The sequence below is a fragment of the Pseudonocardia bannensis genome, assembly GCF_012911875.1.
Classification (GTDB): domain Bacteria; phylum Actinomycetota; class Actinomycetes; order Mycobacteriales; family Pseudonocardiaceae; genus Pseudonocardia; species Pseudonocardia bannensis.
Genome location: NZ_JAAXKZ010000010.1, coordinates 1 through 56491 on the forward strand (window position 1 = coordinate 1; position 56491 = coordinate 56491).

The window sequence follows — 56491 nt, forward strand, 5'->3', positions numbered from 1 at the left end:
GGTGGTGACCGTCGCGGTGCCCGCGGGGACCACAGCCGACCGACTGACCGTCGCATTCACCGGGCAGCTGATCCGGATCGCCGGCCGGCTCAGGTGAGCCGGATGACGACCTGCTCGTTGTCCATGGTGTACCCCTCGTAGCGAAACCCGAGCCCGGGGCGTGCCGCGACGTACTCCTGCCAGGCCCGCGCCTCGTGGGCCTCCCACCCCGGGTAGTTGAAGAACTCGTCGAACACGATGACGCTGCCCGGCCGCAGCCGCGGCCCCACCAGGTCCAGCACGGTGACCGCGGAGCCGTAGAGGTCGGCGTCGACGTGCAGGAAGTCGACGGGAGCGGGGTGCGTGGCCAGGAAGCCGGGCAGGGTGTCCTCGAACAGGCCGACGACCAGCTCGGCACCGGGGACCTCGGGGGGCTCGCGGACGTCGAACGTCCCCGCCCGGAAGCCGGGCCGCCAGGTCTCGGGCAGGCCGTCGAACGAGTCGAAGCCGTAGACGTCACCGCCACGGGCGGCCACGATCGCCGCGAGCGTCGCTCCGGTGTAGACGCCGAACTCCAGCGCCATCGACCCGGCCGGGGCGCGCGACAGCGCGTACTCCAGGGTGGCCCGCGGGTCTGGCAGGCTCACCGCCTCGGGCATCTCCCGCTGGAGGAACCGGGCGCTGGACGCCGCGGCCTCACGGTCCGCGGCGGCGAGCAGATCACGGCGGCTGCGGACCTCGGCCTCGCGCGTCTGGGCGACCGCCCGGTCGATCTCACGGCTGACCCGGTCCTCGACGCTCGTACGCAGTTCGTCCAGGTCCTTCCGCAGATCCGCGAGCTGCTCCGCCAGCTGGCGGGCGACGACCTCGTCGACCGCCCGCTTCAGCTTCCCGCGCAGCGCCTCGCGGATGCCCACGGGCTCCTCAGAGCTCGCGCGAGGCCCGCAGGCGGCCGAGCGCCTCCTCGAGGATGGCCGCACCGTCGGCGTCGCTGCGGCGCTCCTTCACATACGCGAGGTGCGTCTTGTACGGCTCGTTGCGCGGCGGCGCGGGCGGGCTCTGGTTGTCCCGGCCGGCCGGGAGCCCGCAGCGCGGGCAGTCCCACGATTCCGGGATCTCCGCCTCGGCGGCGAAGGAAGGCTTGGTCTCGTGCCCGTTGGAGCAGTAGTAGGAGATCCGCTCGCGCGGGGCGGTCTCTCCACGCTCGGACTCACCCATCGGTCCGGCGCCCACCCGGGTGCCGCGGATCGCGTTGCCACCAGCCATCGCCATGCCTCCTCAGACCCCGACCTTGACCAGCATGCCGGTGCCGACGATCGCGATCAGCCAGATCGCCGCCACGAACAAGGTGAGCCGGTCCAGGTTCTTCTCCACGACACTCGAGCCGGACAGGCTGGACTGCACGCCACCGCCGAACAGGCTCGACAAGCCGCCGCCGCGACCGCGGTGCAGCAGGATCAGCAGCACCATCAGGATGCTCGAGACGATCAGCACGATCTGTAGGGCGAGCTTCATCCCATCCTCATTCGCTCGGGCCCGCCAGGGTACCCGCGACCGCTGGCCCATTCGTCCCGGGTTGTGCATACATCCTGGCCGGAGGCCCGGGACCGTTCGTCGACGGCGAGCGACCGCCCACGGTCCCGGACCCTCCGATTGTCTACGGCAGCGGACCGCCCGCAGCGATCGCGCAGATCTGGGCGAACTCGTCGGCGTCCAGGCTCGCGCCGCCGACGAGCGCGCCGTCGACGTCACGCTCGGCGACGATCTCGCCGATGTTCTTGGCCTTCACCGAGCCGCCGTACAGGACCCGGACACCGCCGGCGAGCTCGTCGCCGTACTTCCCGGCGATCGTGGCACGCAGCGCGGCGCAGACCTCCTGCGCGTCGGCCGGGGTCGCCACCCGCCCGGTGCCGATGGCCCACACCGGCTCGTAGGCCACCACGAGGCTCTGCGCCTGCTCCGGGGTCACCTTCTGCAGTGCGGCCGACAGCTGGGCCGTGGTGTGCTCCACGTGCCGGCCGGCCTCGCGCACCTCCAGCCCCTCCCCCACGCACAGCACGGGGGCGATCCCGTTACGGAACGCCGCACGCACCTTGGCGTTGACGATCACGTCGTCCTCGTGGTGGATCTCCCGGCGCTCGCTGTGACCCACGATGACGAACCGGCAACCGAGCTTGGCGAGCATCGGACCGGACACGTCACCGGTGTAGGGCCCGGAGTCGTGCTGCGACAGGTCCTGGGCGCCGTGCACCATCAGCAGCTTGTCGCCCTCGATGAGGGTCTGCACGCTGCGGATGGAGGTGAACGACGGGAAGACCGCGACGTCGACCTTGTCGTAGTACTTCTCCGGCAGCGCGAACGCGAGCTTCTGGACGCACGCGATGGCCTCGAGGTGGTTGAGGTGCATCTTCCAGTTGCCGGCGATGAGCGTCTTGCGGGCCATTACTGCTCCAATACGGACAGGCCGGGCAGCGACTTGCCCTCCAGGTACTCCAGCGACGCCCCGCCGCCGGTCGAGATGTGCGAGTAGGCCGCCTCGTCGAGCCCCAGCGCGCGGACCGCGGCCGCGGAGTCACCGCCTCCGACCACGCTCGTGCCGGCCTTGGTCACCGCCTCCGCGACCCCGCGCGTCCCGGACGCGAACGGTGCCATCTCGAACACGCCCATCGGCCCGTTCCAGAACACCGTGGCCGCGCCCTCGAGCACCTCGGCGAACCGGGCGACGCTGTCGGGCCCGATGTCCAGGCCCAGCCGCCCGTCCGGGATCGCGTCGGCGGCGACGACCGCGGTCTCGGCGTCGGCGGCGAACCGGTCGGCCACCACCACGTCGGTCGGCAGCACGATCTTGCCGCTCTCCAGGAACCGGCGGCAGGTCTCGACCTGGTCGGCCTCGAGCAGCGAGTCACCGACCCCGTGGCCCAGGGCCTTGAGGAAGGTGAAGCACATCCCGCCGCCGACCAGCACCGCGTCCACCCGCGGCAGCAGGGCGGTGATCACGCCGAGCTTGTCGGAGACCTTCGAGCCGCCCAGCACGACGACGTAGGGCCGCTCGGGGTCCCCGGCCAGCTGGCTGAGCACCCCGACCTCGGCCTGCACGAGCTGACCGGCGTAGGCCGGCAGATCCTGCGCGACGTCGTAGACCGAGGCCTGCTTGCGGTGGACCACGCCGAAGCCGTCGGACACGAACGCGCCGTTCTCGCCGGTCAACGCGACCAGCTCGGTCGCCAGTGCGGCGCGCTCGTCGTCGTTCTTCGACGTCTCGCGCGGGTCGAACCGGATGTTCTCCAGCAGCACCACGTCACCGGCCGCCAGGCTCGGCGTGCCGTCGGCGAGCTGCACGAGCCGGACCGGCGCCCCGAGCAGCTCGCCGAGACGGGCCGCGACCGGCGCCAGCGAGTACTTCGGGTCCGGACCGCCCTTCGGCCGCCCGAGGTGCGCGGCGACGATCACCTGCGCACCGGCGCCGGACAGCTCCTGGATGGTCGGCACCGAGGCCCGGATGCGGCCGTCGTCGGTGATGTTCCCGGCGTCGTCGAGGGGGACGTTGAGGTCCGAGCGGACCAGCACGGTCCGCCCGGCGACGCCCTCGCCGATCAGGTCGGCCACAGTCTTCATGACGCGGCTCAGAGCTTCGACGCGACCAGTGCGGTGATGTCGACCAGCCGGTTCGAGTAGCCCCACTCGTTGTCGTACCAGCCGACGATCTTCACCTGGTCGCCGATGACCTTGGTCAGGCCGGCGTCGAAGATGCACGAGTGCGGGTCGGTCACGATGTCCGACGACACGATCGGGTCCTCGGTGTACTTCAGGACACCCTTGAGCGGGCCCTCCGCGGCCGCCTTCATCGCCGCGTTGATCTCCTCCGCGGTGGTCTCCCGGCCGACGGTCGCGGTGAGGTCGGTGGCCGAACCGGTGGGGATCGGCACCCGCAGCGCGTAGCCGTCGAGCTTGCCCTTCAGGTGCGGCAGGACCAGCGAGATCGCCTTGGCGGCGCCCGTCGAGGTCGGCACGATGTTCAGCGCGGCGGCACGGGCCCGGCGGAGGTCCTTGTGCGGGCCGTCCTGCAGGTTCTGGTCCTGGGTGTAGGCGTGGATCGTGGTCATCAGACCCTTCTCGATACCCACCAGGTCGTCGAGCACCTTGGCCATCGGGGCCAGGCAGTTCGTGGTGCAGGACGCGTTCGAGACGATGGTCTGCGAACCGTCGTAGGCGTCGTCGTTCACACCCTTGACCACGGTGAGGTCCTCGCCGGTGGCCGGGGCCGAGATGACGACCTTCTTCGCGCCGGCGTCGAGGTGCTTCGCCGCCGCCTCGCGCTTGGTGAACAGACCGGTGGACTCGACCACCACGTCGACGCCCAGGTCCTTCCACGGCAGCTCGGCGGGGTCACGCACCGCGAGGCCCTTGAAGCCCTTGCCGTCCACGACGATCTCGTCGTCGGTCGAGGTCACCTCGTAGGGCAGCCGGCCGAGGATCGAGTCGTACTTCAGCAGGTGGGCGAGCGTCGCGTTGTCCGTGATGTCGTTGACCGCGACGATCTCGATGTCACTCGTGCCGGCCGCGCGCTGGGCGTCCACCGCCCGCCAGAAGTTGCGGCCGATCCGCCCGAACCCGTTCACGCCAACCCGCACCGTCACGCGTGCCTCCTTGGAGTCATCCATCGTCCTCGTGGAACCGCGAGTCACCCTATCCCCCGGCGGTGGCCCCGGCAGGAGCGGACGCCGGATGACCTGCGCCGACTTCGTCACGATGTGTCCGATACCGCACCGCCGGTGACGGGACCGCTCCGCCCGTGATCGACATCCGGGCAGCACGGACCGCGGTCGGCGCGGCGAGTACCTACCGGACCGGGAGCATCCCCGCCCGGACCTCCCGACCGCCCACCTGATCGGCGACCCGCCCACCCTGATCGGCGTCCCGGCGGCCCCGGCCGCGATTCCCGCGGCTACAGCCCCCGGAACGGCGATCACGCTCCGACCGGGCCGGACCGGACCGCCCGGGCCCCGGCGAGGCGCCGAGGCATCAGGTCTCCTCGAGCATCTCCGCGGTCACGGCCGACTCGGTGTCCGGGATGCCCAGGTCGGCGGCCCGCTTGTCGGCCATGTGCAACAGCCGGCGGATCCGGCCGGCCACCGCGTCCTTCGTCATGGGCGGGTCGGCCAGCTGGCCGAGCTCCTCCAGCGAGGCCTGCGTGTGCTCGGCGCGCAGCCTGCCGGCGGCGAGCAGGTGCTGCGGCACGTCGTCGCCGAGGATCTCCAGCGCCCGCTGCACCCGCGCCGCAGCGGCCACCGCGGCCCGGGCGGAGCGGCGCAGGTTGGCGTCGTCGAAGTTCGCCAGCCGGTTCGCCGTGGCCCGGACCTCGCGACGCATTCGCCGCTCCTCCCAGGCCAGCACCGACGAGTGCGCGCCCATCCGGGTGAGCAGCGCGCTGATCGCGTCGCCGTCGCGCACGACCACCCGGTCGGCCCCACGCACCTCCCGCGCCTTGGCCGTGACCCCGAGCCGCCGGGCCGCGCCGACCAGTGCGAGCGCCGCCTCCGGGCCGGGGCAGGTCACCTCCAGCGCGGACGAGCGCCCCGGCTCGGTGAGCGAGCCGTGGGCCAGGAACGCGCCCCGCCAGGCCGCCTCCGCGTCGGAGACGTCACCGGACACGACGGGCGGGGGAAGACCGCGCACCGGGCGGCCACGGGCGTCGAGCAGGCCCGTCTGGCGGGCCAGCCCCTCACCGTCGCGCACCACCCGGATCACGTACCGGGCACCACGGCGCAGTCCGCCCGCGGTGATCACGTGCGCCTCGCACGTGTGCCCGTAGAGCTCCTGGATCTCGCGCCGAAGCCGCCGGGCCACCGAACCGGTGTCCACCTCGGCCTCGATCACCACCCGGCCACCGACGATGTGCAGCCCTCCGGCGAAGCGGAGCAACGATGCCACCTCGGCACGGCGGCACGACGCCTTGGTCACCGTCAGGCGGCTGAGCTCGTCCTTGACCGCCGCCGTCATCGCCATCGCAGGGCCCTCCCAAGGGGGATCAACACAGAAACGACCTGCGCTGGAGGGTTCGCCACCGTCATGTCCTCCTCTCGACGGCCCCCGGACGGGCGGGCGCGGAGTGCTGGGTCCCCGCCCGCATCGTCGCGGGCGGCGTCAGCACGGCGCGCAGCGCCTCGGCCAGAGCCGTCGGATCATGTCTCGGCACCGCAGGGTCCGCCGCGGCCACGGGGGCCAGGTGCACCCTCCCGTCGGGCAACAGCATGTTCCGCGCCGCCCGGTCCAGCCGGTGCGGCACCGGGACGGCGGCCACGTCGGCGAGAACCGCGTGGACCCGCAGACCCGGAGCGTGCTGAGAGAGTACGGCCAGGTGCTGTTCGGGCGAGAACCCGGCGGTCTCCCCCGGCTCCGGGGCCAGGTTGAGCACCACCACCCGGCGGGCCGGCGTGGTCATCACCGCATCGCGCAGCTCCGGGACCAGCAGGTGCGGCAGCACGCTGGTGAACCATGACCCCGGCCCGAGCAGCAGCACGTCGGCCTGCCGGACGGCCGCGACGGCCTGGGCGCACGCCGGGGGGCGCTCGGGACGCAGCCACACCCGCCGCACCCGGCCCGGGGTCGACGCCACGGCGACCTGGCCGCGGATCCGGTGCGGCCTGGCCGGGTCCTCGTCCAAGCCGGTCACGTCGGCCTCGATGTCCAGAGGCACGAGACTCATCGGCAGCACCCGCCCACGGACCCCCAGCAGTCGGCAGACCTCGTCGAGGGCGGCCACCGGGTCGCCGAGCACCTCCATCAGCCCCGCCAGCAGCAGGTTGCCCACCGCGTGCCCGGCCAGCGCGCCGGACCCGCCGAACCGGTGCTGAACCAGCCGGACCCACAACGAGTCCGCCGGGTCCGCCCACGCCGCTTTGTCGATGCCCCGGGACCCGCCGCCGGCCGCGCGGTCGGGGGCCGCGAGCGCCGAGACGGCCATCCGCAGGTCCCCCGGCGGCAGCATGCCCAGCTCGCGGCGCAGCCGCCCGGACGAGCCGCCGTCGTCGGCGACCGTGACGACCGCGGTGACGTCGGTGATCTCGTCAGGCAGCGAACGCAGTGCGGACAGTGTGGCGTGCAGGCCGTGCCCGCCGCCGAGCGCGACCGCCTTCACTCGCGCCCCAGGTCTCGGTGCGACACGCTCACCGCGACGCCCTCGGATCCGGCCAGCCGGCGCGCCAGCTCCTCGCTGATCGCGACGCTGCGGTGCTTGCCGCCGGTACAGCCGACCGACACGGTGAGGTAGCGCTTGCCCTCCCGGCGATAGCCGGCGCCGATCAGGTTCAGCAGCTCCAGGTAGCGGGTGATGAACTCCTCGGCACCCTCCTGGCTGAGGACGTAGTCACGCACGTCGCTGTCGCGGCCGGTGTGGTCGCGCAGCTCCGGGATCCAGTGGGGGTTGGGCAGGAACCGAACGTCGACGACGAAGTCGGAGTCCATCGGCAGGCCGTACTTGTAGCCGAAGGACAGCACGGTCACCCGGGTGACCGGAGCCAACTCGGCCCCGAAGGTCCGTTCCAGGGTGGACCGCAGCCGGGGAACCGACAGCGTCGAGGTGTCCACGACGAGGTCGGCGGTCTCGCGCAGCGGGCGCAGCAGCTCGCGTTCGGCGGCGATCCCGTCGGCCAGCCGGCCGTCACCCTGCAGCGGGTGGCTGCGCCGGACCTGCTCGAAGCGACGCACGAGTACCGCGTCGGTGGCCTCCAGGAACAGCAGCCGCGGCTTGTAGCCGCGGGTGTCGAGGTCCTTGATGACCGCGCCGAGGTCGGCCGAGAATGCCCGGCTGCGCACATCCATGACGACCGCGATCCGGGTGACCTCGCCGCTCGCCCGGGCCCCGAGATCGACCATGGTGGCGATCAGCTCGGGCGGCAGATTGTCGACGACGAACCAGCCGAGGTCCTCCAGCACCTTGGCCGCGGTGCTGCGGCCGGCCCCGGACAGTCCGCTGACCAGCGCGACCTCGATTCCCTGCGCCGTCGGAGCGGACGCCCCTGTCGACTCCGGATCAGTCATCGGCTCTCCCCCGCGGTCCGGCCCGCCGGCTGCTCCGGAGCGGGCCCGTTGAGCGCCGCCAGCACCGCCGCGGCGGTCCGCGGCCCGAACCCGGGCACGGCGGCGATCTCGTCGGCGTCGGCGGCCTTGAGATTGCGGACCGACCCGAAGTGCTTGAGCAGCGCCTGACGCCGGGCCGGCCCGAGACCGGGCACGTCGTCGAGCTCGGAGGCGGTCATCCGGACCGAGCGGCGATTGCGGTGATAGGTGATCGCGAAGCGGTGCGCCTCGTCGCGGACCCGCTGCAACAGGTAGAGCCCCTCGCTCGTCCGCGACAGGATGACCGGGTCGGGCTCGGCGGGCAGCCAGACCTCCTCCAGCCGCTTGGCCAGCCCGCACACGGCGACGTCGGTGACGCCGAGCTCGGCGAGCACGTCCGCGGCCGCCTCCACCTGCGGCTGGCCGCCGTCGACGACGAGCAGGTTCGGTGGGTAGGCGAACTTGCGCGGCCGACCGGTGGCCGGGTCGATCCCGGGGCGGGCGGTGTCGGGCGAGGCGGTGGCCGGGGAGCTGATGACCGGTCCTTCGGCCTGATCACCTGCACCGTTACCGCCCGCGGCGCCGGTGCTGTCCGTGGCCGGTGCCGCGGCGGTGTCGGCCCCGGTCTCGGCCAGGTAGCGGCGGAACCGGCGGCGGACCACCTCGGCGATGGCGGCGACGTCACCGCCGGACGCCCCGCCCCGGATCTCGAAGCGGCGGTAGTCGGACTTGCGGGCCAGCCCGTCCTCGAACACCACCAGCGAGGCGACCACGTCGGTGCCCTGCACGTGGCTGACGTCGACGCACTCGATGCGCAGCGGCGCGGAGTCGAGCCCGAGCGCGTCCTGGATCTCCTGCAGCGCCGCCGACCGGGCGGTCAGGTCGCCGGCCCGGCGCAGCTTGTGCTGGGTGAACGCCTCCGCGGCGTTGCGGGCCACCGTCTCGGCGAGCGCCCGCTTGTCGCCGCGCTGGGGCACCCGCAGCTGCACGCGGGAGCCGCGCAGCCCGGACAGCCACTCGGCGAGCGCGTCGGCCTCCGGTGGCAGCTCGGGGACGAGGATCTCCCGCGGTACCGGTTGCTGAGCGTCGTCGGCGGCCCCCGCCAGGGCGGCCTGCTCGCCGTAGAACTGGGTGACGAACCGCTCCACCAGCGCGGCGGTGTCGGTCGGCTCGACCTTGTCGATCACCCAGCCGCGCTGGCCGCGGACCCGGCCGCCCCGGACGTGGAAGACCTGGACGGCGGCCTCGAGCTCGTCGTCGGCGAACGCGACGACGTCGGCGTCGGTCCCGTCGCCCAGCACGACGGCCTGGCGCTCCATCGCCCGGCGCAGCGCCCCGATGTCGTCGCGCAGCCGCGCTGCCTTCTCGAACTCCAGGGACTCGGCCGCGGCCTCCATCTGACGCTCCAGCTGCCGCACCATCCGGTCGGTGCGCCCGGAGAGGAACTCGCAGAAGTCCTCGACGATCTCCCGGTGCTGCTCGGCGTCGACGGTCCCGACGCACGGCGCCGAGCACTTGTCGATGTAGCCGAGCAGGCACGGCCGGCCGATCTGGCCGTGGCGGCGGAACACCCCGGCACTGCACGTGCGCGCGGGGAACACCCGCAGCAGCAGGTCGAGGGTCTCCCGGATCGCCCAGGCGTGGGCGTACGGGCCGAAGTAGCGGACGCCCTTGCGGCGTGGCCCGCGGTAGACGTGCAGCCGCGGGTAGTCCTCGTTCATCGTGACCGCGAGCACCGGGTAGGTCTTGTCGTCGCGGTAGCGGACGTTGAACCGCGGGTCGAACTCCTTGATCCAGTTGTACTCGAGCTGCAGCGCCTCGACCTCGGTGCCGACGACGGTCCACTCCACCTTCGCGGCGGTGGTGACCATCTGCCGGGTCCGCGGATGCAGGTTCGACAGGTCGGCGAAGTAGGAGTTGAGACGGCTGCGCAGGCTCTTGGCCTTGCCGACGTAGATGACGCGGCCGATCGGGTCGGAGAAGCGGTACACCCCGGGGGCCTCCGGGATGGATCCCGGGGCCGGGCGGTATGTCGACGGGTCGGGCATGACCCCTCCAGCGTAGAACCGGGCCCCGACGACCTCGCCTCCCCCGTCCCGTCCGAAGTCGCCCGCGAAGGTGTAGTGGGCGTGGCTTGCCGATTCTGTCCGGCAGGCCTGGTAGGAACTGATTCGTCCGAACATCGGTTCGAAGGGGGACCGCGATGAGCGCGACGTTGGACCGCATCCGCAAGCTACTCGCCAAAGCCGAACGGGCGGGCACCGAGGCCGAGGCCGAGACCTACAACGCCAAGGCCGTCGAGCTGATGGCACGGCACGGCATCGACGAGGCGCTGCTCGCCGCGGCCGTCCCGGGGCGCGACGACATCGGCATGGTGCGGATCGCGATGGAGGACCCGTACAGCGCGGGCAAGGCACGGCTGCTGGGCTGGACGGCCGCGGCCCTGCGGTGCCGCTGGGTCATGCACGGCGCGTACAGCGGGAAGGTCCAGGCGGTGACCGTCTTCGGGTTCGCATCGGACCGGGAGCGGGTGGAGCTCCTCTACACCTCGCTGCTGCTGCAGGCCACCACCCAGCTCGTGCGCCGCCGCCCACCGCGGGCGGGCGAGTCCGTCGCCGCGTACCGCCGGTCCTGGCTGCACGGCTTCGCGGCGCAGGTGCACGAGCGGCTGCGCGACGCCGAGCAGGCGGCGGCGTCGGCGGCCGAGCAGGCCGGCGGGCCCGGCAGCACCGCGCTCGTGCTGGTCGACCGCGAGGCCCGCGTCGACCGGGCCTACGCCGAGGCGTTCCCCAACCTGGGCCGGGCCCGTCGCTCCACGCTGTCGGGTTCGGGGTTCGCCGACGGCGCGGCGGCCGGGCGCCGGGCCGATCTCGGCCGGGGCGCGGTGGCGGGGCGGCGCCGCGCAGTGGGCGCGTGAGCCCGGGGCCGGTGTCAGGCGGGCAGTGCGAGCAGCCGGTCGACGACCTCGTCGACGCTGTCCGCGTGCACGTGCGGCGCTTCGATGGTGCAGGGCACGCCGCCTTCGAGCCGGGTGGCGAACCCGCCCATCAGGCCGGCCCGGATCGCGCCGTGCACGTCCCAGCTGTGCGCGGTGACCATCGCGACGCGCTCGGGTTCTGCGTGTACCCGCTCGCAGGCCAGCAGGTAGGCCTCGGCCGCGGGGCGGAAGGCACGCAGATCGTCGCTGGAGACGGTGCCGCGCAGGTAGGTACGCAGGCCGGCCCGGTCGAGCGCGGCGGCCGTACCCCGGTCGCCGCCGTAACCGAAGGCGTAGACGGGGACCTTGGCCTTGGCCAGGGTGACCAGCGCGAACTCGACGTCGGGATGCGGGGGCAGGCTCCGGAAGCCGTCCAGGACGTGGTCGAGCGCCTCCTCGGAGAGCTTGTGCCCGGTGGTCGCGCGCAGCGCCTCCCGCGCCTGCGGCACGAACCGCGTGTGCGGGCCGGCCAGCGCGAGCGCGATCCCGTCGCGCATCGCCCGCGCGACGAACAGGTCGCTCTCGTGTTCGGGGCGGCCGACGTCGACGAACCGCCCCCGCAGCGAGTCGAGCCGGACCATCGTGTCGAAGACGTCCAGCAGCACGACGCGGGGACGACGGTCAGCGGCGCGCCTGAATCGGGGCACTGGCGACTCGGCCGCGGCCATCGGCACCTCCCACCTCACAGCTGGGGCCGGGGTCTGCTGATCGATCCAGACCAGCAGCGTACCGGGCCCGTTACCGTGGGTCATGTTCGTCGAGGCGAACGCAGTGCAGTCGATCGATCGGGGCCTACAGCGCTGAGCGGTGTCACGCCCGCGGCGAATGCGCGGGCCGCGATCCCCCGACCCGGGGACTCAGTCCCCTGCCCCGGCGGGACGCTCCGGCAAGGGGGTGAACGGTCGCTCCGGCCACCACGGGTAGAACGCCGGCACGTCGGCCGAGACCCGGTCGGGGAAACTCGCGGGGCGCTTCTGCAGGAACGCCTCGATCCCCTCGGCGGCGTCGGCGGAGAGCCCGCGCTCCGCCATGGCCCGCGAGTCGACGCGGTGCGCCTCGATCGGATGGTCGGCGCCCAGCATGCGCCACATCATCTGCCGGGCCAGCGCCACCGACACCGGTGCGGTGTTGTCCGCGATCTCGGCGGCCAGCGCGTAGGCCGCCTCGAGCAGTTCGTCCGCCGGGTGCACCGAACGCACCAGGCCGCCGCGCAGGGCCTCCTCGGCATCGAACACCCGGCCCGTGCTCACCCACTCCATCGCCCGGCTGATCCCCACCACCCGGGGCAGGAACCAGCTCGACGCCGCCTCCGGCACGATGCCGCGGCGGGTGAACACGAAGCCGAACCGGGCGTCGGCGGAGGCCAGCCGGACGTCCATCGGCAACGTCATTGTGGCCCCGACACCGACCGCGGGCCCGTTGATCGCACCGATCACCGGCTTCGTCGATTCGAAGATCCGCAGGGTGAGCCGGCCCCCGCTGTCGCGGTGGGCGTTGTCGGCGTTCGCCTGCGAGTAGTCGAAGGTGGAGCCGCCCCCGCCGAGGTCGGCCCCGGCGCAGAAGCCGCGGCCGGCCCCGGTCACCACGACGGCCCGGACGTCGTCGTCGGCGTCCGCGCGGTCGAACGCGTCGCGCAGTTCCTCGCCCATCCGGCCGGTGAACGCGTTGAGCCGGTCGGGCCGGTCCAGGGTCAGGGTGAGGACGCGGTCGGCGACCTCGTAGCGGATCTGGGAGTACTCGGCCACGATCAGGACTGCTCGGACGTGGCCTGCGCGCCGTCGGGGGAGGCCGCGGCGTACAGCGCCCGCACCGCCCGGATCCCGTCCACCGCGTACGCCCCGTCCACGGCCTGGATCGCGAGGATCGACAGGTACTCGTCGTCGGGCAGGTCCAGCCGCGCCCAGGAGGCGCCGTCGGGGAAGGCCACCCCGCGCACCTGGTCCCACGGCACGTGCCGGGTCACCAGGATGTTGCGCACCTCGATGCCGTCGGCGTCCGCGCGGACCCGCGGCCGGGCCAGCAACAGCACACCGCCCGCGACGAACAGGCCCATGAGGACCATCGCGATCTGGTCGGCGAGCCGGAAGAAGACCCCGGTGGGGCTGTTGCGCAGCAGCACGGCGATCACCGTGAAGAACACGACCGAGAGGACAGCGCACGCCCAGGCGACCCGGAGCACCTTCCGCGGCCGTACAGTCACCGCGGCGGCACCGGGGTTCCCGCCGCCGTCGCGGGGCGCCGCGGTCACGGCATCTCCCGCAGTCCACGCAACACCAGCGCGGTGTGCAGCGCGGCCACGCAGGCCTCGGTGCCCTTGTCCTCCGACGAGCCCGGCAGGCCCGAACGGGCGCGGGCCTGCTCCGGGGTGTCGCAGGTGAGCACGCCGTTGCCCACCGGGACGCGCTCGTCGAGGGCCACGCGGGTCAGCCCGGCCGTCACGGCGTCGCAGACGTACTCGAAGTGCGGGGTGCCGCCGCGGATGACCACCCCCAGCGCCACGACCGCGTCGTGGCTGCGCGCGAGCTCCTGGCAGACCACCGGCAGCTCGACGGTGCCGGGCACCCGGACGACGGTCGGCACGGCGCCCGCCTTCTCCGCGACCTCCAGCGCGTGCTCCAGCAGCGCGTCGGCCACCTCGGCATGCCAGCTGGCCGCCGCGATACCGACCCGCAGGCCGGCCGCCTGGGTCAGGTCACCGACATCGACAGGACGTCCTTCGCCGCTCATGGGGCCATTGTCCGTCCGGCCGCCCGGGCCGTCACAGCCCGGCCCCGTCGACCAGGTTCCCGGGGCCGGGTGCCTCGTCCAGATCGGGCAGGTCGTGGCCCATGCGGTCGCGCTTGGTGCGCAGGTAGCGCAGGTTCTCCGGGGTGGGCCGGACCGGCATCGGGACCCTGCCGGTGATCGTCAGGCCGTAGCCCTCCAGGCCGGCCCGCTTCTCCGGGTTGTTGGTGAGCAGCCGCATCGACTTCACGCCCAGGTCCACCAGGATCTGCGCGCCGATGCCGTAGTCGCGGGCGTCGGCGGGCAGCCCCATCGCGAGGTTCGCGTCGACGGTGTCGGCGCCGGCCTCCTGCAGCTGGTAGGCCTGCAGCTTGTGCAGCAGCCCGATGCCCCGGCCCTCGTGCCCGCGCATGTAGAGCACGATGCCGCGGCCCTCGGCGGCCACCGCGGCCAGCGCGGCGTCGAGCTGCGGTCCGCAGTCACAGCGCAGCGAGCCGAGCACGTCGCCGGTCAGGCACTCCGAGTGCACCCGGACCAGCACGTCGTCGCCGGTGCCCTCCGGGGTCGCGACGTCACCGACCACCATCGCGATGTGCTCGATGCCGTCGAGCAGCGAGTCGTAGCCGTAGGCCACGAACTCGCCGTGCCGGGTCGGGATGCGGGCCTGGGCCACCCGGACGATGTGCTTCTCGAACCGTCGCCGGTAGGCGATCAGATCGGCGATCGTGATGAGGGTGAGCTCGTGGTCCTCGGCGAACACCCGCAGCTCGTCGCCGCGGGCCATGTCGCCCTCGTTCTTCTGCGACACGATCTCGCACAGGGCGCCGGCCGGGCTCAGCCCGGCCATCCGGGCCAGGTCGACCGCCGCCTCGGTGTGCCCGGGACGGCGCAGCACGCCGCCCTCACGGGCGCGCAGCGGCAGCACGTGCCCGGGCCGGACGAGGTCCCTGGGCCCGGTCGTCGGGTCGGCGAGCAGACGGATGGTGTGCGCCCGGTCGGACGCCGAGATGCCGGTGGTGATGCCCTCCTTGGCGTCCACGGTGACGGTGAACGCGGTGCGGAAGCTGTCGGCGTTGGTGTGGTGCATGGGCGGCAGGTCGAGCCGGTCGCACTCGGTCTCGGTCAGCGCGACGCACACGTACCCCGACGTGTAGCGGACCACGAACGAGACGAGCTCCGGTGTGGCCTTCTCGGCCGCGAAGATCAGGTCGCCCTCGTTCTCCCGCTCCTCGTCGTCCATGACGACGACCGCCTTGCCGGCGGCCAGATCCGCGATGGCCCGCTCGATGCGCTCGAACCCGCCGGCCAGACCGGCCCCGGCCGCCATCGACCGCTCCGCGGCCGCGTCGAGCGCACCGCCTGTCGTGATGTCCACCGAGCTGTTCACTGGACCCGAGCCTCCTCACCGGAATCTCCGAGGTACCCGGCGGTCAACCGCTCGACGTACTTCGCGACGACATCCACTTCGAGATTGACGCTGTCCCCGGCCTGACGCACGCCGAGAGTCGTGTCGGCCAGTGTGGTGGGGATCAGGGCGACGGTGAAGCTCTCGCCGTCGGTGGCGGCCACCGTCAGCGACACACCGTCGACCGCGATCGAGCCCTTCTCCACCACGTAGCGGGCCAACTCCGGCGGCAGGCCGAACCGGACCTCGTCGCTGCGCTCGCCCGGGGTGCGGCTCAGCACGGTGCCGACGCCGTCCACATGGCCCTGGACGATGTGACCGCCGAGGCGACCACCGGCGGGCAGCGCGCGCTCGAGGTTGACCTTGGACCCGACCCCGATCCCGGACAGGCTCGACCGGCGCAGGGTCTCGGGGACCAGCTCGACGGTGAAGGTCCCGCCCGTCGCACCGTCGGGGTCGATCACGGTGAGGCAGACGCCGTTCACCGCGATCGAGTCGCCGTGCGCCGCATCGCTCGTGACCGTTTGCCCGCGCACGGTCAGTGCGACCACCTCGTCGGTGCGGCGGACGTCGATGATCTCACCGACCTCCTCCACGATCCCGGTGAACATCTACGCCGTCCCCTTCTCCTGCTGCTCGGCCACCGGCCGGGCGTCGACCAGCACGTCGGTGCCGATGCGGCACACGTCGTCAATCTGCAACCGTCGGATGTCCCCGATCGTTCCCACTCCGGCCTCGGCCAGCGCGGCCGGCCCGGCTCCGAGGAGCGCGGGGGCGAGATAGGCCAGCACCCGGTCCACCCGGCCCGCGGCGAGGAAGGCTCCCGCAAGCCGGGGGCCGCCCTCGAGCAGCACGTCGACCGCACCGCGCTCCCGCAGCGCACCGAGGACGACGTCCGGATCGTGGCTGCGCACGTGCAGCACGTCGGGGGCGTCCAGCTTCGATCCGGCGACCAGGTCGCGACAGCCGACCACGACGCGCAGGGGCTGCCGGGCCTGCTCGGTGCCGTCGGGGTTGCGGGCGGTGAGCGCGGGGTCGTCGGCCAGGGCCGTTCCCGTGCCGACGACGATCGCATCCATGGTGGAGCGCAGCGCGTGCACCTGCTCGCGGGCATCCGGGCCGGTGATCCACCGGCTGGTCCCGTCGGCGGCGGCGCTGCGGCCGTCGAGGGTCGCAGCGAGCTTCCAGGTCACGTGCGGGCGGTGGGTGCGCACGGCGTGCAGCCAGGCCCGCAGCGGACCGCGGGCCACCTCGTCGGCGAGCGTGCCGAGGGTGACGGCGACGCCGGCATCGCGTAGTTCCGCCGCCCCGCCCGCCGCGAGCGGGTTGGGATCGGGCAGCGCGGCGTGCACGGCCACGATCCCGGCGGCGATGAGGGCGTCCGTGCAGGGCGGGGTGCGGCCGACGTGCGCGCACGGCTCCAGGGTGACCACGGCGGTGCCGCCGGCCGCCCGCGGGCCGGCTTCGTGCAGCGCCACGATCTCGGCGTGCGGTCCCCCGGGTGGGGCGGTGGCGCCGACACCGGCGATCTCACCGGCGGCGTCGAGCACGACGCAGCCGACCGGAGGATTGGGGCTCGTGCTCCCGTGCACCTGCGCGGACGCCGCGAGGGCCCGGCGCATGGCCTGTTCGATCCGGGCCTCGGGGGTCCCGCTCCCCCCGGTCGGTCCGATCATCCCGACCACCGGTGCGGGGCGGCTGTGACCGCCTGCTCGCGAAGCGCCTGCACGGCACGCAGCGGGTCGTCGGCGCCGTAGACCGCGGAGCCGGCGACGAAACAGTCGACCCCCGCCTCCGCGGCGGCCTCGACGGTGTCGGCGTTGATCCCGCCGTCGATCTCGACGAGGACCTTCAGATGGCCGGTCTCCACCAGGCGCCGGGCGGTGCGCACCTTGTCGAGCACGCGGGGGATGAAGCTCTGCCCGCCGAACCCCGGCTCGACACTCATCACGAGCAGGGTGTCGTAGTGCTTGAGGGTCTCGAGGTGCGGCTCGAGCGGCGTGTCCGGCTTGACCGACAGCCCGGCGAGCGAGCCGGCGGCGCGCAGGTTCTTCGCCAGCCGCACCGGGTCGGCGGCGGCCTCCACGTGCACGGTGACGTTGTGCGCGCCGGCCTCGGCGTAGGCCGGCGCCCAGCGGTCCGGGTCGTCGATCATGAGGTGGCAGTCCAGCGGGATGGCGGTCGCCTTGAGCAGCGACTCGACCACCGGCAGGCCGATCGTCAGGTTCGGCACGAAGTGCGCGTCCATCACGTCGACGTGCAACCAGTCGGCACCCAGGCCGGGCTCGCCGGTCACCGCGTCGGCCTCGTCGGCGAGATGAGCGAAGTCGGCCGAGAGAATGCTCGGGGCGATCATCGGGTGCACCCACGCAGGTTACTGCGCATGCTCCGGAGGGTCGTGCCCCGATCCGCATCGGCGCCGGGGACGAGGACTGTCGGTGTCGTGCGGTTCACTCCGGCCATGACGAGCGGCGCGCTGTCCCTGGCCGACCTGCTGGCCGACGAGTCGCCCGCGGTCGCCGCCCTCACCCGCCGGCTGCGGGCCGTCGGGCAGGCGCGCATCCCGATCTCCGCGAGCGGGTCTACCCGGGCCGGCGCGGGCTCGGGTTCCACTACCCGGCGGGCGGCCAGGCGGCCGCGCTGGTCCCCGTGACGACGGCGTGGACGTCGGCTTCGAGCACGGCGCCGACCTGCCCGACCCGCACCGGCTGCTCGCCGGAGCGGGCCGGCGGCTCCGTCACCTGCGCTTCTCCCCGGCGCGACGGCGCCGACCGAGGAGCAGCTGATCGACTACCTGGATCTCGCGGTCGAGCACGCCCCCGCCGTCCGGTCGGCGCGCAGAGAACCGGCGGCGATCAACCGGTCCGCCGCAGCAGGGCCAGGAACATCGCGTCGGTGCCGTGACGGTGCGGCCACAGCTGCACCGTCCGGCCGTCGCCGAGGTCCGGGACCCCGGGCAGGGCCGCCCGGGCGTCGAGCTGTTCCACGGCCGGACCGTCGGCGCGCCGCCGCGTCACAGCCGTGACGACACCCACGGTTTCCGACAGGTGCGGCGAGCACGTGACATATGCCACCACCCCGCCGGGACGGACGTGACGCAGCGCCGCGGTGAGGAGCTCGCGCTGCAGTTTCGCGAGCCCGGCGACGTCGTCGGGACGGCGCCGCCAGCGCGCCTCGGGCCGGCGCCGCAGTGCACCCAGCCCGGTGCACGGGGCGTCGACGAGCACCCGGTCGAACACGCCGTCGGGCAGTGGGGCGGACCGCCCGTCGGCGGTGTGCACGGTGACCGGCAACCCGTCGACCGCGCGCCGGACCAGGTCGGACCGGTGCTCCGACTGCTCGACCGCGTCCACCGTCGCGCCGTCGAGCGCGGCCAGCCCGCCCAGCAGGGTCGCCTTGCCACCCGGGCCGGCGCACAGGTCCAGCCAGCGCCCGGTGTCGGGCCCGTCGAGTTCGGCCCGGGTGAGCGCGAGGGCCACGAGTTGGCTGCCCTCGTCCTGCACGGCCGCCAGCCCCTCCGACACGGCCTCCAGCTCGCCGATCTCACCGGCACCGGGGTCCAGGTGCACACCGTAGGGCGAGTACGGCGCCGGCTCGCCGCCCGTGACGAGCGCCAGCTCCTCGGCGGTGATCTCGCCGGGACGGGCGAGCAGGTGCACCGTGGGCCGGGCGTCGTCGGCGGCGAGCGCGGCGTCGAGCTCGGCCGCGCCGCGGCTGCCGAGGGCGTCGGCGAAGGCCTGGGCGATCCAGCGCGGGTGGGCGTGCGCGAACGCGCCGTGACCCACGGGGTCCTCCTCGGCCGAGGGCGCGAGCTCGGCCACCCACGCGGCCTCGTCGCGCTCACCGATGCGGCGCAGGATCGCGTTGACGAACCCGGCCGACCGGGAGCCGGCACGCCCACGGACCAGATCGACGGTGGTGGCCACCGCGGCGTGCGCCGGGATCCGGGTCCGCAGCAGCTGGTACGCGCCCAGCCGCAGCGCGTCGAGGAGCGGGGCCTCGACCCGGTTCAGCGGGCGGTCGGTGCACGCCTCGACGATCGCGTCGAGCAGGCCCTGCGCGCGCAGCGTGCCGTAGCCCAGCTCGGTGGCCAGCGCGGCGTCGCGGTCGCGCAACCGGTGACGGCGCAGGATCGCGGGCAACGCCAGGTTGGCGTAGGCGTCACGCTCGCGGACCGCGGTGAGCAGCTCCAGGGCGGCCTGCCGGGCCGGGTCGGCCTCCGGCGGGCGGCCCGGCCCCTGGCGCCCGCGCGGCGGGCCGGCGCCCCGCGGGCCGGCCGGCCGGCGCGGCTGGGACCGCCCGCCGTGGGACCGCCTGCCCCGAGGTTCGTGCGGGGCGCTCATCCCAGCACCTCCCCGGGCTCGATACGCACGCCGCGCGCCCAGTCCGGCGCCGGCATCGCCCGCTTGCCCACCGGCCGCACCTCACCGAGCTCCACCGGCACGGTCGCGGTACCGACGAGCACCCGGCGCTTCTCGGCCCGCAGCTCACCCGGCTGCAGGCTCACCTCTCCGGTACGCACCGGGCGCACCGGCCCGAGGCCGAGTCGCTCGTCGCGGAACGTCGCCCAGGCACCCGGCTCGGGGGTCACCGAGCGGATCAGCCGGTCGAGCGCGACGGCCGGGGCGGACCAGTCCACCCGCGCGTCGGCGACCGTCACCTTGGGAGCGTGCGAGACGCCGTCGGCCGGCTGCGGGCGGGCCTGCAGCGTGCCGTCGGCGATGCCGTCCATGGTCGCGGCCAACAGGCCCGCGCCCGACTGCGCGAGACGGCCGAGCAGCGCCCCCGCCGTGTCGGCCGGTCCGACCGTCTCGGTCACCACGCCGTAGGTCGGCCCGGTGTCCAGGCCCTCCTCCAGCCGGAACGTCGTAGCGCCGGTGACGTCGTCGCCGTGCCGGATCGCCGCCTGCACCGGGGCCGCGCCCCGCCAGGCCGGGAGCAGCGAGAAGTGCAGGTTCACCCAGCCCCGGGACGGGATGTCGAGCGCGGCGCGGGGCACCAGCGCGCCGTAGGCGACCACGGGCACACAGTCCGGGGCCAGCTCGCGCAACGCGTCGAGGAACTCCGGGTCCGACGGCCGGGCCGGGGTGAGCACCGGGATACCGGCTTCGTCGGCCAGCGCGCCGACCGGGGAGCGCATCAGCCTGCGACCGCGACCGGCCGGGGCGTCGGGACGGGTGAGCACCCCGACGACCTGGTGCCGCGGCGAGTCGAGCAGCGCGCGCAGGGACGGCACCGCAGGCTCGGGCGTACCAGCGAAGACCAGCTTCACCGGGCCTTCCCGAACAGCGGGTGCGGGCTGGTCTTCACGACCGGCTCGGGGGTGCCGAACCACTGCGCCGCGCGGATCTCGGCCATCGCCTGCCGACGCGTCTCGGGGTCGAGCCGATCGACGAACAGCACGCCGTCGAGGTGGTCGGTCTCGTGCTGGATGCACCGGGCCAGCATCTCACTTCCCTCGACCGCGACCGGCTCGCCGTGCATGTTCCAGCCGTGGGCGACGACGTGCAGGTGCCGCCGGCAGTCCCAGCTCAGGCCGGGGATCGACAGGCACCCCTCGGGGCCGACCTGCTCCTCCTCACCCACGACGTCGAAGGCCGGGTTGACCAGGTGCCCGGAGAATCCGTCGACGTCGTAGGTGAACACCCGCAGGCCCACACCGATCTGCGGAGCGGCCAGGCCGGCGCCGCCCTCGTCGTGCATGGTGTCGGTCAGGTCGGCGACGAGCTTGCGCAGCTCGGCGTCGAAGGTCGTGACCTCCACCGCCGGGGTGCGTAGCACCGGGTCGCCGAAGAGCCGGACGGGCTGGACGGACACAGGTCTCCTTAGACGGGGTCGGGATGGGAGTGCCGCACACACTCGGGGAGGCGGGCACTCGGCGCCGGCGGGCGGCGACCTTCGATTCTGCCACGCCACCCGTGGCGGCCGCGGTGCTCGACACCCGGCGGCGCCGGGACGCGGGACGAGGCCTGGGTGGTGGCCGCCCGCGGGGTCCCGGCCCGACCCCGCGCCCCGGCCGGCCGGCTCAGCCGATCTCCGCCGGATCCAGCCGCACCCGTACCGGTTCGGGAGCCTTACGTGCGGTCCGGGCCGCCTGCGCGGCGGCGAGGGCCGCGGCGAGCGCCCGGCCCTCGCTCCGCGGCACCCGCAACAGGGCCCGTTCCCGGACGCCCGGTCCGCCACGGTCTCCCGCCTCGCCCACCTCGGCACCGTTGATCTCGACCGGCCCGAGGACCTCGAGCCCGGTCGGCAGCCCGGTGGCCGCCAGCACCTCCGCCACCGCGTCCGGGCTGCCCTCGAGCGCCGCCATCCGCACCGTGGGCGGAAAACCCACCTCGGTGCGGGCACGAAGCTCCTCGGCGGCGTGCCCGGCCGGATCCCACCGGACCAGCGCCTGAACCGTCGGCAGCGCGGACTCGGCGACCACCACGACCCGGCCGCCCGCGGTGTGCGGCACCACCAGCGCCGCGGCAGTCAGCCAGCGGCGCAGCGTCTCCTCGGCCACCCGCAGGTCCGGGCGACTCAGCATGGCCCAGGCGTCCACGAGCAGGGCGGCGCCGTACCCGCCCTCGGCCGGGGGTTCCGCGCCGGGGGTCGCGACGACGAGCTCGGGCCGGGCCGGGACCTGCGAGAGCACCGCGGCGCCGCCCCCGGACGACCGGACGGTGGTGCCCGGGAACGCCCGGCCGAGCTCCTCCGCCGTGCGGCCGGAACCGACCACGCTGGCCCGCAGCCGGCGCGACCCGCAGGCCGCGCAGCGGAACACCGGCTCGGCGCGCCCGCACCACCGGCAGTGCGGCAGGCCCGCCGCCGCGGCGCCGTCGGCCCCGGATCCGCCTGCGGGCAGCCCGAGCGGGCCGGCGCAGTGCCGGCAGCGGGCGGTGTCGCGGCAGGCCGCGCAGGCCAGCCACGGGAGATAACCCGAACGCGGTACCTGCACCAGGACCGGTCGACCGGCGGTCAGCGCGGCGCGGGCCGCCTCGAACGCCACGCCGGGTAGCCGGGCGACCCGGGCGTCGGGGTCGCGGGCGAGCTGGCCGTCGGTCTCCCCGATCGCGGTGACGCGTGGCATGGCGGCGCGCACGGTCGCCCGGTCGGCCACCACCTCCCGCGCCCAGCCCGACTCCACCAGCAGCTGCGCCTCGGCCGTGCGCGCGTATCCGCCGACGAGCAACGCCGCCCCGGCTGCGTGCGCGCGCAGCACCAGCACGTCACGGACCTGCGGGTACGGGGCCCGGGGCTCGGCGTGGAGGTCGTCGCCGTCGTCCCACACGGCGAGCAGCCCGAGCCGTTCGACCGGCGCGAACGCCGCCGACCGGGTGCCCACGACGACCCGCACCGCTCCCCGCCGCACGGCCAGCCAGCGGCGGTAGCGCTCGGCCGGACCCAGCTCCGCGGTCAGCGCGACGACGCCGTCGGGCCCCAGCCGGGCCGCGCACGCCGCGTACAGCAGATCGACGTCGCGCTGGTCGGGCACCACGATCAGCGCACCGCGGCCCCCCGCGGCGGTGACCGCCGCGGCCTCCGCCAGCCGGTCGGCCCACGCTTCGCCCGGCAGCGCCTGCCAGACCGCGTGCGCGGCCCGCCCACCGCCGAGCGCGTCGAGCAGCGCCGGGCCGCGCGGGTAGCGACCCCAGCCGGCCCGGTCGACGAGCCCGACCTCGGCGGCCTCGCGCTTCGCGGGTTCCTCGGCCTCGACGCGGGCGTGCCGGGGCGGGACCGCGAGTCGCAGCACGTCGGCCAGCACCCCGGCGTAGCGGTCGGCGACGGATCGGCACAGGGCCGCGACCTCGGTGGTCAGCACCGGCTCCGGGGAGACGATCTTCTCCACCCAGGAGAGCCGCCCGGAGTGCCCGGACTCCGCGACCCGCTCCAGCAGGAACCCGTCCACCAGCCGGCCCGCGAATCGCACCCGCAGCCGCACACCGGGCACGGCCATGGCGTCGAGATGCTCGGGTATCCGGTAGTCGAAGGGGCGGTCCAGATGCGCGAGCGGGACGTCCACGGCGATCCGGCCGACCGGCAGTTCCGCCGCCGGCCGCCACTCCCCCCTGGTGCGGGCCGTGCGCGTCACGGACGCGGGTCTATCAGACGGCTTCACCGGGGCCCGCACCCCGGCCCCCGGCGAACCCGGGTACGGCGACATGGCCGGAGCATGACAGCGGGCACCGACGGTCCCGGGCCGGTCAGAGGTTGACCTGGTCGTGCCGGGCGTAGAACTCCACCCACTCCTGTTCGCTCAGCTCACGTCCGGTCTCGCGGATCTCGGCGAGCTCCAGGAAGAAGCGCTCCCGGGCGATGCCGGGCGCGAAGAGGATGAGGAACGTGGTCTCGACGCCGGCGTCGTTGCGGAAGGCGTGCACCCCGTTGTCCGCGACGTGGGCGAAGTCGCCCGCGCCGAACCGGTCCCAGCGCTCGCCGTCGTAGATCGACAGCTCACCGGAGAGCACGTAGAACGACTCGGAGAAGGTGCGGTGCACGTGCGGGCCGGGCCCCGGGGTCGACGGCGCCATCCGGTACTCGAACAGGCCGTACCGGCCCGCCGTCACCGATCCCGGGGCCACGAACCGCACCGACGACGGACCGGCGATGTCGGGCGGGTCCGCCGCCCGGTGGACGGTCACGGCCTCGGCCGGGTCGAGAAAGCTCACGAGGCGATCCGCTCATGCGCCCACGACGCGCGGGTTCTGGCCACCCCGCGCGCGACCGGGCCCGCGCGCGGCACCGACGACGCGCGCGAGGGCCGCTCGCACGCGGGTCACCCGGGTGCTCCCGCGCAGGCGGGCGCCGCCGGGAGCCGTCGCCGGCCGCGTCCGGTCGGGTGCTGCGCGGCCGGCGCGCGCGGCTGCTGCGGCGTTCACCCGTGCGACCGGTTCGGGACGCGGCCGCTCACGCGCCCGCGGCGGACTTCAGGGCGTCGGCGCGCGCGGTGCTCTCCCACGGCAGGTCGATGTCGGTGCGCCCGAAGTGCCCGTAGGCGGCGGTCGGCGCATAGATCGGCCGCAGCAGGTCGAGGTCACGGATGATCGCCGCCGGACGCAGGTCGAACACCTCGGTGATCGCCGACTGGATCCGGGCCGGGTCGACGTGCTCGGTACCGAAGGTCTCGATGAACAGGCCGACCGGGGCCGCCTTGCCGATCGCGTAGGCGACCTGGACCTCGATCCGGTCGGCCAGCCCCGCGGCGACGACGTTCTTCGCCACCCAGCGCATCGCGTACGCGGCGGAGCGGTCCACCTTCGACGGGTCCTTGCCGGAGAACGCGCCGCCGCCGTGGCGGGCGAAGCCGCCGTAGGTGTCGACGATGATCTTGCGGCCGGTCAGGCCGGCGTCGCCCATCGGGCCGCCGACGACGAACCGTCCGGTCGGGTTGACCAGGAGCCGCACGTCGGAGGTGTCGAGGCCGAGATGCGCGATCTCCGGACCGACGACGTGCTCGCGGATATCGGGGGCGAGCATGCCGTCGAGGTCGATGTCGGCGGCGTGCTGGCTCGAGACGACCACCGTGTCGAGCCGGACGGCCTTGTCGCCGTCGTACTCGATGGTGACCTGGGTCTTGCCGTCCGGGCGCAGGTACGGGAGCACACCGGACTTGCGGACCTCGGTCAGCCGGCGGGCAAGCCGGTGCGCCAGCGCGATCGGGAGCGGCAGCAGCTCCGGGGTGTCGGTGTTGGCGTAGCCGAACATCAGGCCCTGGTCACCCGCGCCCTGCCGGGCGATCTCGTCCTCGCTGGCCTCGACGCGGCTCTCGTAGGCCGTGTCCACGCCCTGCGCGATGTCGGCCGACTGCGCGCCGATCGCGACGTTGACCCCGCACGAGTTCCCGTCGAAGCCCTTCGCCGACGAGTCGTACCCGATCTCCAGGATCTTGTCCCGGACCAGGGTGGGGATGTCCGCGTACGCCGACGTCGTCACCTCACCGGCGACGTGCACCTGCCCGGTGGTGACCAGCGTCTCGACCGCCACGCGGCTGCGCGGGTCCTGGGCGAGCAGCGCGTCGAGCACCGAGTCGCTGATCGCGTCGCACATCTTGTCCGGATGACCCTCGGTCACCGATTCGCTGGTGAACAACCGTCGGCCCACGTTCGACACGCCCGCACCTCATCTTGATTTCCGCTTGATCGCTGCCGGGCGAGCCTAGTCGACCCCACGACGTGATCGCCGCGTCCTCGGCCAGCGCCACTTGCTACGCACCGTAAACATCTCAGCGACACGCCGCCATTCCGTCACCGCATGGGGTGATGTGGCGCGCGGTAGCGAATCGGTAACGGCGCCACTCGTTGGGCCTTGTTGTCATGCCCACCCCACGGAGGTTCCCCGAGATGAAGCTGCAACGACCGGGCCGCGCGGCCGCTGTTGTCGGCGGGTTGGTCGCGGTCGGCGCGACCACCATGATGGCGCTCGCCGCCGGGACCGCCGGAGCGGCCGAGCCGGGCCGCTGCACGGACAACGTGAACGTCCGGGCCGAGCCGAGCCCGACCGCGCGCATCATCGCGGTCTGCGAGCGCGGGACCGAGGTGACCGTCGGCGAGAAGCGCAACGGCTTCGTGAAGCTGACGAACCTGGGCGGCTGGTCGGCCGAGGAGTTCGTGTCGGTCGACGGCGCCACCCCGGCCCGGAACGCCCTCACCACCGGCGCCTCGCGCTCCACCGCGCCGACGAGCACCCCGGCCGCCGCCGAGCGCCGCAGTGCCCCCACCACCTCGCCGTCCGCCGGTAGCGACCGCCGCCCCGCGGACGCGGAGCCGACCCGCGAACCCCGCCGTGCGGCGCCGAGCGAGGAGCCGGCCGACCAGGACGAGCCGACGTCGACGGAGACTCCCGAGGCCGGCACCGGACGCCTGCTTCCCTGAGGCTCGCCCGCGGGGCGGGCCGCGCCGGGTACCCCGGCCGACGCGTTGACAGCGCCCGCCCCGCGGGGCCACTCTGCGGCGATCCGTGCCCGCTTCGTGGCTTTCGGTGTGGTTCGGCACGGTGCCGACCGGAGGCGCATCCGGGTCGAACCGGGGTGTGCCCACCGTGGAGTCGCTGCTGACCGCCGTGTTCCTGCCCGTCGCGCTCGGCGTCGTGATGCTCGGCCTCGGGCTCTCGCTGACCGTCGGCGACTTCACCCGGGTCCTGGCCCATCCCCGCGCGGTGCTGATCGCCCTGGTCTGCCAGGTCGTCGCGCTGCCGGTGATCTGCCTGGGCCTCGTGACGGCCTTCGGGCTCGCCCCGGCGCTCGCGGTCGGGATGATGCTGCTCGCCGCCTCCCCCGGTGGCACCACCGCGAACCTGTTCAGCCACCTTGCCGGCGGCGACGTGGCGCTCAACGTGTCGCTCACCGCCGTCAACTCAGCCCTGTCGGTGGTGACGTTACCGATCGTGGTGAATCTGTCCCTGGTGCACTTCGCCGATCCGGCGGCCGGGATCGGGCTGCAGTTCGACAAGGTCGCTCAGGTCTTCGCGATCGTGCTGGTCCCGGTGGCGCTCGGCATGCTGATCCGCCGGCTGGCGCCCGGCTTCGCGGACCGGATGCACCACCCCGTCAAGATCACCTCGGTCGTGGTGCTGGTGCTGGTCATCGCGGCCGCCGTGCTCGAGAACCGGGAGATCCTGCTGGACGGGGTGGTGGCCGTCGGACCGCTGACGCTGCTGTTCGCGGTGATCAGCCTGACGGTGGGCTACGTGGTCCCACGGTTCGCCCGGGTCGACCGGCGCCGGTCGATCGCGTGTTCGATGGAGATCGGCATCCACAACAGCGTCCTGGCCATCACGATCGCACTGAGCCCCGCGCTGCTCGCCGATGCGGAGATGGCGATCCCGGCTGCGATCTACGGGCTCGTCATGTTCCTTCCGGCGGGGGTGTTCGCCGCGGTGCTCGCGCGCCGGGCACGCTCCGGCGCGGCGTCCCTCCCCGCCTAACCCGCCGATCCGTCGGACCCAGATCGCGGTCGGACGATCCCACGCGGGCCACCGGGTGCGGGTGCGATGCGCCCCGGCGTGCGGCCGGCTAGAGCCGGGACGCCACCGCGTCCCACACCCGCGACGCCAGCAGCGCCTTGGACCCGTTCGCCAGTTCGACCTCGGAGCCGTCGGCGCCCAGCAGCCAGCCGGCGTTGTCGGGCACCTCGAATGCCCGGCCGTCGCCCACCGCGTTGACCACCAGCAGGTCGCAGCCCTTGCGGGCGAGCTTGGCCCGACCGTGGTGCAGCGCGTCGCCGTCGGCGTCACCCGTCTCGGCCGCGAACCCGACGATCACCTGACCCGGCTCCCGCCCCCCGACCAGCTCCCTCAGGATGTCCGGGTTCTTGGTGAGCACCAGTGGGTCGGGGTCCGTGGACCCCTTCTTGATCTTGTGCTCGGCCAGCGCGGAGGGCCGGAAGTCGGCGACCGCCGCGGACATGACCACCGCGTCGGCGCCCTTGACCGCGGCCAGCATCGCGTCGCGCATCTGGGCCGCCGAGCCGACCCGCACGACGTCGACCGCCGCCGGATCGCCCAGCTCGGCGGTGTGTGCGGCGACGAGCGTCACCGCGGCGCCACGCTGCGCGGCCACCCGGGCCAGCGCGTAGCCCTGCCGGCCGGAGGACCGGTTGCCGAGGAAGCGCACCGGATCCAGCGGCTCGCGGGTGCCACCGGCCGAGACGACGACGCGGCGACCGGCGAGGTCCTGGGGCAGCGCGTCGGGCCGCTCCAGCAGCAGCCGGGCCAGTTCGGCGATCTCGGCCGGGTCGGGCAGCCGGCCGGGGCCGGTGTCCTTGCCGGTCAGCCGGCCGGACGCCGGTTCCAGCACGACGCTCCCGCGGGAGCGCAGCAGCGCGACGTTGTCCTGGGTGGCGGCGTGCTCCCACATCTCGGTGTGCATCGCCGGGGCGAACAGGACCGGGCACCGCGCGGTGAGCAGCGAGGCGGTGAGCAGGTCGTCGGCGCGACCGTGCGCGGCGCGCGCGAGCAGGTCGGCGGTCGCCGGGGCGACCACCACCAGGTCGGCCTCCTGGCCGAGCTTGACGTGCGGGACCGCGGGCACGTCCGCGAACACGCCGGTCTGGACCGGCTGGCCGGAGAGCGCCTCGAACGTCGCCGCGCCGACGAACTCCAGAGCGGACGCCGTGGGCAGCACACGCACGGAGTGGCCGCTCTCGGTGAGTCGCCGCAACAGCTCCGCGCTCTTGTAGGCCGCGATGCCCCCGGCCACTCCCAGCAGGACCCGGGGGCCGTTCACGAGGACTACTCGCCCTCGGTGTGCTCGAGCAGGCCGCCCTGGATCTCGCGCATGGCGATCGACAGCGGCTTCTCGCGCGGGCCCGGCTCGACGAGCGGGCCGACGTACTCGAGCAGGCCCTCGCCCAGCTGCGAGTAGTAGTCGTTGATCTGGCGCGCCCGCTTGGCCGCGTAGATCACCAGGGCGTACTTGGAGCTGACCTGGCCGAGCAGGTCGTCGATGGGCGGGTTGGTGATGCCCTCAGGGGTAGGACTGACGACAGCACCGGTCAGCGGCATGCTCACTGGAGAGACTCCTGTGGGGAGAGATCGGGGTCCGCGCACGGAAGCGGCGCGCGATCGACCGCCAAGTGTACCAATCGCGCGACGACAGCCTTGAGGTCGTCGTTGATCACGGCCACGTCGAACTCGTCGCGAGCGGCCATCTCCGCACGGGCGGTGTCCAGCCGGCGGGCCAGCTGCGCGGCGGACTCGGTGCCGCGACCGGTGAGCCGGCGGGCCAGTTCGTCGAACGAGGGCGGCTCCAGGAACACCGTCACGGCCTCGGGCATCGCGGCCTTGACCGCCCGCGCCCCCTGCAGATCGACCTCGACGAGCACCGGCCGACCCGCGCTCAGCTCCCGCTCCACGGGCTCTCGCGGAGTTCCCGAGCGCTGGAGGCCGCCGTGGATCTCAGCCCATTCCAGCAACTCGCCTCGGTCGATGAGCCCGTCGAAGTCGGCCTGGGTCACGAAGTGGTAATCCCGGCCGTCGACCTCGCCGGTGCGGGCGGCCCGGGTCGTGGCCGAGACGCTGAAGTAGAGCTCGGGCAGGACCTCACGCAGCCGCGCGACGACACTGCTCTTTCCGACACCCGAGGGGCCGGCCAGGACGATCAGCCGGCCTCTCGGGGGGTCGTGCGGAGCTGGACTACAGCTCACGCCTCGAAGTCGGCCAGCAGCGCCTTGCGCTGCCGGTCGCCGAGGCCGCGCAGCCGCCGGCTGGGCGCGATCTCGAGCCGCTCCATGATCTGAGCGGCGCGGACCTTGCCGACGCCGGGCATCGCCTCGAGCAGAGCCGACACCTTCATCTTGCCGAGTACCTCATCGGTGTCGGACTGGGCGAGCACCTCCTTGAGCGTGGTGCCGCCGCGCTTGAGCCGGTCCTTCAGCTCTGCCCGGGCCCGGCGCGCCGCCGCGGCCTTCTCCAATGCGGCAGCACGCTGTTCCTCGGTCAGCTGGGGAAGGGCCACGGTCTCCTCCGTCTTTCGGTCGTGCAGTCCTGACGAATCATCGATCCTGCGGGAGCACCCGCAAGCTCTTGAGCGAACGTACTCAGGCGCACTTTCGAGCCGTCATCGGGGGTACCACCAGTGGGTTTGGCACACACGCCACTCAGATGGGCGATATCACGCCGAGCGCCGATGAAGGGTCTCGTAACCCGCCGTTCACCGCGCCGTGGGGACCGGGTGGCTCGGTTCGTCACCGAACGTGAGAAAACGGACAGTCCGGAGAGCTCGGACATCGTCGGCCGGCGTCACCCCGCGTGCAACCGGCGCAGCGCGGCCGGCGTCAGGTCCTCCTTGCGGATGTAGGCCGCCGCGCCGCACCTGGTCGCGTCGGCCGGGAGGTCGTCGGCGGTGTAGGTGGACCCGCTCCGCCTCGGTGAGCGCGTCCTCGCCGCTGCCCGCCTCCGCGGCCACCCGCCATCCCCCGACCAGACCCACAACCGTCCGCGCGACGGTCCGGAACGGCCGCTGGTCGTCGACGATGAGAACGTCCACCACCGGCCCCCTCCCCTCCTGAGGCGCCCAGCGTGCCTGCGGCGGCGGGGAGGCGGCCAGGGTGGTAGCACCCCTACCCGGCGGCCGTCCTGGCCCGGTCCAGCTCGTCGCGCAGCGCCTCCGCGGCGCCGCGGAGCGCGGCGGGGTCGGGGCCGTGGCGCAGCACGGACCGCGACGCGGTGGGCAGCACCAGTCCGTCGACGCCGGCGAACCGAGCGGCGAGGTCGCCCGGGCCGGCGCCCTGCGCCCCCAGCCCGGGGGCCAGCACCGCGCCGTTGAGCGCGCCGAGCTCGAGCCCGTGCTCCGCCGTCGCCCCCACCACGACGCCCACGTCGCCCAGCGGTTCGACGCCGGCGTTCAGCGCGGCGGCACCGTCGACCACGGTCTGCGCGACGCTGCGGCCCGCCCAGCCGGCGAGCTGCACCTCGCCGCCCTCCGGGTTCGACGTGCGGGCCAGCACGAACACGCCCCGCCCGGCGTCGACCGCGATGCGCACGGCCGGGGCGAGCGAGCCCAGCCCGAGGTAGGGCGAGAGCGTGATCGCGTCGGCCGCGAGCGGCGCACCGACACCGAGGTAGGCGTCGGCGTACCCGTCCATGGTCGACCCGATGTCCCCGCGCTTGACGTCGAGCAGGGTCAGCGTCGGGGTGTCCGCCGCCGCGGCGAGCAGCCGCTCCAGCACGGCGACACCGGCCGAGCCGTGCCGCTCGAAGAACGCCGACTGCGGCTTGATCACCGCGACGTGCCCGGCCAGCGCCTCCAGGGCGGACATCGCGAACCGCTCCAGGCCGCCGGCGTCGTCGGTCAGCCCCCACTCGGCCAGCAGCGCCGGGTGCGGGTCGATCCCGACGCACAGCGGCCCGCGCGCGGCCACCGCGTCATCCAGCCGGGCCCCGAACCGCCGCACGCCCGGTACGTCCTCGCTCACGCTGCTCACGGTGGCCCCTCCGGGTCCGGTGCTCACGGTGCCCCCTCCGGATCCGGTCACGGGCGGGCCTTGCTCAGCGCGGCGTGGGCCTCCTGCAGCGAACGGACGCCGATACTGCCGCGGATCATCGCCTCGATGCCCTGCACCGCGGCCGCCGCACCCTGCACGGTCGTGATGCACGGGACCCCGCGGGACACCGCCGCCGAGCGGATCTCGTAGCCGTCGACGCGGGGCCCGGAGTTCCCGTACGGGGTGTTGACGATGAGGTCGACGTCGCCGGCCAGGATCCGGTCGACGATCGTCTCGGCCCCTGTCGCGCGCTCGGAGTGCTTGCGCACGACCGTGGCCTCGATCCCGTGGCGACGCAGCACCTCCGCGGTGCCCTCGGTGGCCAGCACCTCGAAGCCGAGGTCGGCGAGCCGGCGCGCCGGGAACACCATGGCCCGCTTGTCCCGGTCGGCCATCGAGACGAACACCCGGCCCTTGGTGGGCAGCGAGCCGTACGCCCCGGCCTGCGACTTCGCGAACGCGGGCCCGAAGGACGCGTCGATGCCCATCACCTCGCCGGTGGACTTCATCTCCGGTCCGAGCAGCGGATCGACGCCCTGCCCGGCCGGGGTGCGGAACCGGTTGAACGGCAGCACGGCCTCCTTGACCGCGACCGGAGCGTCGACCGGCAGCTCACCACCGTCGCCGCCGGCCGGCAGCAGCCCCTCGGCCCGCAGCTCGGCGATGGTGGCGCCCAGCATGATCCGGGCGGCCGCCTTGGCCAGCGGCACCGCCGTCGCCTTGGACACGAACGGCACCGTGCGCGACGCCCGCGGGTTGGCCTCGAGGACGTAGAGCGTCTCGCCGTGCAGCGCGTACTGGACGTTGAGCAGCCCGCGGACACCGACGCCGTGGGCGATCGCCGCGGTCGAGCGGCGGACCACCTCCAGCACGCTGCGGCCCAGCGTGATCGGCGGCAGGGTGCAGGAGGAGTCGCCGGAGTGGACCCCCGCCTCCTCGATGTGCTCCATGACGCCGCCGAGGAAGACCTCCTCGCCGTCGCACAGCGCGTCGACGTCGATCTCGATCGCGTCGTCGAGGAAGCGGTCGACCAGCACCGGGTGCTGCGGGCTGACCGCGGTGGCCCGGGCGATGTAGCCGGCCAGCGACTCCTCGTCGTAGACGATCTCCATGCCGCGCCCGCCGAGCACGTAGGACGGGCGCACGAGGACCGGGTAGCCGATCCGCCCGGCGATCTCCCGGGCCTGGTCGAACGACGTCGCCATGCCGAACGCCGGGGCCGGCAGGCCCGCCTTGCGCAGCACCTCGCCGAACGCGCCGCGGTCCTCGGCGAGGTCGATCGCCGCGGCCGACGTTCCGACGACCGGGACACCGGCCGCGGTGAGCCGCTGCGCGAGCCCGAGCGGGGTCTGCCCGCCGAGCTGCACGATCACCCCGGCCACGGTCCCGGACCGCTGCTCGGCGTGCACCACCTCGAGCACGTCCTCGAACGTGAGCGGCTCGAAGTAGAGACGGTCCGCCGTGTCGTAGTCGGTGGACACCGTCTCCGGGTTGCAGTTGACCATGACGGTCTCGAACCCGGCCTCGCGCAGCGCCATCACCGCGTGCACGCACGAGTAGTCGAACTCGATGCCCTGCCCGATCCGGTTCGGCCCCGAGCCCAGGATGAGCACCTTGGGCTTCTCGGTCTGCGGGGCGATCTCCGACTCCGCGGCGGGGTCGGTCTCGTAGGCGCTGTAGTGGTACGGCGTCTTCGCGGCGAACTCGGCGGCACAGGTGTCGACGGTCTTGTAGACCGGCCGGATGCCGAGCCGGTGGCGCAGCGTCCGCACGCCGTCCTCGCCGGCGAACTCGGGGCGCAGCGCGGCGATCTGCCGGTCCGACACGCCGGCCCGCTTGGCCCGGCGCAGCAGCGCGGCGTCGAGCACCGGCGCGTCGAGCAGGGCGGTGCGCAGCTCCCCGAGCGCGGCGATCTGGTCGAGGAACCACGGGTCGATGCCCGAGCGCCCGGCGACCTCGTCCACGGTCGACCCGGTCCGCAGCGCCCGCTCGACGGCGTAGATCCGGCCGTCGGTGGGAGCGGTGACGTCGGGTTCACCGTCGGGGTCGGGCGTGGTCCAGAACCCGGCAGCGGTCGTCTCCATCGAGCGCAGCGCCTTGCCCAGCGCCTCCGGAAACGACCGGCCGAGCGCCATCGCCTCGCCGACGCTCTTCATCGTCGTCGTCAGCTCGGGGTCGGCACCGGGGAACTTCTCGAACGCGAACCGCGGCACCTTCACCACGACGTAGTCCAGCGTCGGCTCGAACGCCGCCGGGGTCTCGCCGGTGATGTCGTTGCGGATCTCGCCGAGGGTGTAGCCGACGGCGAGCTTCGCGGCGATCTTCGCGATCGGGAAGCCGGTGGCCTTCGACGCCAGCGCGGACGACCGAGACACCCGCGGGTTCATCTCGATGACGACCAGGCGCCCGGTGTCCGGGTGCACCGCGAACTGGATGTTGCAGCCGCCGGTGTCGACGCCGACCGCGCGCAGCACGGCGATACCGACGTCGCGCATGCGCTGGTACTCGCGGTCGGTGAGCGTCATGGCCGGCGCGACGGTGATCGAGTCGCCGGTGTGCACGCCCATCGGGTCGATGTTCTCGATCGAGCAGACGACCACCACGTTGTCGTTGCGGTCGCGCATCAGCTCGAGCTCGTACTCCTTCCAGCCGAGCACCGACTCCTCGATGAGCACCTCGTGCACCGGGGACGCGTCGAGCCCGCCCCCGGCGAGACGCTCGAGGTCGGCGTCGTCGTGGGCCATGCCCGAGCCGAGCCCGCCCATCGTGAACGAAGGCCGGATGACCACCGGCAGCCCGAGCTCGGCGACGGCGGCCCGGACCTCGTCCATCGAGTGGCAGACCGCCGAGCGCGGCACGTCGCCGCCCACGGACTGCACGATCTCCTTGAACTTCAGCCGGTCCTCGCCGCGCCGGATCGCGTCGATGTCGGCGCCGATCAGCTCGACGCCGTAGCGCTCCAACACACCGTTCTCGTGCAGCGCGACGGCGGTGTTGAGCGCGGTCTGCCCGCCCAGGGTGGCCAGGATCGCGTCCGGGCGCTCTGCGGCGATGACCTGCTCGACGAACTCCGGCGTGATCGGCTCGATGTAGGTGGCGTCGGCGAACTCCGGGTCAGTCATGATCGTTGCCGGGTTGGAGTTGACCAGGCTGACCCGGATGCCCTCCTCGCGCAGCACCCGGCACGCCTGGGTGCCGGAATAGTCGAACTCGCAGGCCTGACCGATGACGATGGGCCCGGAGCCGATCACCATCACGTGCCGGATGTCCTCGCGGCGCGGCATCAGATGTTCTCCTCGTTCAGCCGGTGCCGGCCGCCGCTCTCGCGCGCCGATGCCATCTGCTCGACGAACCGGTCGAACAGGTCGGCGGCGTCGTGCGGGCCGGCCGCGGCCTCGGGGTGGTACTGCACGCTGAACGCCGGGAACGTCAGGCCCGCGATGCCCTCCACGGTGCCGTCGTTCGGGCAGGTGTGGCTGATCTCGGCCGGTCCGAAGGGGGTGTCGAACCGCTCCCCCGCCTCGCCCTCGACGGCGAACCCGTGGTTCTGCGAGGTGATCGCGACCCGGCCGGTGGCGTGCTCGACCACCGGGATGTTGATGCCGCGGTGCCCGTAGCGCATCTTGTAGGTCCCGCGGCCCAGCGCGCGGCCCAGGATCTGGTTGCCGAAGCAGATGCCGAACAGCGGGATCCGCCGCTCCAGCACCTGCCGGGTCAGCGCGACCGGCCCGTCGGCGGTCGCCGGGTCGCCCGGGCCGTTGGACAGGAAGAACCCGTCGGGGTCCAGCGCCAGGATGTCCTCGATCGTCGACGTCGCCGGCAGCACGTGCACCTCGACGCCGCGCGCGGCGAGCATCCGCGGGGTGTTCGACTTGATGCCGAGGTCGAGCGCCGCGACGGTGAACCGCCGGGTGTCCGCCGCCGCGACCACGTAGGGCTCGCGGGTGGTGACGGCCCCGTAGAGGTCGGCGCCCTCCATGCGGGGGCCGGCGAGCACCCGGTCGATCAGCTCGGCGTCGGCGGCCAGCGCGTCGCCGGAGAAGACCCCGGCCCGCATGGCGCCCCGCTCCCGCAGGTGCCGGACCACCGCGCGGGTGTCGATCCCCGCGACCCCGACGATCCCCTGCTCGGTCAGCGCGTCCCCGAGAGAGCGGGTGGACCGCCAGTTCGACGGACGCCGGGCGGGGTCGCGGACCGCGTACCCGGCGACGTGGATCCGCGTGGACTCGTCGTCCTCGTCGTTCCAGCCCGTGTTGCCGATCTGCGGGGCGGTCTGCACCACGATCTGACGGTGGTAGGACGGGTCGGTCAGGGTCTCCTGGTAGCCGGTCATCCCGGTGGTGAAGACGGCCTCGCCGAGGCTCTGCCCCGTCGCGCCGTACGCCTCGCCGCGGAAGACACGGCCGTCCTCGAGGACGAGGACCGCATCAGCCATTGCGCACCTGTCCGTCCCGGGCGGTGACCCGACCGCGCAGCACGGTGGCGACCACCACGCCGGGCAGGCGCATGCCCTCGTAGGGAGTGTTCGAAGCCTTGCTCGCCAGGGCCGCGCCGCGCACGGTCCACTGCGCCTCGGGGTCGACCAGGGCGAAGGTCGCCGGCTCCCCGACCGCGATCGGGCGGCCCTGGTCGGGCAGCCCGGTGATCTCCGCGGGCCGCTCCGAGAGCACCCGGGCGACCCCGCGCCAGTCGAGCAGGCCCGGCTCGACCATCGTGTGCACGAGCACCGACAGCGCCGTCTGCAGGCCGAGCATGCCCGGCTTTGCCGCGGCCCACTCGGTGTCCTTGTACTGCGCCGCGTGCGGGGCGTGGTCGGTCGCGACGACGTCGATGACGCCCTCGGCCAGCGCGGCCCGCATCGCCTTGGTGTCGGCCGCGGTACGCAGCGGCGGGTTGACCTTGTTCACCGGGTCGTAGCTGGTCAGCGCGGCGTCGGTGAGCAGCAGGTGATGGGGGGTGACCTCGGCCGAGACCCGCACGCCCGCCTCCTTGGCCGCACGCAGCACGTCGATGGTGCGCTGCGAGGACACGTGGCAGACGTGCAGCGCGGCCCTGGCCTCGCGGGCCAGCGCACAGTCGCGGGCGACGACGGTCTCCTCGGCCGTGGCCGGCCAGCCGGCCAGCCCGAGCCGCGACGCGACGACGCCCTCGTTGGCCTGCGCGCCCGCGGTCAGCCGGTGGTCCTCGGCGTGCTGGGCGATGACCACGTCGAGCGCGGAGGCGTACTCCAGGGCCCGGCGCATGATCAGCGGGTCGTTCACGCAGCGGCCGTCGTCGGAGAACATCCGCACGTTCGCCGCCGACTGGGCCATCGTGCCCAGCTCGGCGAGCTTGGCGCCCTCCAGGCCGACGGTGACGGCGCCGACCGGGTGCACGTCGACGAGCCCGACCTCGGCGCCGCGGCGGTGCACGTACTCGACGACGACGGCGTTGTCGGCCACCGGGTCGGTGTTCGGCATCGCGAACACGGCGGTGAACCCGCCCAGGGCCGCGGCACGCGAGCCCGTCTCGATGGTCTCGGACTCCTCGCCGCCGGGCTCGCGCAGGTGCACGTGCAGATCGACGAAGCCGGGCAGCAGCACCAGGCCGTCGGCGTCGATGGTCTCCGCGCCCTCGGGTGCGGTCAGCCCGGCACCCAGCTCGGTGATCACGCCGTCGGAGACCACCACGTCGACCGGGTCGCCCTCGCCGTAGGGACGGGTGTTGTGGATGAACAGGTTCACTCGGGGGCTCCCGCAAGCAGGTGGTAGAGGACGGCCATCCGCACGTGCACGCCGTTGCGCACCTGGGCGAGGATGGCGGCGCGCGGGGAGTCGGCCACCGAGGGGGCGATCTCCATGCCACGCACCATGGGGCCGGGGTGCAGCACGACGGCGTGCTCGGGCAGCAGGGCGGCGCGCTGGTCGGACAGGCCGTAGCGGACCGCGTACTCACGCGCCGACGGGAAGAAGGCGCCGTGCATCCGCTCGGCCTGCACCCGCAGCATCATCACCGCGTCGAGCCCGGGCAGCTCGGCGTCGAGCTCGGGGCTCACCCGGCACGGCCACTGCTCGACGCCGACCGGCAGCAGCGTCGGCGGGGCGATCAGCACGACCTCGGCGCCGAGGGTGGCAAGCAGGAACACGTTCGACCGGGCGACCCGGCTGTGCAGCACGTCGCCGACGATGCCGATCCGGCGCCCGGCGATCGAGCCCAGCCGGTCGCGCAGGGTGGCCGCGTCGAGCAGCGCCTGGGTGGGGTGCTCGTGCGTGCCGTCACCGGCGTTGACGATGGACGTGTGGGTGCCGGTCATCGTCGCGTCCCGGTCGGCCCAGGCGGCCAGCCGGTGCGCGGCCCCCGACGCGGGGTGCCGGACGATCACGCAGTCGGCGCCCATCGCCGACAGCGTCAGCGAGGTGTCGCGCAGCGACTCGCCCTTGGAGACCGACGAGCCCTTCGCGCTGACGTTCACGGTGTCGGCGCTCATCCACTTGCCGGCGATCTCGAAGGAGACCCGGGTGCGGGTGGAGTCCTCGTAGAACATCGTGATGACGGTGCGCCCGCGCAGAGTGGGGAGCTTGCGGACCTCACGGCCCAGCAGGGCCTGCCGGAGCCGGTCGGCGGTGTCGAGCAGGCCGTTGGCCGCGGCGGCGTCGAGATCGGTGACCGACAGCAGGTGCTTCACGCGTCCTCCCCCGCCCCCGTGTCGCCCGGACCGCGGCGCAGCGCGACGCCGTCACGTCCGTCGATCTCGGTGAGCGAGACGAGGATCGTCTCGCTGCGCGAGGTGGGCACGTTCTTGCCCACGTAGTCGGCGCGGATCGGCAGCTCGCGGTGCCCCCGGTCGATCAGCACGGCGAGCTGCACGGCCCGCGGGCGGCCGTGGTCACGCAGCGCGTCGAGGGCGGCGCGCACGGTGCGACCGGAGAACAGCACGTCGTCGACGAGCACGACGAGCTTGTCGTCCAGGCCCGACTCCGGCACGGCGGTGTCCTCGAGCGCACGGGCGGGCTGGCGGCGCAGGTCGTCGCGGTAGAGCGTCGGGTCCACCGAGCCGACGGCGGGCGCGGTGCCGGTGAACTCCGCGATCGCCGCGGCGAGCCGGCGGGCGAGCACCGCTCCGCCGGTGGGGATGCCGATCAGCACGACGTCCTCGGCCCGGGCGGGCTCGAAGGCGGTCTTCTCGATGATCTGGTGCGCGATGCGCGCGATGGTGCGGGTGACATCGGCGGCGCTGAGCAGTTCCCGATCGGGAGCCGCACCTCCGACGTCCCCGCGGCGGTCGTTCGCCACGAGGCTCTCCTTCCCCGCCTCACCGGACGGGCCTTAAAGGATGATGTTGTCGACGTCCACGCTAGCAGCGCTCGGCCGCCACACCGGGCTCGTGGGCGTCCGGCATCAGGAGCGTCACACCCTGTCCCCGGCGGCCCCCGCCGGAGCCCGGCGTTCCCCGGGCGCCCGTCACACCCACTCGTGCCCCAGCCGCCCCGTGACGGCGGCTGCGGACGCGCAGCGAACCCGCGGACCCCCAGGTCGTACCGCCGACGAGGGTCTGTCGATCAGCCGTTCGAGTGGAGAAATGCCGGTTGGGCACCGAGAGAGGTCGACCAACTTGACCGATGACGGGCACGAGCGCATGATTACTCTCCGTATCGATCAGCTGTCTCACGGGTGGCCGCGGCAGCGGGGGGCACCAGCCGGAGGCAGTACGCCGGCGAGAACGGGCGTCGGCCCAACTCAAGGCATCACCCAGTACACGGACGTCGGTCCCGCGGCCGCACGACCAGCGAAAAAGGAGATCGCCACATGGGCGACTACGCCAAGGCGCTTGGCAGCAAGCTCCGGGCCATCCGGCAGCAACAGGGGCTGTCACTGCACGGCGTCGAGCAGAAGTCGGGGGGCCGGTGGAAGGCGGTCGTGGTCGGCTCCTACGAGCGCGGTGACCGTGCGGTGACCGTGCAGAAGCTGGCCGAGCTGGCCGACTTCTACGGAGTCCCCGTGGCCGAGCTGCTGCCCGAGGGCCGCGTCCCCTCCGGTTCCGAGCCCGCCACCAAGATCGTCATCAACCTGGAGCGGCTGCAGCAGCTGCCCGCCGACAAGGTGGGCCCGCTGGCCCGCTACGCGGCGGCCATCCAGAGCCAGCGAGGCGACTACAACGGCAAGGTGCTGTCGATCCGCGCCGAGGACCTGCGGTCGCTGGCGATCATCTATGACATGACGCCCGGTGAGCTCACCGACCAGCTCATCGACTGGGGCGTGCTGCCGCCCGAGGCCCGGCCGGCGCACCGCGTCGACTGAGACCGCGCGCGATCGGTGATCGCCGCGACGGGGTGCCGCATGGCTCGGGGAAGGGCATGCCGACACCACCCGCACGGATCGCCGGTCCCCGGCTCCGCCCGCGCCCGGTCATGCCCCGGGGCGCGCGGAGCCGGAGCGTTGCGCCGGTCACGACCCGCGCACGGCCGCCGATGCGCGTCGGCACGAACCGCTCGGTGGCCACCCCTGCGAACCGCTCGGTGGCCACCCCTGCGAACCGCTCGGTGGCCACCCCTGCGGGCGGCGACGGCGGTCACAGCCGCTGACGGAGGCCCCGCGCATGCCGGGCACCGGGCGTCGCCGCCGTCCGCTCGCTGCCCTCGGTCCCGCCGGACCGTAGGATCCGGTGTGTGACGGAGGCCACCGCAGGGTCCCGCCTGCGTTCGTGGGCGTACGCGCTACGCACGACGAACCCGCCCCCCGGCAGCGTCGAGAGCGGGCGGCTCGACGTGATCACCCGCTGGATCGTGGTCAGCAGGGCCGCGGTGCTGCCGATGACCCTGGTCTCCGGGTTGGTCGCGGCGCTGCTCGCCGTGGGCAGACCCGGCCTGGACCGGCGCTGGCTGCTGCTCGCGATCGTCGGGATCACGCTGGCGCACGTCGCGAACAACCTGATGAACGACCTCTACGACGCGCGAGCCGGCAGCGACAGCGCGACCTATCCACGAGCGCTCTACGCGCCGCACCCGGTCCTGTCCGGTCTGGTCAGCCGGCGCGCCCTGGTCCTCGCGATCGTCGCCGTGAACGTCGCCGACCTGGTGATCCTGATCGTGCTGGCACTGGCCCGGGGCTGGCCGGTGGTCGCGTTCGCGCTCGCCGGGTTCGTGCTCAGCGTGGCCTACACCGCACCGCCGCTGCGGCTGAAGAAGCGCGGTCTGGGCGAACCGGACGTGCTCGTGGTGTGGGGGCCGCTGATGGTCGGCGGTACGTACTACGCCGCGGTGGGATCGCTGCCCTGGCAGGTGCTGCTGGCCTCGCTGCCCTACGGGCTGCTGTGCACCACGGTGCTGATGGGCAAGCACATCGACAAGATCCCCTACGACGGGCCGCTCGGGATCCGCACCCTGCCGGTGATCCTCGGCGAACGCCGCGCCCGCGTGCTGACGCTGGGCCTGATGGCCGGTTTCTACGTCCTCGTCGGGCTCGCGATGCTGTTCGGCGCGATGCCCTGGGCGGCGCTGCTCGTCGTCGCGGCCGTGCCGCGGCTGGTGACGGTGTGGCCGTACTTCCGCCGGCCACCACCGGCCGAGCCGCCGGAGGGCTTCCCGGTGTGGCCGCTGTGGTACGCGGCGCTGGCGTGGGTGCACGTGCGGCAGGCGGGCGCGCTGCTGGTGCTCGGCCTGGCGCTCGGTGCCGTACTGCGCGCTGTCGCGGGCTGAACATCCGTGCGCCGCACCGTGTCGGAGCGACTGCGCTGGGTGTCCGAGACGGTCGCCGCGGGCCCGGACGCGCGGCTGCTCGAGGTCGGCTCCGGGCACGGGGTCGTGGTGTCGCTGGTCGCGGCGAGGCTCACGACCGGGCGGATCACCGGTCTGGACCGCTCGCCGGCGATGACCGCGATGGCGATGCGGGCGAACGCCGAGCACATCGCCGCAGGGCGTGCGGAGCTGCGCACCGGGAGCCTGGAGGAGCAGCGGGCGACCGACCTGCCCACCGGCGGGTTCGACACGGTGTTCGCGGCGCGGGTCGCCGCGTTCTGGACGCGGCCCGAGGCGATGCTGCCCGTCACGCGACGGTTGCTCGCGCCCGGCGGACAGCTGCTGTTGTTCCTCGACGCCCCCGTCGGTTCGACCTGCGCCCGGGCCGTGGAGCAGGCCCGCGCCGGGCTCGACCGGTTCGGCTTCACCGTCCATGACGTCCTGACCGGCGGCACCCGTCCCGCTCCGGCCGTGTGCATCGCCGCCGGCACAGCGAGAGCGGGCACGCGGCTCGAAGCCCCGGTCGATCAGGCCTCGCGGTCGTGATCGGCCCGCTGCTCCTCGTCGGCGGGGCCCCGCACGACCCATCGGGTGAGATCACGCCAGCTCAGCGACGGTCGCCGCCCCATCGGGGGCGGCTGCTCGGTCGCGGGATGGCCGAGGCACACGACGAGTTCCGGACTCCAGCCCTCCGGCAGGCGCAGCACGACGCCGACGGCGGCGCGGCTGAACGAGCTCACGGGTCCGGCGCCGAGTCCGATGCCGTGCGCGGCGAGCAGCATGGTGGCCGCGATCGTCCCCACGTCGACGTAGAGGCCCGGGCTGGTCCGGGCGAAGCCGTACTCCACGGCGAGCGGCTGATCGATGCAGATCGTGACGGCCGCCGCGGGGCGCTGGATCATCCCCGGGGAGACCATGCGCAGCACACGCAGGATCGCCGGATCGCTGGTGGCGACGAAGCGGTGCAGATGCCGGTTCCCCGCGCTCGGCGCGTAGCGCCCGGCGTCGAGGACGGCCTCGATCTGCTCCCGCGCGACCGGCTGGTCGCTCATGGTGCGGACGACGCGACGGGTGCGGATGGCCCGCAACACCGGGTTCACGCGGTCGGTTCCGGTCACCGGGCGGTCACCCGGGGGTGACGGTCGTCCGGCAGCCGGGCGCGAACCGGATGCTCAGGTGCTCGGCGAGCTCGCGGCAGATACCGTCCAGACGCGCGACATAGGCCTCCCGGCCGGTCCGGGGCACGGCCGTGGGGGGAACCGAACCGAGCGGGCCCGCGAGCACGTCCTGCAGGCCTTCGGACGCCCGCGGCCGGATCATCGCCGCGAGGCGGCCGGCCGCGGTGAGCAATCGCATCGGGCCGTACTCGGCGGCCTCGTCCACCTGTGTCCGGGCGGCCGTGACCAGATAGGCGAGCAGTTCCAGCGCCTGGTCTTCGTCGAGCACGAGGGGCGGGGCCATACCGCGATCGTGGCCCTCGGCATCGGCTGATGCCGAGGGCTCATCGGGTGACGCCCGCCGGCGCGGGCGTGGCGCCGCCGGGTCAGCGGGTGGCGCGCAGGTGCTCGGCGATGTCGGCGATCCGGCCGAGCACCCCGTTGATGAACCGCGGCGAGTCGTCGGTGGACAGCGTGCGGGCCAGCTCGACGGCCTCGGTGATCGCCACCGGGTCGTCGATCTCATCGACCCACAGCAGCTCGAAGACCCCGATCCGCAGCAGCGTGCGGTCGACGGCGGGCATCCGGGCGACCGTCCAGCCCTCGGCGTGTTCGGCGAGCAGCTGGTCGATACGGTCGCGGTGGGCCACCACGCCCTCGACCAGCATTCCGGCGTAGTCCGAGACCGGCGGTGCGTCGGCGGTCTCGCGGCGCTGGGTCAGCACCTCCAGGGGTGCGTCGCCACGCGCCTCGGACTCGAAGAGGATGTCCAGCGCGCGCTTGCGCGCCTTCGTGCGCGCACGCATGTCAGCCGCTTACTCGGCCGAGGTAGCGCCCGTCGCGGGTGTCCACCTTGACCTTCTCGCCGGTGGTGAGGAACAGCGGGACCTGGATCTCCGCGCCGGTCTCCAGGGTCGCCGGCTTGGTGCCGCCGGTGGACCGGTCGCCCTGCAGGCCCGGGTCGGTGTGCTGCACGACCAGCTCGACGGAGGTGGGCAGCTCGATGTACAGCGGCACGCCGTCGTGCAGCGCCACCATCGCGGTCTGGTTCTCGAGCATGTAGTTCGCGGCGCTGCCGACCGTCGACTCGGGGATCGAGATCTGGTCGAAGGTGTCGCCGTCCATGAACACGAAGTCGGCGCCGTCGCGGTACAGGTAGGTCATGTCGCGGCGGTCGACAGTGGCGGTGTCGACCTTGGTGCCGGCGTTGAAGGTCTTGTCGACCACCTTGCCGGTCAGCACGTTCTTCAGCGTGGTGCGCACGAAGGCGCCGCCCTTGCCCGGCTTGACGTGCTGGAACGCCTGGACGGACCAGAGCTGGCCGTCCAGGTTGAGCACCAGGCCGTTCTTCAGGTCGTTCGTGGTGGCCACGTGCGGATCTCTCCTGGGTCGTTGCGGGCGCGTGAGGCGGCGAGCGGGCCTGAGGTGATCGGCTTCGCCGTGGCGCCGGGGGTGCTTCGATGCGGACACCGCCACCGGCGGCGCCGCCATGCCGTCTGCCAGGATACCGCTGCTCCCGGACCGGCGGACGCTCCCCTCCGGACGGACCTCGGTCGCCGCCCGGGCCTCAGAGCTCGACGAGCTCGCGGCCGGTGCGGGTGAGCACCTCCGGCACGCCCTCACGCACCACCAGGGTGTCCTCGATGCGCACCCCGCCGCGGCCGGCGAGGTAGACCCCTGGTTCGACGGTCACCGTCATCCCGGATGCCAGCGTCCCGGTGCCGGCCGCGGACAACGCGGGCGCCTCGTGGATCTGCAGCCCCACGCCGTGGCCGAGCCCGTGCACGAACTCCGCGCCGCGGCCCGCGTCGACGATCACGTTCCGGGCGGCGGCGTCGACGCCGCTCACGGTGGCGCCGGGCACCAGCGCCGCCCGTCCGGCCGCCTGCGACGCCGCGACCAGGGCGTACAGCTCGCGCTGCCAGTCGGCGGGCGGGCCGAGGACGACGGTGCGGGTCATGTCGGAGTGGTAGCCGTCGACCAGCGCGCCGAAGTCCAGCTTGACCAGGTCACCGCGGCGCAGCTCGGTGTCGGTCGGGCGGTGGTGCGGGATCGCCGAGTTCGCCCCCGACGCGAGGATCGTCTCGAACGCCGGCCCGGTGGCGCCGTGCCCGCGCATCCGGTTCTCCAGGTCGAGGGCGACCGCGCGCTCCGTCCGGCCCGGGCGCAACCCGCCCGCCGCGATCAGGTCGGCGAACGCGCTGTCGGCGGCCGCGCAGGCCGTCCGCAACGCGGCGATCTCGGTCTCGTCCTTGACCAGCCGGAGCTGCTGGACGAGGCCCGGGGCGCGCTGGAGCGCCACCGCCCCGGCCGCGTCGGTCAGCGCCAGGTGCGCCTCCACGGTCACCGCGTCGGACTCGAACCCGAGCCGGCGGACCCCGAGGCCGGCGGCCGCCTCCGCGAGCGCGAGCGCGCTCGACCGTTCGATCACCCGCTGCAGGTCCGGGACCTCGGTCGCACTCTGCGCCACGTAGCGCCCGTCGGTGCAGAACCGGGTGCCCTCCTCGTCGCGGGAGTGCACCAGCAGCGCCGCGTTCGAACCGGTGAAGCCCGTCAGATAGCGGACGTTGACCAGGTCGGTCACCAGCAGCGCATCCAGGTCGGCCGTGCGCAGCAACTCGCGCAGCGCCTGGCGGCGGGACGAGAACGGGGAGGGCGGCACCCGGTCAGCCTAGGCTGGCGCCCATGGACGACGGCGTGTACTTCCGTCAGCTGCTCTCCGGCCAGGACTTCGCGGTGGGCGATCCGATCGCCACCCAGATGGTCAACTTCTCCTACCTGATCGGCGATCCGGCGTCGCGGGAGGCCGTGGTGGTCGATCCGGCCTACGCCCCGGGCGACCTCCTCGACGTGCTGGCCGCGGACGACATGCGGCTGGCCGGTGTGCTCGTCACCCACCACCACCCCGACCACGTGGGCGGCTCGCTCATGGGGCACCCGCTGGCGGGGCTCGCCGAGCTGCTGGGTGCGGCGCCGGTGCCGGTGCACGTCAACCGGCACGAGGCCGAGTGGGTGCGTCGCTCCACCGGGATCTCGGCCACCGATCTCACCCCGCACGACCACGACGACGTCGTCGAGGTGGGGGCGGTGCCGATCCGGCTGCTGCACACTCCCGGCCACACGCCGGGGAGCCAGTGCTTCCTCGTCGACGGGAGGCTGGTCGCGGGCGATACCCTGTTCCTGCAGGGCTGCGGTCGCACCGACTTCCCCGGCGGCGACCCCGACGCCATGTACGACAGCCTCCAGCGGCTGGCGGCGCTCACCGGCGACCCGGTCGTGCATCCCGGTCACCGGTACTCGCCGGAGGCGTCGGCCGCCCTGTCGGAGGTGCGGCGCAGCAACATGGTGTTCCGGCCGGGGTCGCTGGAGGAGTTCCGGACGGCGTTCGGCTGAGCCGTACGGGCATCGCCGAGCGGCACCACACGGGTTCGCCGCGCCGCCCGTCGAACAGCGGGCCACCCCGCGCGTTCCGTCGCCACGCGCGGGTTCTGCCCGCCACGCGCGCGTCCGGGCGCGCGCATGGCATCGGTAACGCGCGTGGAGCGCCATCACCCGCAAGGCGCGCCGGGCGGGGGGCCGGCTCAGCCCGCGGCGTTCCCGCTGACGGCCGCGTAGGCCTGCTCCAGCAGCTCGGGCTCGGGGCCCTCGAGCCGGGCGGGCTTCGCCAGCCCGTCGAGCACCACGAACCGCAGCATCCCGGCCCGGGCCTTCTTGTCTCCGCGCATGGTCTCCACCAGCTCCGGCAGCACTCCGGGGACGTAGGAGACCGGCAGCCCGAGCGCGGTGAGCACCGCGCGGTGCCGGTCGGCGGTCGCGTCGTCGAGCCGGCCGGCGGCGCGCGCCAGCTCGGCGGCGAAGACGAGGCCGACGCTCACCGCGGCGCCGTGGCGCCAGGTGTAGTCCTCGCGGCGCTCGATGGCGTGCCCGAGGGTGTGGCCGTAGTTGAGGATCTCCCGCAGGTGCGACTCGCGCAGATCCGCCGACACCACGTCGGCCTTGACCTGGATCGAGCGCCGGACCAACTCGGGGAGCACGTCTCCGGTCGGGTCCAGCGCGACGGCCGGGTCGCGCTCGATGAGGTCGAGGATCATCGGGTCGGCGATGAACCCGGCCTTGACGATCTCGGCCATCCCCGCCGCCAGCTCGACCGGCGGCAGCGTCTCCAGGGTGGCCAGGTCGACCAGCACGGCCGACGGCTCGTGGAAGGCACCGACCAGGTTCTTGCCCGCCGCGGTGTTGATGCCGGTCTTGCCGCCCACCGCGGCGTCGACCATGGCCAGCAGCGTGGTCGGCACGTGCACGACCCTGACCCCGCGCATCCAGGTGGCGGCGACGAATCCGGCGAGATCGGTGACGGCTCCCCCACCCAGCGCGATCACCACGTCACCGCGGGTCAGTCCGACCTGGCCGCAGACCTCCCAGCAGAACCCGGCGACGGCCAGCGACTTGCCCTCCTCCGCGTCGGGCACCTCGACGCGGTGCGCGTCGACGCCCGCAGCCTCCAACTCGGCCCGCACCCGCTCCGCGACGTCGGCCAGCGCCGGCTGGTGCACCAGCACGGCCGCGGCGGCGCCCAGCCCGGTGATCACCCCGGTCAGCTCGGCGCGCGCATCACGGCCGATGAGCACCTGGTAGGGCCGCTCCGCGGCGACCTCGATCCGCACCGGTTCGTCCATGCCGACAGACCCTAACGGGGGCGGGTCAGCGGATCCGGCAGTGGCACCGCGTCATGCGGTGTGGGCCTGTCCAGCGGGTCGTCCTCGGTCGGCTCGACCGGTTCGGCGGCCTCCCCCAGCGCGGCGAGAACAGCGGTGGCGACCTGGTTCGCGCTGCGCCGGACGGTGTCGACCTCGACCGTGGCGACCTCGCGGTACAGCGGGGCGCGGGCGTCGAGCAACGCCTTGAACGTGGCGCGTGGGTTGACCCCGGCCAGCAGCGGCCGTGCGGTGGACATGCCGGTGCGGCGCAGGCCGTCGGCCAGCCCGACCTTCAGCGACACCACCCGGTGCCCGCGCAGCGCCTCGCGGGTGGCCGCCGCCAGGACCGAGCCGCCGCCCAGCGCGAGCACACCGTCGGTCTCCACCAGGGCACGGGCGACGACCTCGCGCTCCAGCGCCCGGAACGCGTCCTCGCCGTCCTGGGTGAACATGTCGGCGATGGTCTTGCCGATCCGCTCCTCGATCAGCACGTCGATGTCGGTGAAGCTCACGCCGAGCCGGCGGGCCAGTACCCTCCCGACCGTGCTCTTGCCGGATCCCGGTGGTCCGACCAGGACCAGCGTGGGGCGGACGGGGCCGCTCATCGGCCGCTCATCGCGCCATGCTCCCGCCGGCCTCCCGGTAGGCCCGCACGTTGCGGGCCGTCTCCGGCAGCGAGTCCCCACCGAACTTCTCCAGCACCGCGTCGGCCAGGACCAGCGCGACCATCGCTTCGGCCACCACTCCCGCGGCGGGGACCGCGCACACGTCGGAGCGCTGGTGGATGGCCTGTGCAGGCTCACCGGTCGCCACGTCGACGGTCTGCAGCGCACGGGGCACCGTGGAGATGGGCTTCATCGCCACCCGGACCCGCACCGGCTCGCCGTTGGTCATGCCGCCCTCGATGCCACCGGCGCGGTTGGACAGCCGCTGGACGGGGTCGCCGGGCACCATCTCGTCGTGCGCCGCGCTACCGCGCCGGCGGGCCGTGCGGAAGCCGTCGCCGATCTCCACGCCCTTCATGGCCTGGATGCCCATCAGCGCCGCGGCCAGCCGGGCGTCGAGACGCCGGTCGGAGTGCACGTAGGAACCGACACCGACGGGCATCCCGTAGGCGATCACCTCGACGACCCCGCCGAGGGTGTCGCCGTCGCGTTGCGCGGCGTCGACCTCGGCCACCATCGCCTCGGTGGCGGCCTCGGAGAACGCCCGGACCGGGCTGGCGTCCACCCGCTCCAGGTCACCGGGGCCGGGCAGCTCGCCATCGGGCGCCTCGGCCTCACCGAGCGCGATGACGTGGGACACGATGTCGACGCCGAGGGCCTGCTTGAGGAACGCCTTGGCGACGGTGCCCAGCACGACCCGGGACGCGGTCTCCCGCGCGCTGGCCCGCTCGAGCACCGGGCGCGCGTCGTCGAAGCCGAACTTCGTCATGCCGGCCAGGTCGGCGTGTCCCGGCCGAGGCCGGGTGAGCGGGGCGTTGCGGGCCCGGTTGGCGATCAGCTCGGGGTCCACCGGGTCGGCCGCCATCACGGTCTCCCACTTGGGCCACTCGGTGTTGCCGATCCGGACCGCGACCGGCCCGCCCTGGGTCACCCCGTGCCGAACCCCGCCGATCACCTCGAGCTCGTCGGCCTCGAACTTCATCCGCGCACCCCGGCCGTAGCCCAGGCGGCGGCGGGCCAGCTCGGCGGCCAGCTCCTTGGTGGTGATCTCGACGCCGGCGACCATGCCCTCGAGGACGGCAACCAGCGCGGGACCGTGGGACTCCCCGGCGGTGATCCAACGCAACACGAAGGCAATCCTCTCACCCCGTCCCGGCGGTGGCGCCCGTACCCGCCACCACCAGCCACCCGGCGGCAAGCATCGAAGGGCCGTGCGGCAACTCGGCGTCCCGGGCCAGCACGCCGCGGGCGAGGCCCACCACGGCCACCGACCCGGTGATGACCGCCGCGAGCAGCGCCCCGAGCGGCACGGACGCCCAGGACACCGCGGCCAGCACCGCACCGAGCGGCGCGGCGAGCTTCACGTCGCCCGCCCCCAGCGCGCGCGGCACCACCAGGTGCACCAGGGCGTGGGCGGCCGACAGGACGGCGGCACCGGCTGCGGCCCGCAGCACCGTTGCGGGCCCGAGCGGCAGCAGCAACAGCAGCACGCCGGGCAGCGCCGGGAGCGTCAAGGCATCCGGCAACCGGTGGTGCAGCACGTCGACGGCCGCCGCCGCGACCGCCAGCCAGCCGAGCCCGAGCAGCACGGGCAGCCAGCCGAAGGGCAGCGCACCCGCTCTCCACGCCGCACCGGAGAGGGCCCACAGCGCCGCCACCGCCGCCTCGCACCAGCCGGGCGGGACCCGTGCGCCCCGGCGAAGGCGGGCGAGCAGCAGCCTGGCCGTGGCTCCGGCGGGCAGGCCGGCGACGGCGAACGCGGCGACAGCTACGGCGCTGGCAGCGGCGGTGGAGGCAGCGGCGACGGCACCGGCAGTCGCGGTGGTGGAGGCGGCGACCGAGACGGCGGCGGTGGAGGCGGCCCCGGCTGGGGTGGCGAACATGCTTCGATGCTGTTCCCGCGGCCCCGGCTGCACCAGATCAGGCCCCGCGGCTGTGGATCAGCGCACCGGCATGTGCACAACCCGCCGCCCCGAGGCCGGTCTTGAACGAAGAACGTCGGGACGGACCGCTACGTGGAACCCGCGCCGGCGAGCGGGAGCCCGCCGCGTCCCGGCGGCGGCCCGCTGTCTCACCGTCACTCCGCGGGCCGTCCGAAGAACCCCGGCGGCGGCACCGGCGAGGGCCCGGCCGTCCGGTCGGTGACGACCTGCGCCCCGGCGGCGAACCGGCACAGCTCGCGGCCCGACTCCACCCGCGCCCGGAACGGGTCCGCGGCCGCGGCGCGGGTCAGTTCGCGTACCGGCAGCGGGCGGCGCCCGGCGGCCAGCACGAGGTTGCCGAACCGGCGGCCCCGCAGCACCTCCGGCGAGGCCAGCAGCGCCAGCTCGGGGAACACCGCGGCCGCCGTGGCCACCTGGGCACGGGCGAAGTGCAGCGGGGGGCCGTCGGCGAGGTTCGCGGCGTGGATCCCGTCCACGTCCAGCACCCGGGCGACCCCGCGCACGAACTCCACCGAGGTGAGGTGGGAGGGGATCCGGGCCCCGGCGAACACGTCGACCACCACCACGTCGACGCTGCCGTCCGGCACCTGCTCCAGCTCGTAGCGCGCGTCCCCCACGCGCACGTCGAGGTCGAGCCCGTCGGCCGGGAGCCGGGCGGCGACGAGGTCGACGAGCGCCCCGTCGAGTTCGACGACCCGCTGCCACGATCCCGGCCTGGTCGCCGCGACGTAGCGCGGCAGGGTCCAGGCCCCACCGCCGAGGTGCAGTACGCGCAGCGGCCGCGTCGGCGGTGCAGCGGCGTCCAGCACGTGCCCGAGCCGCCGCACGTACTCGAACTCCAGGTGCGTCGGGTCGGACAGGTCGACGTGGGACTGGGCGGTGTCGTTGACCAGCAGCGTCCAGGCCAGCGGCCGGTCGGGGTCGGCGATCAGTTCCGCCGTCCCGTGGTCGACCTCGGCCCGGATGATCGCGGGTGAGAGCCGCCGCGGCGGGGGTTCGTCCTGCGCGGCCATGTCCCGTCGATCCGTGATCAGAAGGCGCCGTTGGCGACGGCCTGGCGAACGTTCTCCTGGTGCTCGGCGAGGGTCGTCCCGAAGCACGACGTGCCGTCGGTCCGGCACCGGACGAAGAAGAACCACGGCCCGGCCTCGGGCCCCAGCGCCGCAGCGATCGCGGACCGGCCGGCCGCCGCGATCGGGGTCGGCGGCAGCCCGGAGACCGCGTAGCTGTTGTACGGCCCCACCTGGGCGCGGGCCTCCGCCGTCGTGCGCAGGGCCTGCACGTCGAGCGGATAGTTGACCGTCGAGTCGAGCTCGAGCCGCTGGTCGATGTCGAGCCGGTTGTAGATCACGCGGGCCACCTTGGGCATGTCCGCGGTGATCCCCTCCTTCTCGACCAGCGAGGCGAGGACGAGCACCTGGTACGGCGCCAGCCCCACCGCATCGGCCCCGTCGACGATCCCGGTCGCCTCGAGCCTGGCCACGGACACCGCGAGCAGCCCGCGCAGCACGTCGGCCGCCGGCGTTCCGGGGGCGACGTCGTAGACGCCCGGGACGAACAGCCCCTCCAGGCGGCGCACCGGGTCGGCCCCGTTGATGTCCTCGACCGCCCATGCGGGCACACCCAGCTCGGCGGGATCGGTCGTGGCCATCGTGGTGCGCAGGTCGTCCACGCTCACGCAGCGCCGCTCCCCGTCGAGGGTCGCGCAGCTGGCCTGCGAGATCAGGCTGAGCACACCGGGGGTGACCGTGCCGTCAGGCGCCCGGGTGTCGTCGAGCTGCACCCCGCCGCGGATCTCGAGCTGGCCGACGCGGGCCGCCGGATCGAGCATCCGCTCGACGGCGGCTTCCCCGGACATCCGGGAGCGCACCTGGTAGTAACCGGGCTGGATCGAGCGGATGCGGTCGTTGCCCGCGGCGGCCTCGGTGAACGCCTCGACGCTGGCCACCACACCGCGCCGGACCAGCATGCCGCCGATCTGCGTGGTCGAGTCGCCGTCGAGCACCCGGACGACGACGTCGCCCTCGCCGGGCCCGTCGAAGTCGTCGGTGCCGAAGACCGAGTCCAGCAGATAGGCACCACCGCCGAGGACGACGCCGAGCAGCAGCACGATCGACAGCAGCACCACGATCGTCCGCCGGCGCCGGCGCCGGGCCTGGTCACGCTGTTTCGCGCGCCGGGCAGCCAGCTCCTCACGTCGGCTCGAGAAGGTGTCCACGCCGCGGTTCACGCGACCAGACCGGGCCGGCGCGTGCGGGCCTCATCGGGACGAACACCCGCACCCAAGGGGAAGAATGTCGGTTCTGTCCGGTACCCCGTCGCCCGTTCCACAACCTCGGAGGGTAACCAGGCCTCCCCCACACGGGACAGACGGGACCGGTGACCGGACGCAGTGGCCACGTCAGGTGTCCGTGCCCCGTCGCCCGGACCGTGCCGCATCCAGCCAGCCCTGAAGGATCCCCACGGCGGCGGCCTGGTCGACCACGGCCCGCTGTTTGCGGCCCTTGACCCCGCGCGCGGACAGCTGCCGGGCGGCCACCACCGTGGTCAGCCGTTCGTCGGTCAGCGCGACGGGCACGTCGACCACCTCGGCCAGCGCCGCCGCGAAGGCCTGCGCGGCCTCGGCGGCCGGGCCCTCCCGGCCGGCCAGGGTGCGGGGCAGCCCGACCACGATCTGCACGATGTCGTGCTCGGCGACCAGATCCGCGAGCGCCCGCAGGTCCGACCCACCCTCGACGTCCCGCGGCACCGTGACCAGCGGGGTCGCCAGGATCCCGTCGGGATCGCTCAGCGCGACGCCGACCCGGACGGCACCGACGTCGATACCGAGCCGGCGTCCCCGGGTCGCCGCTTCCGGGGTCACCCGCGGGCCGCCCCGGCCAGCTCGCGGCGCAGCGCCTCCACCGCGGCCGGTACACCGCTCGGGTCGGTGCCGCCACCCTGCGCGAGGTCGGGCTTGCCGCCACCACGGCCACCGACCGCCTTGGCGAACGCCGGGACGAGCTTCCCGGCGGCCAGCCCGCGGTCCCGGGCGGCGGACGTCGTCGCGACGACGAACGACACCTTGCCCGAATCACCACCGTCGGTGGAGAACAGCGCGACCACACCGGGGCGCGACCCGAGCCGGCCCCGCACGTCGGAGGCCAGCGCCCGCAGGTCGTTGCCGCTGACGCCCTCGGGCGCGGAGACCGCGACGAGCGCGATCCCGTTGACGTCCTCGGCGCCGTCGGCCAGTGAGCCCGCGGAGGCGAGCACCGCGTCGGCGCGCACCTTCTCCAGCTCACGCTCGGCCGCCCGCAGCCGTTCGACGACGCCGCCGATGCGCTCGGGCAGCTCCTCCGGGCGGGCCTTGAACTGGTCGGCCAGCTGCGAGACGAGCACGTGCTCCCTGGCCAGGAAGCGGAAGGCGTCGAGCCCGACCAGGCCCTCGACGCGACGCACGCCGGAGCCGATGGAGGCCTCGGAGAGCAACTTGACCAGCCCGAGCTGGCCCGAGCGGTGCACGTGCGTACCGCCGCACAGCTCGCGGGAGTACTCACCGATCTCGACGACGCGCACGGAGTCGCCGTACTTCTCCCCGAACAGGGCCAGCGCCCCGATCTTGCGCGCCTCGTCGGGCGTCGTGATGAACGAGCGCACGTCGTGGTCGGCGATCAGCACCGCGTTGACCTCGTCCTCGACGTCGGCCAGCACCGAGGCCGGCACCGCCCCGCCGGGCGAGGTGAAGTCGAACCGCAGCCGGCCCGGCGCGTTCATCGAGCCGGCCTGGGCGGCGGAGTCGCCCAGTGCGCGGCGCATGCCCGCGTGCACGAGGTGGGTGGCGGAGTGCGAGCGCGAGACCGCCACCCGCCGGTCGGTGTCCACCTCGGCGTGCACCAGCGTGTCGATGCGGGCCTCGCCGGTGGTGACGGTGCCGCGGTGCACGATCAGGCCGGTGACCGGCGACTGCACGTCGGACACGGTGATCGTGAAGTCGGGGCCGACGATGACCCCGGTGTCGGCCTGCTGGCCGCCGCCCTCGGCGTAGAACGGGGTGCGGTCGAGCACGACCTCGACGGCGGTGCCCTCACCCGCGGCCGGCACGCCGGTACCGTCGACGATCAGCCCGACGATCACCGACTCGGCGATCAGCTCGGAGTACCCGAGGAACTCGCTGCTGCCCGCGGTGTCGAGCACCGCTCGGTAGGCGCTGCCGTCGCCGTGGCCGGTCTTGCGCGCGGCCGCGTCGGCCTTGGCCCGGGCCCGCTGCTCGTCCATCAGGCGGCGGAAGCCCTGCTCGTCGACCGTGAGCCCGGCCTCGGCGGCCATCTCGAGCGTCAGATCGATCGGGAAGCCGTAGGTGTCGTGGAGCTGGAACGCCTTGTCCCCCGCCAGCACCGTGCTGCCGGCCTGCTTGGTGGCCGTGGCGGCGACGTCGAAGATCTTCGAGCCCGCGGTGAGCGTGACGAGGAAGGCCTCCTCCTCGTTGCGCACCACGGCGGCGATCCGGTCGAAGTCGGTGACGATCTCCGGGTAGGCCGGGGCCATCACGTCGCGAACCACCTCGGCGTACGCGGGCAGCACCGGCTCGTGCACCCCGAGCAGCCGGGAGGACCGCACGATCCGGCGCAGCAGCCGGCGCAGGACGTAGCCGCGACCGTCGTTCGACGGCGTCACGCCGTCGCCGATGATCATCACGCCGGAACGGGCGTGATCGGCGATCACGCGGAACCGGACGTCGTCCTCCGGCGAGATCCCGTACCGGCGACCGGACAGCTCCTCGGCACGGGCGATCACGGGGCGAACCAGGTCGGTCTCGTAGACGTTCTGGACGCCCTGCAGCAGGTACGCCACCCGCTCGACGCCCATGCCGGTGTCGATGTTCTTCGCCGGCAGCTCGCCGACGATCGGGAAGTTGTCCTTGCCGCCGCCCTCGCCGCGGACGTTCTGCATGAAGACGAGGTTCCAGATCTCCAGGTACCGGTCCTCGTCGACGACCGGGCCGCCCTCCCGGCCGTACTCCGGCCCCCGGTCGTAGTAGATCTCCGAACACGGCCCGCACGGCCCGGGGATGCCCATCGACCAGAAGTTGTCGGCCATCCCGCGGCGCTGGATGCGCTCGGCCGGGATGCCGGCGATCCGGCGCCACAGATCGGCGGCCTCGTCGTCGTCCTGATACACGGTGACCCAGATACGGTCCGGGTCGAAGCCGTACCCCCCGGCGTCCTGGCTGCCGGTGACCAGGTTCCAGGCGTGCTCGATCGCGCCCGCCTTGAAGTAGTCGCCGAAGGAGAAGTTCCCGGCCATCTGGAAGAAGGTGTTGTGCCGGGTGGTCCGGCCGACCTCGTCGATGTCGCCGGTGCGCACGCACTTCTGGATCGAGGTGGCCCGCGGGTACGGCGGCGGCGCCTCCCCGAGGAAGTACGGCTTGAACTGCACCATGCCCGCGTTGACGAACAGGAGGTTCGGGTCGTCGAGGATCAGCGAGGCGCTGGGCACACGGGTGTGTCCGGCGTTGACGAAGTAGTCGGTGAAGCGGCGGGCGATCTCATGGGTCTGCACGGTCGGAACGGCTCTTTCGAGTTGTGCGATCTGGGATGCTGCGACGGCAGGGCAGCGGATCGGCGGTGGTCTAGTGCCCTGCCCGGCGCGCTCGCGCTCCGTGGCGCGGCGCGGGCTCCTCGACCAGCGCGTCGGCGACGGTAGGGACCTGGGTACCCGTGCGCCGCTCCACCAACTCGCTCAGCTCCTGCTCGCGGGCGACCATGCCCGCACGCACCTCGGCTCCGAACGCGCCCAGCCCGGCGCCGAGCTCGCGCAGCCCGTCGGCGAGGTTGGCGGCCATCCCGGCGGGGGTGAGGTTCTGGGCGGCCTGGGTCGCCCGCCGGCTGGCGTACGCCCCGGCGGCGACCCCCACGCCCAGCCAGAACAGCCGCTTCACTTCGCCCCCCGGCGCTTGCTCCGGCGCTGGCGCAGCGAGTGCGCCCCGGCGTCCTTGCCGGCCTTGCGCGCCTTGATGGCCTTGTTCAGCCCGTAGGAGAACGCGGCGGCCCGCACCAGCGGCCCCCCGAGCGTCGCCGTGAACAGCGAGGTCAGCACCGACACGTTGCTGGTGACCGTGCGCGCGCTGGAGGTGATGCCGTCGACCCGCTCGAGCTGGGTGTTCACCTGGTGCAGCGTGGTCTGCGCGTCGCTCAGCAACGGTGCACTGCCCTCGTGGGCCTTGCGGATCGCGATGGTCGCCTCGTCCAGCGTGCGGCCGAGTTTGAACAACGGCACCGCGAGCAGGACCACTAGGACCACGAAGGCTCCCGCGGCGATCAGTGCAGCGATCTGACCAGCCGACACGTGCCCTCCTTGCGCCCGACCGACACTGGTGAAAGTGATCGTCGGTCAGGCTACTCCCCGACTTCCGCGCCGGTCAGCCGACCCGGGAGTCAGCGATCTCGTCCCCCTCCGGGTTCGCCGGGTCGGGGCCGGTGGACGCGCCGCCCTCGACGAGGATCTGACGTAGCCGGCCGAGCGCACGGTGCTGGGTCACCCGCACCGCGCCGGGCGTCGAGCGCACGGCCTGGGCGGTCTCCTCGGCGCTGAGCCCGACGGCCAGCCGCAGCACCAGCACCTCGCGCTGGCGCGGGGTGAGCCGGTGCAGCAGGTCGCCGAGCCGCTCGCTGAGCTCCACCGCGAGGATCCGGTGCTCCGGGCTGTCGTCGTTCAGCGCGGCATCGGGCACGTCGGCCACCGGTTCGGCACGGTTGCGGCCGATCGCCCGGAACGCGTCGGTCACCTTGTGCGCGGCGATGCCGTAGACGAAGGCGCGGAACGACAGACCCTTGACCGTGTAGGTGGGCAGCGCGCTGACCACGGCCAGGCAGATGTCCTGTGCGATGTCGTCGGCGGAACCCACCGCCGTCTCCTGGCGGCCCAGCCGGGCACGGCAGTAGCGGAGCACGAGCGGATGGATCTCGCCCAGCAGCCGGTCCCGGGCCCCCGGCCGGCCCTTCACGGCATCGCCGATGAGCTCCTCGAGCACGGAGACCTTCTCCGCCCCGGTCGCGGGCCCGGCGGCCGCCTCCGCGGCTCCTCCGGTCGCGCTTGCGGGGGAGGTGACTATCGTGATCGGCGTGGTGGCGGCGGCGCCGTCGGACATGATGTTGCCGGGTTCGCCGGCAGCGGCGGTCATCGGCTCTCGGCCGCGAGGCCGTGATCAGCGGTGGCGTGCATCGTCGGGT

58 protein-coding genes and 1 pseudogene are annotated in these 56491 nt (G+C 73.8%); 9 read left to right on the top strand and 50 right to left on the bottom strand.

Annotation, left to right across the window (positions count from 1 at the left end; all coding sequences use genetic code 11):
* Positions 1 to 89 precede the first annotated feature (89 nt).
* The 10 genes from HF519_RS04610 to uvrC all read right to left on the bottom strand — a co-directional run bounded on the left by HF519_RS04610 (position 90) and on the right by uvrC (position 10085).
* Positions 90 to 896: a class I SAM-dependent methyltransferase gene (locus tag HF519_RS04610; RefSeq protein WP_312859897.1), complete on the bottom strand. Its 807-nt coding sequence runs from the start codon at positions 894 to 896 to the stop codon at positions 90 to 92.
* A 7-nt stretch (positions 897 to 903) separates the two neighbouring features.
* Positions 904 to 1245, bottom strand: coding sequence for an RNA polymerase-binding protein RbpA (locus HF519_RS04615; protein ID WP_169383539.1), 342 nt, complete (start codon positions 1243 to 1245; stop codon positions 904 to 906).
* A 12-nt stretch (positions 1246 to 1257) separates the two neighbouring features.
* A complete protein-coding gene (gene secG, locus HF519_RS04620) occupies positions 1258 to 1494 on the bottom strand; it encodes a preprotein translocase subunit SecG (protein WP_169410394.1) in 237 nt (78 codons plus the stop codon).
* Between the two features lie 142 nt (positions 1495 to 1636).
* Positions 1637 to 2422 (bottom strand): triose-phosphate isomerase, encoded by a 786-nt coding sequence (tpiA, locus tag HF519_RS04625; RefSeq protein WP_169410395.1) that lies wholly within the window; start codon positions 2420 to 2422, stop codon positions 1637 to 1639.
* Entirely contained in the window at positions 2422 to 3594 is a 1173-nt protein-coding gene (locus tag HF519_RS04630; protein WP_169410396.1) for a phosphoglycerate kinase, read from the bottom strand. Before HF519_RS04630 ends, tpiA begins: the two co-directional genes overlap by 1 nt.
* 8 nt (positions 3595 to 3602) lie before the next feature.
* Entirely contained in the window at positions 3603 to 4616 is a 1014-nt protein-coding gene (gene gap / locus HF519_RS04635; RefSeq protein ID WP_169410397.1) for a type I glyceraldehyde-3-phosphate dehydrogenase, read from the bottom strand.
* 385 nt (positions 4617 to 5001) lie between these two features.
* Positions 5002 to 5985 (bottom strand): DNA-binding protein WhiA, encoded by a 984-nt coding sequence (whiA, locus tag HF519_RS04640; RefSeq protein ID WP_169410398.1) that lies wholly within the window; start codon positions 5983 to 5985, stop codon positions 5002 to 5004.
* Positions 5986 to 6046: 61 nt separating this feature from the next.
* Positions 6047 to 7117 carry a gluconeogenesis factor YvcK family protein gene (locus HF519_RS04645; protein ID WP_169410400.1) on the bottom strand — a complete coding sequence of 357 codons (1071 nt, stop codon included), beginning with the start codon at positions 7115 to 7117 and terminating at the stop codon, positions 6047 to 6049.
* A complete protein-coding gene (gene rapZ / locus HF519_RS04650; protein WP_169410402.1) occupies positions 7114 to 8019 on the bottom strand; it encodes an RNase adapter RapZ in 906 nt (301 codons plus the stop codon). Before rapZ ends, HF519_RS04645 begins: the two co-directional genes overlap by 4 nt.
* Positions 8016 to 10085 (bottom strand): excinuclease ABC subunit UvrC, encoded by a 2070-nt coding sequence (uvrC, locus tag HF519_RS04655; protein ID WP_169410404.1) that lies wholly within the window; start codon positions 10083 to 10085, stop codon positions 8016 to 8018. Before uvrC ends, rapZ begins: the two co-directional genes overlap by 4 nt.
* Positions 10086 to 10240: 155 nt before the next feature.
* On the opposite strand from uvrC, the gene HF519_RS04660 reads away from it, so the two are divergent.
* Positions 10241 to 10954, top strand: coding sequence for a DUF2786 domain-containing protein (locus HF519_RS04660; protein ID WP_169410406.1), 714 nt, complete (start codon positions 10241 to 10243; stop codon positions 10952 to 10954).
* A 14-nt stretch (positions 10955 to 10968) separates the two neighbouring features.
* On the opposite strand, the gene HF519_RS04665 is transcribed toward HF519_RS04660, so the two are convergent.
* The 8 genes from HF519_RS04665 to rpe form a co-directional block, all read right to left on the bottom strand.
* Positions 10969 to 11619: an HAD family hydrolase gene (locus HF519_RS04665; RefSeq protein ID WP_312859898.1), complete on the bottom strand. Its 651-nt coding sequence runs from the start codon at positions 11617 to 11619 to the stop codon at positions 10969 to 10971.
* A 252-nt stretch (positions 11620 to 11871) separates the two neighbouring features.
* On the bottom strand, positions 11872 to 12759 hold the full coding sequence (locus tag HF519_RS04670; protein WP_312859899.1) for a crotonase/enoyl-CoA hydratase family protein: 888 nt from the start codon (positions 12757 to 12759) through the stop codon (positions 11872 to 11874).
* 2 nt (positions 12760 to 12761) lie between these two features.
* Positions 12762 to 13262, bottom strand: a complete 501-nt coding sequence (locus HF519_RS04675) for a PH domain-containing protein (RefSeq protein ID WP_169410410.1) — start codon at positions 13260 to 13262, stop codon at positions 12762 to 12764.
* Positions 13259 to 13741: a 6,7-dimethyl-8-ribityllumazine synthase gene (ribH, locus tag HF519_RS04680; RefSeq protein ID WP_169410412.1), complete on the bottom strand. Its 483-nt coding sequence runs from the start codon at positions 13739 to 13741 to the stop codon at positions 13259 to 13261. Before ribH ends, HF519_RS04675 begins: the two co-directional genes overlap by 4 nt.
* 31 nt (positions 13742 to 13772) lie before the next feature.
* Positions 13773 to 15065, bottom strand: coding sequence for a bifunctional 3,4-dihydroxy-2-butanone-4-phosphate synthase/GTP cyclohydrolase II (locus HF519_RS04685; protein ID WP_169410534.1), 1293 nt, complete (start codon positions 15063 to 15065; stop codon positions 13773 to 13775).
* A gap of 56 nt (positions 15066 to 15121) precedes the next feature.
* Entirely contained in the window at positions 15122 to 15754 is a 633-nt protein-coding gene (locus tag HF519_RS04690) for a riboflavin synthase (RefSeq protein ID WP_169410414.1), read from the bottom strand.
* Positions 15755 to 16819: a bifunctional diaminohydroxyphosphoribosylaminopyrimidine deaminase/5-amino-6-(5-phosphoribosylamino)uracil reductase RibD gene (gene ribD / locus HF519_RS04695; protein WP_169410416.1), complete on the bottom strand. Its 1065-nt coding sequence runs from the start codon at positions 16817 to 16819 to the stop codon at positions 15755 to 15757.
* Complete coding sequence (rpe, locus tag HF519_RS04700; RefSeq protein ID WP_169410417.1) at positions 16816 to 17499, bottom strand: ribulose-phosphate 3-epimerase; 684 nt, start codon at positions 17497 to 17499, stop codon at positions 16816 to 16818. The genes ribD and rpe overlap by 4 nt, the downstream gene beginning before the upstream one ends.
* Before the next feature lie 105 nt (positions 17500 to 17604).
* Between rpe and HF519_RS04705 the strand changes: the two genes are divergently transcribed.
* Both HF519_RS04705 and HF519_RS32175 read left to right on the top strand, forming a co-directional pair.
* On the top strand, positions 17605 to 17796 hold the full coding sequence (locus HF519_RS04705; protein ID WP_169410419.1) for a hypothetical protein: 192 nt from the start codon (positions 17605 to 17607) through the stop codon (positions 17794 to 17796).
* Positions 17797 to 17803: 7 nt separating this feature from the next.
* Positions 17804 to 17929: a hypothetical protein gene (locus HF519_RS32175; RefSeq protein WP_281358418.1), complete on the top strand. Its 126-nt coding sequence runs from the start codon at positions 17804 to 17806 to the stop codon at positions 17927 to 17929.
* Between the two features lie 69 nt (positions 17930 to 17998).
* On the opposite strand, the gene HF519_RS04710 is transcribed toward HF519_RS32175, so the two are convergent.
* From HF519_RS04710 to metK, 6 genes are all read right to left on the bottom strand, one after another.
* On the bottom strand, positions 17999 to 19486 hold the full coding sequence (locus HF519_RS04710; protein ID WP_169410421.1) for an RsmB/NOP family class I SAM-dependent RNA methyltransferase: 1488 nt from the start codon (positions 19484 to 19486) through the stop codon (positions 17999 to 18001).
* Positions 19483 to 20415: a methionyl-tRNA formyltransferase gene (gene fmt / locus HF519_RS04715; RefSeq protein WP_169410423.1), complete on the bottom strand. Its 933-nt coding sequence runs from the start codon at positions 20413 to 20415 to the stop codon at positions 19483 to 19485. Before fmt ends, HF519_RS04710 begins: the two co-directional genes overlap by 4 nt.
* Positions 20412 to 20960 carry a peptide deformylase gene (def, locus tag HF519_RS04720; protein ID WP_169410425.1) on the bottom strand — a complete coding sequence of 183 codons (549 nt, stop codon included), beginning with the start codon at positions 20958 to 20960 and terminating at the stop codon, positions 20412 to 20414. Before def ends, fmt begins: the two co-directional genes overlap by 4 nt.
* Positions 20961 to 21168: 208 nt before the next feature.
* Positions 21169 to 23289 (bottom strand): primosomal protein N', encoded by a 2121-nt coding sequence (locus HF519_RS04725; RefSeq protein ID WP_169410427.1) that lies wholly within the window; start codon positions 23287 to 23289, stop codon positions 21169 to 21171.
* 40 nt (positions 23290 to 23329) lie between these two features.
* A complete protein-coding gene (locus HF519_RS04730) occupies positions 23330 to 23794 on the bottom strand; it encodes a cupin domain-containing protein (protein WP_169410429.1) in 465 nt (154 codons plus the stop codon).
* A gap of 238 nt (positions 23795 to 24032) precedes the next feature.
* Positions 24033 to 25235, bottom strand: coding sequence for a methionine adenosyltransferase (metK, locus tag HF519_RS04735; RefSeq protein ID WP_169410431.1), 1203 nt, complete (start codon positions 25233 to 25235; stop codon positions 24033 to 24035).
* Between the two features lie 230 nt (positions 25236 to 25465).
* On the opposite strand from metK, the gene HF519_RS04740 reads away from it, so the two are divergent.
* A complete protein-coding gene (locus HF519_RS04740; RefSeq protein WP_169410433.1) occupies positions 25466 to 25996 on the top strand; it encodes an SH3 domain-containing protein in 531 nt (176 codons plus the stop codon).
* Between the two features lie 157 nt (positions 25997 to 26153).
* Complete coding sequence (locus tag HF519_RS04745; protein WP_312859901.1) at positions 26154 to 27047, top strand: bile acid:sodium symporter family protein; 894 nt, start codon at positions 26154 to 26156, stop codon at positions 27045 to 27047.
* Between the two features lie 88 nt (positions 27048 to 27135).
* Here HF519_RS04745 and coaBC read toward each other — a convergent pair whose 3' ends face one another.
* The 10 genes from coaBC to pyrR all read right to left on the bottom strand — a co-directional run bounded on the left by coaBC (position 27136) and on the right by pyrR (position 38377).
* Positions 27136 to 28347: a bifunctional phosphopantothenoylcysteine decarboxylase/phosphopantothenate--cysteine ligase CoaBC gene (gene coaBC, locus HF519_RS04750; protein ID WP_169410435.1), complete on the bottom strand. Its 1212-nt coding sequence runs from the start codon at positions 28345 to 28347 to the stop codon at positions 27136 to 27138.
* A 5-nt stretch (positions 28348 to 28352) separates the two neighbouring features.
* Entirely contained in the window at positions 28353 to 28625 is a 273-nt protein-coding gene (rpoZ, locus tag HF519_RS04755; protein ID WP_169410538.1) for a DNA-directed RNA polymerase subunit omega, read from the bottom strand.
* A 2-nt stretch (positions 28626 to 28627) separates the two neighbouring features.
* Complete coding sequence (gene gmk / locus HF519_RS04760; protein ID WP_169410437.1) at positions 28628 to 29266, bottom strand: guanylate kinase; 639 nt, start codon at positions 29264 to 29266, stop codon at positions 28628 to 28630.
* Complete coding sequence (mihF, locus tag HF519_RS04765; protein WP_169410439.1) at positions 29263 to 29577, bottom strand: integration host factor, actinobacterial type; 315 nt, start codon at positions 29575 to 29577, stop codon at positions 29263 to 29265. Before mihF ends, gmk begins: the two co-directional genes overlap by 4 nt.
* A gap of 604 nt (positions 29578 to 30181) precedes the next feature.
* Positions 30182 to 31036, bottom strand: a complete 855-nt coding sequence (gene pyrF, locus HF519_RS04770; protein ID WP_312859902.1) for an orotidine-5'-phosphate decarboxylase — start codon at positions 31034 to 31036, stop codon at positions 30182 to 30184.
* A gap of 56 nt (positions 31037 to 31092) precedes the next feature.
* Positions 31093 to 34389: a carbamoyl-phosphate synthase large subunit gene (gene carB, locus HF519_RS04775; RefSeq protein WP_169410447.1), complete on the bottom strand. Its 3297-nt coding sequence runs from the start codon at positions 34387 to 34389 to the stop codon at positions 31093 to 31095.
* Entirely contained in the window at positions 34389 to 35540 is a 1152-nt protein-coding gene (carA, locus tag HF519_RS04780) for a glutamine-hydrolyzing carbamoyl-phosphate synthase small subunit (RefSeq protein ID WP_169410449.1), read from the bottom strand. Before carA ends, carB begins: the two co-directional genes overlap by 1 nt.
* Entirely contained in the window at positions 35533 to 36828 is a 1296-nt protein-coding gene (locus HF519_RS04785) for a dihydroorotase (RefSeq protein ID WP_169410451.1), read from the bottom strand. The genes carA and HF519_RS04785 overlap by 8 nt, the downstream gene beginning before the upstream one ends.
* Entirely contained in the window at positions 36825 to 37769 is a 945-nt protein-coding gene (locus HF519_RS04790) for an aspartate carbamoyltransferase catalytic subunit (RefSeq protein WP_169410453.1), read from the bottom strand. The genes HF519_RS04785 and HF519_RS04790 overlap by 4 nt, the downstream gene beginning before the upstream one ends.
* Positions 37766 to 38377, bottom strand: a complete 612-nt coding sequence (pyrR, locus tag HF519_RS04795; protein WP_169410455.1) for a bifunctional pyr operon transcriptional regulator/uracil phosphoribosyltransferase PyrR — start codon at positions 38375 to 38377, stop codon at positions 37766 to 37768. The genes HF519_RS04790 and pyrR overlap by 4 nt, the downstream gene beginning before the upstream one ends.
* Positions 38378 to 38890: 513 nt before the next feature.
* On the opposite strand from pyrR, the gene bldD reads away from it, so the two are divergent.
* The 3 genes from bldD (at position 38891) to HF519_RS04810 (ending at position 41364) form a co-directional block, all read left to right on the top strand.
* Positions 38891 to 39382: a transcriptional regulator BldD gene (bldD, locus tag HF519_RS04800; RefSeq protein WP_169383509.1), complete on the top strand. Its 492-nt coding sequence runs from the start codon at positions 38891 to 38893 to the stop codon at positions 39380 to 39382.
* Positions 39383 to 39750: 368 nt separating this feature from the next.
* Positions 39751 to 40779 (top strand): prenyltransferase, encoded by a 1029-nt coding sequence (locus HF519_RS04805; protein ID WP_169410457.1) that lies wholly within the window; start codon positions 39751 to 39753, stop codon positions 40777 to 40779.
* Between the two features lie 6 nt (positions 40780 to 40785).
* Entirely contained in the window at positions 40786 to 41364 is a 579-nt protein-coding gene (locus tag HF519_RS04810; protein WP_169410459.1) for a class I SAM-dependent methyltransferase, read from the top strand.
* On the opposite strand, the gene HF519_RS04815 is transcribed toward HF519_RS04810, so the two are convergent.
* The 5 genes from HF519_RS04815 to HF519_RS04835 form a co-directional block, all read right to left on the bottom strand.
* On the bottom strand, positions 41346 to 41936 hold the full coding sequence (locus tag HF519_RS04815) for a nitroreductase family protein (RefSeq protein WP_169410461.1): 591 nt from the start codon (positions 41934 to 41936) through the stop codon (positions 41346 to 41348). The two genes, HF519_RS04810 and HF519_RS04815, sit on opposite strands and share 19 nt — an antisense overlap.
* Positions 41937 to 41943: 7 nt before the next feature.
* Positions 41944 to 42279 carry a DUF6092 family protein gene (locus tag HF519_RS04820; RefSeq protein ID WP_169410463.1) on the bottom strand — a complete coding sequence of 112 codons (336 nt, stop codon included), beginning with the start codon at positions 42277 to 42279 and terminating at the stop codon, positions 41944 to 41946.
* An 82-nt stretch (positions 42280 to 42361) separates the two neighbouring features.
* Positions 42362 to 42781, bottom strand: a complete 420-nt coding sequence (gene nusB, locus HF519_RS04825) for a transcription antitermination factor NusB (protein WP_169410465.1) — start codon at positions 42779 to 42781, stop codon at positions 42362 to 42364.
* A gap of 1 nt (position 42782) precedes the next feature.
* Positions 42783 to 43346, bottom strand: a complete 564-nt coding sequence (efp, locus tag HF519_RS04830; protein ID WP_169410466.1) for an elongation factor P — start codon at positions 43344 to 43346, stop codon at positions 42783 to 42785.
* A gap of 196 nt (positions 43347 to 43542) precedes the next feature.
* Entirely contained in the window at positions 43543 to 44637 is a 1095-nt protein-coding gene (locus HF519_RS04835; RefSeq protein WP_169410468.1) for a M24 family metallopeptidase, read from the bottom strand.
* 23 nt (positions 44638 to 44660) lie between these two features.
* Between HF519_RS04835 and HF519_RS04840 the strand changes: the two genes are divergently transcribed.
* Positions 44661 to 45368, top strand: a complete 708-nt coding sequence (locus HF519_RS04840) for an MBL fold metallo-hydrolase (RefSeq protein ID WP_169410470.1) — start codon at positions 44661 to 44663, stop codon at positions 45366 to 45368.
* Positions 45369 to 45556: 188 nt separating this feature from the next.
* Here HF519_RS04840 and aroB read toward each other — a convergent pair whose 3' ends face one another.
* The 11 genes and pseudogenes from aroB to shbA all read right to left on the bottom strand — a co-directional run.
* A complete protein-coding gene (gene aroB / locus HF519_RS04845) occupies positions 45557 to 46651 on the bottom strand; it encodes a 3-dehydroquinate synthase (RefSeq protein WP_169410472.1) in 1095 nt (364 codons plus the stop codon).
* An 11-nt stretch (positions 46652 to 46662) separates the two neighbouring features.
* The gene (locus HF519_RS04850; protein ID WP_169410474.1) at positions 46663 to 47277 is read right to left on the bottom strand and encodes a shikimate kinase; all 615 of its coding nucleotides are present in this window, start codon (positions 47275 to 47277) and stop codon (positions 46663 to 46665) included.
* Between the two features lie 7 nt (positions 47278 to 47284).
* The gene (aroC, locus tag HF519_RS04855; RefSeq protein ID WP_169410476.1) at positions 47285 to 48466 is read right to left on the bottom strand and encodes a chorismate synthase; all 1182 of its coding nucleotides are present in this window, start codon (positions 48464 to 48466) and stop codon (positions 47285 to 47287) included.
* Positions 48467 to 48479: 13 nt separating this feature from the next.
* Positions 48480 to 49220, bottom strand: a complete 741-nt coding sequence (locus HF519_RS04860) for a prepilin peptidase (RefSeq protein WP_169410478.1) — start codon at positions 49218 to 49220, stop codon at positions 48480 to 48482.
* A 194-nt stretch (positions 49221 to 49414) separates the two neighbouring features.
* Positions 49415 to 50293: a spermidine synthase gene (locus HF519_RS04865; RefSeq protein WP_169410480.1), complete on the bottom strand. Its 879-nt coding sequence runs from the start codon at positions 50291 to 50293 to the stop codon at positions 49415 to 49417.
* 17 nt (positions 50294 to 50310) lie between these two features.
* The gene (locus tag HF519_RS04870; RefSeq protein WP_312859903.1) at positions 50311 to 51510 is read right to left on the bottom strand and encodes an endolytic transglycosylase MltG; all 1200 of its coding nucleotides are present in this window, start codon (positions 51508 to 51510) and stop codon (positions 50311 to 50313) included.
* Between the two features lie 171 nt (positions 51511 to 51681).
* On the bottom strand, positions 51682 to 52143 hold the full coding sequence (gene ruvX / locus HF519_RS04875; RefSeq protein ID WP_169410482.1) for a Holliday junction resolvase RuvX: 462 nt from the start codon (positions 52141 to 52143) through the stop codon (positions 51682 to 51684).
* Complete coding sequence (alaS, locus tag HF519_RS04880; protein ID WP_169410484.1) at positions 52140 to 54821, bottom strand: alanine--tRNA ligase; 2682 nt, start codon at positions 54819 to 54821, stop codon at positions 52140 to 52142. Before alaS ends, ruvX begins: the two co-directional genes overlap by 4 nt.
* Positions 54822 to 54891: 70 nt before the next feature.
* Positions 54892 to 55200: a hypothetical protein gene (locus HF519_RS04885; protein WP_169410486.1), complete on the bottom strand. Its 309-nt coding sequence runs from the start codon at positions 55198 to 55200 to the stop codon at positions 54892 to 54894.
* The gene (locus HF519_RS04890; RefSeq protein ID WP_169410488.1) at positions 55197 to 55607 is read right to left on the bottom strand and encodes a DUF948 domain-containing protein; all 411 of its coding nucleotides are present in this window, start codon (positions 55605 to 55607) and stop codon (positions 55197 to 55199) included. Before HF519_RS04890 ends, HF519_RS04885 begins: the two co-directional genes overlap by 4 nt.
* Before the next feature lie 151 nt (positions 55608 to 55758).
* Positions 55759 to 56379, bottom strand: a pseudogene (gene shbA / locus HF519_RS04895) (RNA polymerase sigma factor ShbA); the annotation flags it as partial.
* Positions 56380 to 56491: the final 112 nt, after the last annotated feature.

Bases quoted from the DNA above. Each gene is read 5' to 3' on its own strand.
- HF519_RS04615 (WP_169383539.1), bottom strand. From the start codon at position 1,245: ATGGCTGGTGGCAACGCGATCCGCGGCACCCGGGTGGGCGCCGGACCG.
- secG (WP_169410394.1), bottom strand. From the start codon at position 1,494: ATGAAGCTCGCCCTACAGATCGTGCTGATCGTCTCGAGCATCCTGATG.
- tpiA (WP_169410395.1), bottom strand. From the start codon at position 2,422: ATGGCCCGCAAGACGCTCATCGCCGGCAACTGGAAGATGCACCTCAAC.
- HF519_RS04630 (WP_169410396.1), bottom strand. From the start codon at position 3,594: ATGAAGACTGTGGCCGACCTGATCGGCGAGGGCGTCGCCGGGCGGACC.
- whiA (WP_169410398.1), bottom strand. From the start codon at position 5,985: ATGGCGATGACGGCGGCGGTCAAGGACGAGCTCAGCCGCCTGACGGTG.
- rapZ (WP_169410402.1), bottom strand. From the start codon at position 8,019: ATGACTGATCCGGAGTCGACAGGGGCGTCCGCTCCGACGGCGCAGGGA.
- uvrC (WP_169410404.1), bottom strand. From the start codon at position 10,085: ATGCCCGACCCGTCGACATACCGCCCGGCCCCGGGATCCATCCCGGAG.
- HF519_RS04660 (WP_169410406.1), top strand. From the start codon at position 10,241: ATGAGCGCGACGTTGGACCGCATCCGCAAGCTACTCGCCAAAGCCGAA.
- ribH (WP_169410412.1), bottom strand. From the start codon at position 13,741: ATGAGCGGCGAAGGACGTCCTGTCGATGTCGGTGACCTGACCCAGGCG.
- HF519_RS04685 (WP_169410534.1), bottom strand. From the start codon at position 15,065: ATGGCGGCCGGGGCCGGTCTGGCCGGCGGGTTCGAGCGCATCGAGCGG.
- HF519_RS04690 (WP_169410414.1), bottom strand. From the start codon at position 15,754: ATGTTCACCGGGATCGTGGAGGAGGTCGGTGAGATCATCGACGTCCGC.
- ribD (WP_169410416.1), bottom strand. From the start codon at position 16,819: ATGATCGGACCGACCGGGGGGAGCGGGACCCCCGAGGCCCGGATCGAA.
- rpe (WP_169410417.1), bottom strand. From the start codon at position 17,499: ATGATCGCCCCGAGCATTCTCTCGGCCGACTTCGCTCATCTCGCCGAC.
- HF519_RS04705 (WP_169410419.1), top strand. From the start codon at position 17,605: ATGACGAGCGGCGCGCTGTCCCTGGCCGACCTGCTGGCCGACGAGTCG.
- HF519_RS04710 (WP_169410421.1), bottom strand. From the start codon at position 19,486: ATGAGCGCCCCGCACGAACCTCGGGGCAGGCGGTCCCACGGCGGGCGG.
- HF519_RS04725 (WP_169410427.1), bottom strand. From the start codon at position 23,289: ATGTCGCCGTACCCGGGTTCGCCGGGGGCCGGGGTGCGGGCCCCGGTG.
- HF519_RS04740 (WP_169410433.1), top strand. From the start codon at position 25,466: ATGAAGCTGCAACGACCGGGCCGCGCGGCCGCTGTTGTCGGCGGGTTG.
- rpoZ (WP_169410538.1), bottom strand. From the start codon at position 28,625: ATGCCGCTGACCGGTGCTGTCGTCAGTCCTACCCCTGAGGGCATCACC.
- carB (WP_169410447.1), bottom strand. From the start codon at position 34,389: ATGCCGCGCCGCGAGGACATCCGGCACGTGATGGTGATCGGCTCCGGG.
- carA (WP_169410449.1), bottom strand. From the start codon at position 35,540: ATGGCTGATGCGGTCCTCGTCCTCGAGGACGGCCGTGTCTTCCGCGGC.
- bldD (WP_169383509.1), top strand. From the start codon at position 38,891: ATGGGCGACTACGCCAAGGCGCTTGGCAGCAAGCTCCGGGCCATCCGG.
- HF519_RS04820 (WP_169410463.1), bottom strand. From the start codon at position 42,279: ATGGCCCCGCCCCTCGTGCTCGACGAAGACCAGGCGCTGGAACTGCTC.
- nusB (WP_169410465.1), bottom strand. From the start codon at position 42,781: ATGCGTGCGCGCACGAAGGCGCGCAAGCGCGCGCTGGACATCCTCTTC.
- HF519_RS04840 (WP_169410470.1), top strand. From the start codon at position 44,661: ATGGACGACGGCGTGTACTTCCGTCAGCTGCTCTCCGGCCAGGACTTC.
- aroB (WP_169410472.1), bottom strand. From the start codon at position 46,651: ATGGACGAACCGGTGCGGATCGAGGTCGCCGCGGAGCGGCCCTACCAG.
- HF519_RS04850 (WP_169410474.1), bottom strand. From the start codon at position 47,277: ATGAGCGGCCCCGTCCGCCCCACGCTGGTCCTGGTCGGACCACCGGGA.
- HF519_RS04860 (WP_169410478.1), bottom strand. From the start codon at position 49,220: ATGTTCGCCACCCCAGCCGGGGCCGCCTCCACCGCCGCCGTCTCGGTC.
- HF519_RS04865 (WP_169410480.1), bottom strand. From the start codon at position 50,293: ATGGCCGCGCAGGACGAACCCCCGCCGCGGCGGCTCTCACCCGCGATC.